This window comes from Dyadobacter sp. CECT 9275, from assembly GCF_907164905.1.
Classification (GTDB): Bacteria; Bacteroidota; Bacteroidia; order Cytophagales; family Spirosomataceae; genus Dyadobacter; species Dyadobacter helix.
In genome coordinates, this window is the sequence record NZ_CAJRAF010000002.1 from 1 (window position 1) to 57,671 (window position 57,671).

The 57,671-nt window shown below is 43.5% G+C and carries 40 protein-coding genes (1 of these 40 running past the window's edge); 24 read left to right on the forward strand and 16 right to left on the reverse strand.

Features of this window, described 5'->3' with window-relative positions:
• From KOE27_RS08180 to KOE27_RS08210, 7 genes are all read right to left on the reverse strand, one after another.
• The coding region (locus KOE27_RS08180; RefSeq protein WP_215238424.1) for a helicase HerA domain-containing protein at positions 1-628 on the reverse strand (628 nt) is incomplete at its 3' end.
• A 12-nt stretch (positions 629-640) separates the two neighbouring features.
• Positions 641-2,644 carry an AAA family ATPase gene (locus KOE27_RS08185; protein ID WP_215238425.1) on the reverse strand — a complete coding sequence of 668 codons (2,004 nt, stop codon included), beginning with the start codon at positions 2,642-2,644 and terminating at the stop codon, positions 641-643.
• A gap of 5 nt (positions 2,645-2,649) precedes the next feature.
• A complete protein-coding gene (locus tag KOE27_RS08190; protein WP_215238426.1) occupies positions 2,650-2,865 on the reverse strand; it encodes a DNA modification system-associated small protein in 216 nt (71 codons plus the stop codon).
• Between the two features lie 11 nt (positions 2,866-2,876).
• Positions 2,877-5,171, reverse strand: coding sequence for a DEAD/DEAH box helicase (locus tag KOE27_RS08195; RefSeq protein WP_215238427.1), 2,295 nt, complete (start codon positions 5,169-5,171; stop codon positions 2,877-2,879).
• A gap of 7 nt (positions 5,172-5,178) precedes the next feature.
• Positions 5,179-6,840 (reverse strand): site-specific DNA-methyltransferase, encoded by a 1,662-nt coding sequence (locus KOE27_RS08200; protein ID WP_215238428.1) that lies wholly within the window; start codon positions 6,838-6,840, stop codon positions 5,179-5,181.
• A gap of 225 nt (positions 6,841-7,065) precedes the next feature.
• On the reverse strand, positions 7,066-8,979 hold the full coding sequence (locus KOE27_RS08205; protein WP_215238429.1) for an ATP-dependent nuclease: 1,914 nt from the start codon (positions 8,977-8,979) through the stop codon (positions 7,066-7,068).
• A 598-nt stretch (positions 8,980-9,577) separates the two neighbouring features.
• Positions 9,578-10,105 (reverse strand): RBBP9/YdeN family alpha/beta hydrolase, encoded by a 528-nt coding sequence (locus KOE27_RS08210; protein ID WP_072938603.1) that lies wholly within the window; start codon positions 10,103-10,105, stop codon positions 9,578-9,580.
• A 390-nt stretch (positions 10,106-10,495) separates the two neighbouring features.
• On the opposite strand from KOE27_RS08210, the gene KOE27_RS08215 reads away from it, so the two are divergent.
• From KOE27_RS08215 to KOE27_RS08325, 23 genes are all read left to right on the forward strand, one after another.
• Positions 10,496-10,981 (forward strand): peptide-methionine (S)-S-oxide reductase, encoded by a 486-nt coding sequence (locus tag KOE27_RS08215; protein ID WP_070562102.1) that lies wholly within the window; start codon positions 10,496-10,498, stop codon positions 10,979-10,981.
• A gap of 100 nt (positions 10,982-11,081) precedes the next feature.
• Positions 11,082-11,408 carry a thioredoxin gene (gene trxA / locus KOE27_RS08220; protein WP_070562100.1) on the forward strand — a complete coding sequence of 109 codons (327 nt, stop codon included), beginning with the start codon at positions 11,082-11,084 and terminating at the stop codon, positions 11,406-11,408.
• A 21-nt stretch (positions 11,409-11,429) separates the two neighbouring features.
• Positions 11,430-11,876: a peptide-methionine (R)-S-oxide reductase MsrB gene (gene msrB / locus KOE27_RS08225; RefSeq protein ID WP_070562098.1), complete on the forward strand. Its 447-nt coding sequence runs from the start codon at positions 11,430-11,432 to the stop codon at positions 11,874-11,876.
• A 63-nt stretch (positions 11,877-11,939) separates the two neighbouring features.
• Positions 11,940-12,431 (forward strand): peptide-methionine (S)-S-oxide reductase MsrA, encoded by a 492-nt coding sequence (gene msrA, locus KOE27_RS08230; protein ID WP_070562096.1) that lies wholly within the window; start codon positions 11,940-11,942, stop codon positions 12,429-12,431.
• Positions 12,432-12,641: 210 nt separating this feature from the next.
• Positions 12,642-13,301 carry a peptide-methionine (S)-S-oxide reductase MsrA gene (gene msrA / locus KOE27_RS08235; protein WP_070562093.1) on the forward strand — a complete coding sequence of 220 codons (660 nt, stop codon included), beginning with the start codon at positions 12,642-12,644 and terminating at the stop codon, positions 13,299-13,301.
• Positions 13,302-13,329: 28 nt separating this feature from the next.
• A complete protein-coding gene (locus tag KOE27_RS08240) occupies positions 13,330-14,325 on the forward strand; it encodes a type I glyceraldehyde-3-phosphate dehydrogenase (protein WP_070562090.1) in 996 nt (331 codons plus the stop codon).
• 81 nt (positions 14,326-14,406) lie between these two features.
• Positions 14,407-14,862 (forward strand): TlpA disulfide reductase family protein, encoded by a 456-nt coding sequence (locus tag KOE27_RS08245; protein ID WP_070562088.1) that lies wholly within the window; start codon positions 14,407-14,409, stop codon positions 14,860-14,862.
• A 44-nt stretch (positions 14,863-14,906) separates the two neighbouring features.
• Entirely contained in the window at positions 14,907-16,388 is a 1,482-nt protein-coding gene (cysS, locus tag KOE27_RS08250) for a cysteine--tRNA ligase (RefSeq protein WP_070562085.1), read from the forward strand.
• An 81-nt stretch (positions 16,389-16,469) separates the two neighbouring features.
• Complete coding sequence (locus tag KOE27_RS08255) at positions 16,470-17,303, forward strand: helix-turn-helix domain-containing protein (protein WP_229252705.1); 834 nt, start codon at positions 16,470-16,472, stop codon at positions 17,301-17,303.
• Positions 17,304-17,981: 678 nt separating this feature from the next.
• Entirely contained in the window at positions 17,982-19,070 is a 1,089-nt protein-coding gene (locus KOE27_RS08260) for a FecR family protein (RefSeq protein WP_215238430.1), read from the forward strand.
• Between the two features lie 168 nt (positions 19,071-19,238).
• Positions 19,239-22,751: a SusC/RagA family TonB-linked outer membrane protein gene (locus KOE27_RS08265; protein ID WP_215238431.1), complete on the forward strand. Its 3,513-nt coding sequence runs from the start codon at positions 19,239-19,241 to the stop codon at positions 22,749-22,751.
• 20 nt (positions 22,752-22,771) lie between these two features.
• A complete protein-coding gene (locus tag KOE27_RS08270) occupies positions 22,772-24,346 on the forward strand; it encodes a RagB/SusD family nutrient uptake outer membrane protein (RefSeq protein ID WP_215238432.1) in 1,575 nt (524 codons plus the stop codon).
• Between the two features lie 21 nt (positions 24,347-24,367).
• On the forward strand, positions 24,368-26,149 hold the full coding sequence (locus tag KOE27_RS08275) for a metallophosphoesterase (protein WP_215238433.1): 1,782 nt from the start codon (positions 24,368-24,370) through the stop codon (positions 26,147-26,149).
• Between the two features lie 199 nt (positions 26,150-26,348).
• Positions 26,349-28,376: a right-handed parallel beta-helix repeat-containing protein gene (locus KOE27_RS08280; RefSeq protein ID WP_215238434.1), complete on the forward strand. Its 2,028-nt coding sequence runs from the start codon at positions 26,349-26,351 to the stop codon at positions 28,374-28,376.
• Between the two features lie 116 nt (positions 28,377-28,492).
• Positions 28,493-30,547 carry a glycoside hydrolase family 36 protein gene (locus KOE27_RS08285; RefSeq protein ID WP_215238435.1) on the forward strand — a complete coding sequence of 685 codons (2,055 nt, stop codon included), beginning with the start codon at positions 28,493-28,495 and terminating at the stop codon, positions 30,545-30,547.
• Positions 30,548-30,790: 243 nt separating this feature from the next.
• The gene (locus tag KOE27_RS08290; protein ID WP_215238436.1) at positions 30,791-31,894 is read left to right on the forward strand and encodes a WD40/YVTN/BNR-like repeat-containing protein; all 1,104 of its coding nucleotides are present in this window, start codon (positions 30,791-30,793) and stop codon (positions 31,892-31,894) included.
• Positions 31,895-32,053: 159 nt separating this feature from the next.
• The gene (locus KOE27_RS08295) at positions 32,054-32,878 is read left to right on the forward strand and encodes an SDR family NAD(P)-dependent oxidoreductase (protein WP_215238437.1); all 825 of its coding nucleotides are present in this window, start codon (positions 32,054-32,056) and stop codon (positions 32,876-32,878) included.
• A 63-nt stretch (positions 32,879-32,941) separates the two neighbouring features.
• Positions 32,942-33,862 carry a helix-turn-helix domain-containing protein gene (locus KOE27_RS08300; protein WP_215238438.1) on the forward strand — a complete coding sequence of 307 codons (921 nt, stop codon included), beginning with the start codon at positions 32,942-32,944 and terminating at the stop codon, positions 33,860-33,862.
• A gap of 395 nt (positions 33,863-34,257) precedes the next feature.
• Entirely contained in the window at positions 34,258-36,879 is a 2,622-nt protein-coding gene (locus tag KOE27_RS08305; RefSeq protein WP_215238439.1) for a DUF5686 and carboxypeptidase-like regulatory domain-containing protein, read from the forward strand.
• Positions 36,880-36,936: 57 nt separating this feature from the next.
• Positions 36,937-38,148 (forward strand): serine palmitoyltransferase, encoded by a 1,212-nt coding sequence (gene spt, locus KOE27_RS08310; RefSeq protein WP_215238440.1) that lies wholly within the window; start codon positions 36,937-36,939, stop codon positions 38,146-38,148.
• Between the two features lie 53 nt (positions 38,149-38,201).
• Positions 38,202-39,236: a sensor histidine kinase gene (locus tag KOE27_RS08315; RefSeq protein WP_215238441.1), complete on the forward strand. Its 1,035-nt coding sequence runs from the start codon at positions 38,202-38,204 to the stop codon at positions 39,234-39,236.
• Positions 39,233-40,003 carry a LytR/AlgR family response regulator transcription factor gene (locus tag KOE27_RS08320; RefSeq protein WP_215238442.1) on the forward strand — a complete coding sequence of 257 codons (771 nt, stop codon included), beginning with the start codon at positions 39,233-39,235 and terminating at the stop codon, positions 40,001-40,003. Before KOE27_RS08315 ends, KOE27_RS08320 begins: the two co-directional genes overlap by 4 nt.
• Before the next feature lie 273 nt (positions 40,004-40,276).
• Positions 40,277-41,944, forward strand: coding sequence for a glycosyltransferase (locus KOE27_RS08325; RefSeq protein ID WP_215238443.1), 1,668 nt, complete (start codon positions 40,277-40,279; stop codon positions 41,942-41,944).
• 97 nt (positions 41,945-42,041) lie between these two features.
• Here the strand turns inward: KOE27_RS08325 and KOE27_RS08330 are convergent, their stop codons facing one another.
• Positions 42,042-42,746 carry a flavin reductase family protein gene (locus KOE27_RS08330; protein WP_229252706.1) on the reverse strand — a complete coding sequence of 235 codons (705 nt, stop codon included), beginning with the start codon at positions 42,744-42,746 and terminating at the stop codon, positions 42,042-42,044.
• Between the two features lie 151 nt (positions 42,747-42,897).
• Entirely contained in the window at positions 42,898-43,857 is a 960-nt protein-coding gene (locus KOE27_RS08335; protein WP_215238444.1) for a helix-turn-helix transcriptional regulator, read from the reverse strand.
• 90 nt (positions 43,858-43,947) lie between these two features.
• Between KOE27_RS08335 and KOE27_RS08340 the strand changes: the two genes are divergently transcribed.
• Positions 43,948-45,120, forward strand: a complete 1,173-nt coding sequence (locus tag KOE27_RS08340; RefSeq protein ID WP_215238445.1) for an FAD-dependent oxidoreductase — start codon at positions 43,948-43,950, stop codon at positions 45,118-45,120.
• A 466-nt stretch (positions 45,121-45,586) separates the two neighbouring features.
• Here KOE27_RS08340 and KOE27_RS08345 read toward each other — a convergent pair whose 3' ends face one another.
• The 7 genes from KOE27_RS08345 to KOE27_RS08375 all read right to left on the reverse strand — a co-directional run.
• Positions 45,587-47,089: a glycoside hydrolase family 32 protein gene (locus tag KOE27_RS08345; RefSeq protein WP_215238446.1), complete on the reverse strand. Its 1,503-nt coding sequence runs from the start codon at positions 47,087-47,089 to the stop codon at positions 45,587-45,589.
• Positions 47,090-47,171: 82 nt separating this feature from the next.
• Complete coding sequence (locus KOE27_RS08350; RefSeq protein ID WP_215238447.1) at positions 47,172-48,884, reverse strand: RagB/SusD family nutrient uptake outer membrane protein; 1,713 nt, start codon at positions 48,882-48,884, stop codon at positions 47,172-47,174.
• Positions 48,885-48,902: 18 nt separating this feature from the next.
• Positions 48,903-52,061, reverse strand: coding sequence for a SusC/RagA family TonB-linked outer membrane protein (locus tag KOE27_RS08355; RefSeq protein ID WP_215238448.1), 3,159 nt, complete (start codon positions 52,059-52,061; stop codon positions 48,903-48,905).
• Between the two features lie 4 nt (positions 52,062-52,065).
• A complete protein-coding gene (locus KOE27_RS08360; RefSeq protein WP_215238449.1) occupies positions 52,066-52,953 on the reverse strand; it encodes a carbohydrate kinase family protein in 888 nt (295 codons plus the stop codon).
• Between the two features lie 124 nt (positions 52,954-53,077).
• A complete protein-coding gene (locus KOE27_RS08365) occupies positions 53,078-54,400 on the reverse strand; it encodes a sugar porter family MFS transporter (protein ID WP_215238450.1) in 1,323 nt (440 codons plus the stop codon).
• A gap of 268 nt (positions 54,401-54,668) precedes the next feature.
• Positions 54,669-57,407: a substrate-binding domain-containing protein gene (locus tag KOE27_RS08370; protein WP_215238451.1), complete on the reverse strand. Its 2,739-nt coding sequence runs from the start codon at positions 57,405-57,407 to the stop codon at positions 54,669-54,671.
• A gap of 234 nt (positions 57,408-57,641) precedes the next feature.
• On the reverse strand, positions 57,642-57,671 hold the 3' portion of the coding sequence (locus tag KOE27_RS08375; protein WP_215238452.1) for a nuclear transport factor 2 family protein. It continues 315 nt past the right edge of the window; the window shows 30 of its 345 coding nt (coding positions 316-345); the start codon falls outside the window, past its right edge; the stop codon is at positions 57,642-57,644.

The window sequence follows — 57,671 nt, forward strand, 5'->3', positions numbered from 1 at the left end:
TACTTTCAACTGATAAGGAACGCATTTCGTTCATTAAAACGGCTAAAAGGTTTGATTTTCCAGAACCTGTTGAACCTGCAATAAGAATTTGAGTGTTGGTTACATTTTTGCTATTCATATCTAAATAAGCACTAATATCCCCATCGTAATTACCTATATTTAAGTTTAATAATGGTATCTGTCCTGCTTTTATTGAAGCTGTTGTACTTACTTTTAGCCATTCGTGTAATGTGTCGCCTTTCATCAGCATATCAAAGCCTCTGAAAATCTCCGCATTAACGACTTTACTTTTTGTAATGTTATCTTCCCAATTTATTTCTAAATCGTGGTATCGTAACTTTATCATTGAAGACAGCATTCCATTTAGATTGTGAACCGTAAAAAGTGTTGGATGAATACTGTTGGACGACATTTGAATATTGAGTACTTCTTTGTTTCTTTTCTCATTATCGGACAATCCCGCAATTAAACAAATACGCATCAGTTTTGCATTTCCTTTCGGACTTACATTTTTATGATTATCGGTATAGTGTTTTAAATTGATGTGTTTCTCTAAACGCTCTCGCAAATCATTCATTTTTGAATTCAATGCTTCTGCTTGTCGTAATCCTGTTTCTATTGCTGCCATAACTACTTAAAATTAATTAGGAAAATAGCCTTCAACTACTTCTGTTAATTGATTTTCCTTGTCTCTTACTAGAGTGAATTTTTTTGAAATGAAATTTTCGATTTTACTCAAATCAATAGACTTTCTTATTTCACTATCTGTACTCAATAAAATGGTTTGATGTGATAATTTAGGAAAGTAATTTTCGAGTAATGAAGCTCGACTACTTTCGTCTAAATATCCAAAAACGGTGTCAATCATTACTGGAGGATTGTAATCTCCGAAATAATGCAATGATTTTAAAAGTACCTGGATTATTATTTGTTTTGAAGCTGCATTTAATTCATCAAGATATATTTCATTTCCAGCTTTGTGATAAATTTTGAATGAAAGATTACTTAAATCTTCTGACAATACTACACGATCTATCTGATTTTCATATACTACTAAAGTTGTATTTAAATCGTTTTTCATTGCCTCCTCAATACGTGCTTTTTTATTTTTTAACAACGCATTGGAAATATTTGAAAATAATGGACCTAATTTTTTCAGTACTTCCAGTTTAGGATTTGGTACTTCTTCATCTGACAAATCAAATCTTTTAATTTTGGTGTCTAAACGCTCAATTTCAGATTGGTAATTTTTGATACTGTCTTTGTATTCTTTTATCTTTAATTCGTTGGCATCATAACTTTGAATGATTTCTTCGCCGCCACCCATATCATTTTTTCTTAAATCCAATAATTGAATTTTCAAATTAGGTAGCGAAGCTATTTCTTTTTCTAAACTACTTTTTTGCTGCTCCAATATGTTGTATTGATTGATGCTTGACCAACCTAACAATTGTTCGAAATGAGTTATATCGTTTTTATCAATAAAATCATATTCTGTATCATTTTTGTTTTGACCTGATTTTTTAATGATATAATCTGCTAGTTTTATTTTCTGTTCGGCTGTTAGTTCTCCCTTTATTAAATTGTATTCTTTGAGGAAATCCAATACTTTTTCCGATACTTTATTGATGTGTTCCGGCTCTATAAAATCGCTATTATTTTGTTGGCTTTTCTCCGAAAGTATTAATTCAATTTCGTTTTGAACAATTGTAATGAGCTTTGGAATGAACACCTGAATTTCAATATCATTTAAGAATTTTTCTGATTGATCAATAAATAAGATTTCCTTGTTTAGAATATCTTCAATCTTTCTTTCTACAATTTGAATTTGCTCTTTGATATTTGCTTGAAAGTTTTTCCCATCTTTAGCACCTTCATAGAATTCTTTTTGAGCCAATGAATAACTCAAACTTCTGTCATACTTTACTTTAGTGGCATCTATTAAATCCTGGTATTTTTTATGTTCTTCTAAAAGGTTTTTGTATTGAATTCTTTCTTCTTCCACTTCGATACTTTGCGCAATGTATTCCTGCGTTAGTGTATTGGTTGCATTGCCTAATTGAATGTATTTATTGAAACCCATTACGTTTTCAATATTTTCTTTGATAACACGATTAAGGTATTCGTCTTTTAACAAATTACCTGCTTCCATTGCATCAAAAAGGAAATACTTACTTAATTCTTGTGGTAGATTGGCTTTGATTATTTTATTTACTTCGGCTTCTTTTTTTACTCTTTCGGCGTGTGGTGTAGCCGTACCGTAATTAAAAACGTCACCGTTAAGATTAAGCATTACTGCTTCTACAGGATTGTTTTGTGCATTGAGTGTGTATAATCGCTTGATTATGTATTTGTAATCGCTGTGTAATACTTTACCTGTGAAGTGAATTTCTAATTCAATTTTGTTGCTGCTATTACCTGCGTTTTTTGCCCTTTCGCCAGCGTTTTGCAGTTTGTTGAAGTGCTGCTCATCTTTTACTTTTAGACCATACAATGCACTATAAATGGCTTGAAATAGAGTAGTTTTACCACCACCATTTTCTCCACCAATTAATATTATTGGCTGCTCTTCGTTTACGGTTAAATCCAAATCGAGTTCCCGATAGGTTTTGAAGTTTTTGGCAATTATTTTGGTAATGAGCATAGTACTTATATTTTGTTTAAAGCCTTTTCGATAATTTTTTCAATCTTTTTGCTGTCAATATCTTCGTTATTGATTTTAAGATTGTGGAACTCTTTTAGTATATTCTCCTCTAGCCATTCAAAGCCTAATCCTTGTTCATCACAAAGATTTTTGATTATTTCCATATCGTCTTTACGAATACCAAAATGAATGAATGTTGTATCTAGTCCTTTGTTTATCATAATCTATTTATTTATAATGAAATTGGATTAAACATATCCCAACCTGCTGTATCTTTTGTGTTGGTTATTTTATTGTTGCAATACCACCAAGTTGATACATTATTAGGCGATTTTTCAATCAATATTCCACCAATAGTTTTTAATCCTTTACCGTTTCTTTCTGCAATAAAATTTACTAAAGCATTGTGTTTTAAATGTGCATTTGCAGGATCACTTCCTGCCGTTTTTGTATCAAATAAACAAGAAACATTAGATTTACTCAATATTACAAAATCGACATAAAAAAGACTTTGTTTGCCCAAATAATCAATATAAGGTACTGCAAAATGTTCTTTGGCTTTTTCTCCATTTTTGTACCACCAATGAAGATTTCCTTTGTTTTCTTCTAAAAACTCTGCAAACTTAACTTCGGGTTTTGATGCCCTGTTGTATTCATAAAACGGTTCTAAAGCGTGTCTTTGTACTGCTTCTTTTTCCTCATATAACTCATTGTAAATTCTTTCAATTGGCACTTCCCATTGATAATTTTGAACATCTTTTGTAGCGTTGTTTGCTTTATGCTCTTGCATTTCCTGATAACGCTCTTTTGCCTTTTCTATTAACTCAATGAAGATGGGTTGGTTTTGGTCATACAACATTATTTTAATAGCATCATATTCTATAATTCCGAAGTAGTCTTCAAAAAAGTATTTCATACCACCTTCCAAAACTGGCGTACTATCTACCGCTGCATAAGGTGCTGTTAATGCTCTACAAAAATCTTTGAATAATCGAGCCAATTCACTTGGCGTTTTTGCAAAACGTGCCGTTTCAGTAACTAATTTTGTTTGCTCTTCCCCAGTTAATAGTACATTTTCCGGAATAACAATTTCAATTGTATTTATATCCGTGTTTATGAAACGTTTTTTTAATAATTGTTTATTGGTTTCAAAAAAATGGTCTGAACCCATTTCTCTTTTTAATTCCCAATTTAATTCTGCAATTTCGTATAATGCTTTTCTGAAAGTAGCTCCTAAACGATTACGAACTATTCTAGTATTGATATAAGTAGAATTCAATTGAACTGGCACATAATCTTCTATTCTACGTGCTTTGTTCATTGTGATATAACTCATATCATCTTTTACGATTTCGATTTGATTTTTACTTAAATTGGTAAAAACATATCCTTGATTTAATAACGGATTTGGATAATGTTTTTGTTCTGGCATACGCAGAATTCTACCTACGGTTTGAATGGTGAATGTGGTACTTTTTAATTCCCTGAAAATTAATAACACTCCTGCTCGTGGACAATCCCAACCTAATGCTATGGCTTGTTTGAATAGCAAAACTTCAACCATATTATCGGGTTTTTCAATATCCTCTATATTGTCTTTTCTGCCTGATAACCAAACTGCCAGTTTATTGTTATTAACCGTAATATTATATTTAACCTCTAAATTCTGCAATACTACATCAATGTATTTTTCATCATCGGCTGTATTGTTATCGCTAGTATCGTTTGGTAATTGTATTAGTAAAAGTGGATTAATTTTAACCCCTAAACTTTCATACGCTTGGCGTAATTCTTCTCTTTTTGCTAACGCTTGTTCTAATAAAATTTCTTCTAATGAGCGACCTTGTTGTACGATGGTATCTAATGCAGGATTTAGAATAATGCCTTCTTTTATCATTTCTTCGGCAATTACATCTTGTCGTTCTACCAAAGTTCTATAATCGCTATTTGTGGTTGGTGTAGCAGAAACCCGAATTTCTATTTTTGGATATATTTTTTGCAATACTTCATTTGCTCTTTTTGCTGTTTTGGTATTGGCGAACATATGTTCTTCATCAATAATTACAATAATTTCTGTATCGTTTAATTTGGCTTTGTTAATGAAACTATATAGGTTTTTATTGCTTTCATTTTCCCTAATCATTGTGTTTTTCTCTTTGTTGATGCTTTCCCAATTGACAAACAAAACTTCATTAGGTTGCAATTCATTATCTGTAACATCCTCAAAGAAAATAGGTTTTATGGAACGCATTTCAGCAAAATATCCTTTCAAAGAATTATAGCTTTGTATGTATAATTTGTTTGGAGCAATCCAGATAAAAGCTGCTTTGCGTTTTTCTAATTCGTAGCGTTCTGGTAATTCTTCGCAAAACTTATTTAATAAAGATGCCATCATTACTGTTTTACCTGAACCCGTTGGTGCTTTGAAAACTAGGTTCTGCCTAGCATTTGGTCGTTTTAATAACTTAAGCAATTTTTGTGAAAGATCAATGACTGCTTCGTCTTGGTAATTTTTTAAGTGTATCATTTATGAATTAGTCATTTTCATTATTAAATAAATCTTTTTCTTCCTCAATATCATCTTCTAAAATTGGAATAATTTCTCTTTTTATTTTAGGAAGGACATTTTGATAAGCTTTATATATAGCATCGGGTAATGAACATAATGTGATACAATCTAAAACTTCTTCAAAATCTTCTGTATATGGATATTGGCCGTTGCTAAATACATATACTTTTATAGGATTATTATTTTTCTTTTCAGTTTTAAGTTGTTTGATAATATCAATACTATCTTCAATATATATGTCATCATAAATAATCATCATCTGTGACTTCGCATCAGCAAAAATGGATATTTGAGATTGCTTTATACCTTTAAATGTACTTATTGGAATATAACAGTTTTCTTTAATACATAGTAATTCTGTCGATAAGATTGTAAGTTCTTTTTTATTTTTTAATGTTTTTTCACGACTTACAGATTCACTTTTGTAATAACGCAAATTATTATTTTTTAAACTTTCTTCAAACCCACCTTTTGAATTTTCATATCCTTGGATAGCATTTTTTATTCGTACATAAGTTACTTCTTCACAAATATTATTTTCATTATTAGTAACAATAATGCATTTGTTATTAAAATTGAATTTTTTGTTTAGTTGCATCACTGAGTGTAAAGTAGAACCTGAACCTCCAAAGAAGTCTAAAACTATTGATTCATTTGATAAATTTGCTAATTCAAAAACTTTACTCAAAAAATCTAAAGGTTTTTTACCGTTTTTAAAATCAACACCGCCCTCATATCCAACGGTATTAAATTCATTTACAAAGTCAAAAAAATTAGGATAAGGCAGTCCAGTGTCAGATTTTGATTTAATTGGTTTTCCTTGAAAATAAGTGCCATTTTTAACATTTTTATTAGGCGGTTGCATAATAAATCTATATCCTAATCCATCGCCTCTTGTACCCATATTAATGACCTTATACAATGTTTTGTATCCATCTAAGTCTTTTTTGATTCTTAGGTTATTCTCATAAAACTCTGAAGCAGAGCCGCTTTGTGTAATTAATGAGCCTCGAATAGAATATGATTTTAAATCACCTTCTCCAGGATTTGTTTGAACTAAAGTATAAGATTCTGTATCGTATATCTCAACTTCATAACCGCCAATAAATTCAATTTTTTGTGGTGGTTTAGTAATATTTATATTGTATTTATAATCGTTATCAACTTCTCTTTCATTAGTTCTTCTTGGTGGAATAAATTCATTCGTTTTTCTGTAAGCTAATAAGTATTCAGTAGTTTGATGATACCTAATGTCTTGCCTTAATATTCTATTTTCGTGTCTTACTTTAATAGTAAAAATATTTTCGCAGTTATATTCTCCAAAAACTTCGTCACATAACATCTTTAACTGACAGAATTCATTGTCATCAATAGAGATAAACATTATTCCTTTATTATTCAATAGGTTTTTAGCTATTTTTAGTCTTTTAGACATAAAACTCAACCAAGTAGAATGTCTAAATGGATGTTCCTTTTCAACAAATTGAGCTTCGTCTTTAAAAGTGTCGTGGTATTTAAAATCCTTATTACCAGTATTATATGGTGGATCAATATAGATTACATCAATTTTACCTTCGTGGGTAAAAGTTAGAGCAGTAAGAGCGTGTAAGTTGTCGCCTTCAATCAAAATATGGTTTGGGTTATCATCGCCATTGATAATTGCTTTGTCTTTTACTTCTTTTAAAACTGGTAAATTATCTCGTAATTGTTCTTCTACATCTTCGGGTTTGTCTTCCCAAACTAGGCCATATTTTTTCTAGGTGTTTACCAAATTAATTAAATAGGCGCGTTCGTCTTGAGAGATACCCTCGAGTTGTTTTATTTTTGAGATTAGGTCTTGTTTGTTCATAGTTTATTTTACTGTACCGAATTCGATAATGGTTTCAATTAATTTTATAAGGTTTGGCGATGTTTCTCCTTTTACCCAAGCTAATTCTAATGTCCGTGCTACAACTAAAGGGTTTTTATGAAGTCCTCCAGCATTTCCAAATTCTAAACTTGCTTGATCAAAATAAGTTTTCCAATTTGAGATTTCACTTTGTACTTCAATTCCTAAATTTGATTTCCAAGCCCAAAGATTTGGTTTTACAACATTGACAGATTGAAATTCATCTTCGGTTGCGTGTCCTTGAATGGTTAATAATTTTTTGTTATCTGGTTTATGTTGATGATGGTATTTTTCTTCCACGTCAGTATCACTATCGTACACAATAAAGGCATTAATATTTAGTAGTTTGACTACTGCTGCTGGTTCTATTATGTTACTTTTTTTATCGGCATTGATTAAGTGCATACCCGAAGCTCTGAATTGCCCTGATAATCCCATTAATTCTAAATAGGTTTTGATGTAAGCAATATCCTCAATACCCTCTACAAAAACTGGAACTCTACAAAAAAACATTTCATTTATAGACGGACTTAAATATGGAAATAGTTTTGCTACAATTCCTTTATTATTGACTGGTTTTGAACCAATACTTGTTAGATATTCAGATAACTCTTGATAAGTCACTCTTGAACTTAATGTTTCAATTGGATTACCGTTTTCACGAATAATTCTTATTTTTTCAAAACTATTTTTAGGAATGAATAGTGGCGAATGTGAGCATAACATTACTTGCGTATTTAGTCCTGCCAAATCCATTAATGTTTCCGCTAAATGCCTTGCTTGTGGTGGATGCTGATATAGTTCTGGCTCTTCTATACTTAATATTAATGTTGGCGCATTTTCGTCATCGGTTGTACTTAATTCTTGCAATAAAGCCAACATAAACGACCTTTGTAAACCGTGACCAAATCTTGACAACTCTCCTTCAAAACCTCTTTCTCCTAATGCTATGGCTGCCGAAGGTTCTTCAATTTTAATGGCTTTTTCAGCATCTTTTTTCCATTGAACGGAAGCACTAATGCTTGGATTTGCCCATTGGCTTAATTTATTTTTCAATGAAGAAGAAATATCATCTAAAACATTTTGCTCATCAGCCAATAATTGAGAATATTGTACATCAACTACTTTTCTGATTTCTGATATTCTCTCCGTAAAATTAACCTTGGCTCTTACGGTTCGTGATAATAATATCCCTAAAGCTGAATTTTTATTTTCTTCTCCTTCTTCTGTTACGTCTTTTGAAGCTGAAACAAATACCCATTGAATGTGAGGTAACAAAAGATTTGCACCTCTTGAAACACCATAGAACTGGTCTTCACTAGGTATTAAAACACATTCGTCTGGTCTTGCTGCTTCATATTCTCTTAATGCCGTAATTTTAGCATCTTTAAATCCTGCATTTGGTAAATCGGTAAATTTAACTTGTAACTGACTGTAACAAGCATTTAATTCAGGTGCTTTGGCTGAAGCTTTTTCCAGTTCAAAAAATATTCTAAAATCATCAATCCCTAATCTGTTACCAAATTGTTTGATTTCAGCTCTTTGTGTTGCAGCATCAAATTCAGCTTTGGCGGTTACAATTAACTTTCCTTGTCGAGCATAATTACTTAAATCTTGTTCCGCCTGTTTACTTAATTCAGTAAATGTTACTGTAATTTCAATAGGCTCGGCAGTATTGCAGTGATGGAAATCTTTTTCAGTTAGCTTACTCAAATCTGTTTTACTGTCTTTGTAGTGTCTGAAAAACACTTGCAATGCTGTAAATACTGTTGATTTCCCCGCGCCATTTGCCCCAACTAAACAAGTATAATTATCAAAATAAATAGTATCATCCTTGAATGAGCGGAAGTTTTTTATGCGTACAGTTTCTATTTTCATAATTAAGCTAGTTGTTGTAATCGATTAGTTTCTTATTAAGAAATTAAGAAATACATTTTCTAAACAAACTATCTCATTATTAATTAATGCTTTAGTTTAATCTACATATTGTCTTTCCTTGAAGCTTTTAGATGTTGAATTGTCAATTTTTAACAATAGGATGTAAATATATAAAAAAGCAAACGAAAGAAAAATGAGGAAAACCGTAAACGGAAGAAAAAAGAAGCATAATAGTGCGAATAAATTTAGGGTAAGGAGGGTAAGGTAATTTGGGATAAAAAAGAAATTATTTTTTTTGAACATAAAAAACGGTTTTAAGTGGCTGTTTGAATGCAAAATGGAACGACTACTTTATTATTTTGCTTTGATATGGTCTGATATTACCCGATTGTTTGAGAATAAAAAAAACTAAAAATGTTTCTTGAAAAACATCCTACTCGAAACCGCAACCGAATAGAATTACTAATGATGAAGATAACAACTAAAGCTCAATAGTAAAAGTCAAGCCCGAACAGTTGCTGATAGCGAACAAAAAACTGAGAATATATTCGTCGCCCCTCCATATTGCCAAACCGAATATTGGTAGCAGTGCATTTTGTCAACCGAGTGTTTTTAAAATCTCCATTCCTTCGTCCCAATTTGTGTGTCCTGAAACTGCATTGATGTGTCCTGCGTTACCAATATTTATAAATTCACTTCCCCAACTGTCTGCAAAAAATTTGGCTCTGTCCAACGAAACCCAAATGTCGTCCGCACTTGCTACAACGATTGTCTTAAAATTTATTTTGTCAAGTGGAATTGGTGCAAAACCTGTCGCTGGAAAAGTGTATTGTGGTGCTTCAAGGTCGCTTGGTGCAACAAGCAATGCTCCTTTAATTTGTCTTTTGTATTTTGTCGCCCAATGAGCAATAGTTGAACAACCTAAACTGTGTCCGACAAGTACAACAGTTGAAGGATCAAACTCTAAAACTTTCTTGTCAATGACAGTTATCCATTCTTCACAAGTTGGTGCGTCCCACTCTTGTTGGTGAATTCTAAAAAAATTATCTCCTGATTTTTCAAAATATGTCTGCCAATGTTCTGGTCCTGAATTTCCAAGTCCTGGTATAATTAAATAATTTGTCATTTAGTCTAAATGTTTTTTGTCGTTTTGAATTTTAGATGACTATGCAATACATTCAATACTGATTGGGAAACTTTTATTATGCCTAATTTTGAACTATTGAGTAAAAAACAAATCACATAAAATTTCTTAATGATTAAAGAGAAGGCACTAATCCTAAAAACAGATGAAAAATAAGCTAGATATTCTAAATGTTTCTCTGTTTTTTTGTAAATTTGCTATTGATTTACAAGGAATTTGGTTGAAAATGAATGCAATGAGCACCATTACTAAATCGTTACCGATAGTGTTTATGAATCTTGTAAACTACTCTTAATTAGCTGTTTTTGGATTTGCTAATTTTTTTTAAATATAAAAGACGCTAGCTCAGATAATAATTTGTTAATAAGAAATATGAAAAAAATAGGTTTTGGTGGAGGCTGTCATTGGTGTACAGAAGCCATATTTCAGGCTTTAAATGGCGTTGAGTCTGTGGAGCAGGGCTGGATCTCCTCATTGAACCCCTATGATACATTTTCAGAAGCCGTTATTGTCCATTTTAATGAAGGCATCACACTGGATGTGTTAATTGAAGTGCATCTGCTGACGCATAGTAGCGCAAGCGCACACAGTATGCGTTACAAGTATCGTTCGGCAGTGTATTATATTGATCCCAATGATAAAGACACTATCGAAATAATAATCAATAAACTGTCAAAGGAAAATGACACCAAATATATTACACAGACACTGCCCTTGGCAGACTTCAGATTGAATTCGGAGCGTTTCCTCAATTATTATAAAAAAGACAAACAGAAACCTTTCTGCCAAACCAATATAAATCCTAAACTAGCTGCAATACGCAAAACATTCGGTCATCATATTCGAAATGATTTTTAAGATGGGAAGAATTGCCAAAATATCGGGTGATAACGGTAAGAGAAAGGGTATTGCCGTATATTAACTTTGTGGAGTTAGATAACAATTAAAGTTTTTAGTTATGAGAAAAATAGAAAGTAAACAGGAATTTGAAGAAACAATTCAAAAAGAAGCAAGCGTAGTTGTAGATTTTTACGCCGACTGGTGTGGTCCTTGCCAGACGCTATTACCCACATTGGATGACCTGTCCAAAGACTTTGAGGGGAAGGTCAAAATAGTTAAAGTTAATGTTGATAATCAACAGGAACTTGCCCAGCGTTTTGGTGTGCGTAGCATCCCCACATTGATCTTTTTCAAGAACCAAAAAGCTGTGGAGACCATAGTAGGTCTTCGAACCAAGGATGAACTTCAAAAGAAGATATCCGCGTTGGAAATAGGAAATAAATAGTAACATTCAAAATAAATAGTTATGTTAAACTGGAATGATATCATCAAGTTCGTAAACAAAGGTAATCCTGTTCCGACTCGCAGGGTGGAAAAAACAGACGAGGAATGGAAAGAACTGTTAAGCCCCGATTCGTATTTTGTTACCAGGGGGAAGGGTACTGAGCGAGCACATAGTTCGGATATGTGCGGCTTATTTGAACCGGGTAAATATGAATGTATCAGTTGTGGAACACCTTTGTTTGATGCAACTGAAAAATTTAACAGCACTTCTGGCTGGCCTTCTTTCACTCAGCCCATAGCTGTTGAAAATATTGCCTACCATAAGGATGGTGGTTATGGTATGATAAGAGTGGAAACGACCTGCAATGTCTGTGATGCGCATTTGGGCCATGTTTTTCCGGATGGTCCTGCACCAAGTGGTCTTAGATACTGTATCAATGCCGTGGCGCTTAAGAAAGTAGAGGGCTGAGATCTCTCAAGCATTTCAGATCAAAAATTTTAAAGAACTTAAATAAAATAAAAGCTATAAGTAATGGAAAATTTGAAAAAAGCATATTTGGCGGGTGGATGTTTCTGGGGCATGGAAGATCTTTTCAGAGCACGTCCTGGCGTAATTAATACCGAAGTCGGGTACTTAGGGGGACAGAACGATAATCCCACCTACGAGTATCATCCCGGCCATGCAGAGGGTGTTGAAATTACCTATGATCCAAGCAAGACAACTTATAGGGAGTTATTGGATTATTTTTTCAGGGTACATGATCCCAGCACGGTAGATAGGCAGGGCAATGACAGGGGCAAAAGTTACCGCTCGGCACTATTCATTCAGAACGATGAAGAAGGAAATGATGCCGTGGAAATGATCAAATTAGTTGATGATTCGCAACGCTGGCCTGGAAAGGTAGTAACGACATTGGAGCCGTTCACAAAATTTTGGCCTGCCGAAGACTACCATCAAGATTATCTGGTCAAAAATCCGAATGGCTACACCTGCCACTTTGAGCGCTTTGGAACTTTTTTGTAAAGCAATGAACAAAGTAACGGCAGAAATTTACCAGCTGCATCCCGATCGGTATATATTGGTCTCTGGACAGGAGGAAGGCGCACCTACATGCCCTTATGAAAATGTCCAACAATGGGTTGGCTATGATACCTTAACCAAAGAATATATTCGGTTTACAAAGTCGGTATACAAAAAGCTTGTTGAAGAAATGGAAAATAAAAAAATAAAGATATGAATATAGTAGTTTTCTTATCGACCGCACTCGGCTTCTTCGCCATGACAGGTTGTAGCAACAGTATGAGTAACAAAGCCGAGCATAATAAGGGCTTGGAAGAAAAAGTAAGCATTACTGAAATGACAGGCAATAGCGATAGCACGGACGTTATCTATTTTGCCGGAGGATGTTTCTGGGGAACAGAGCATTTTTTTAAACAGGTAGATGGTGTTATCGCTACCGAAGTAGGCTTTGCCAATGGCCGTACCGACAATCCGACATATGAGGATGTAGTACAGAAAAATACGGGCTACGCTGAAACCGTAAAGGTTACATACGATGCTGAAAAATTGGATTTGAATCTGTTACTTGATTTGTATTTCCTTGCTATTGATCCTACGAGCGTAAATAAACAGGGTAATGATATCGGTGATCAGTACCGTACGGGCATTTATTACACCTCAGGCCAGCAGTTACCACTTATAAACCAACGGATAAATAAAGAGGCGGCAAAACATATCAGAGCTATAGCAGTTGAAGTAACCCCCATAAAGAAATATTATAAAGCCGAGGATTACCATCAAGACTACCTGGATAAGAATCCGGGAGGATACTGCCATATTAATCCGGCACTTTTTAAAGTGGCGAAGGAAGCTAATAAGGCAACCAATAAATGATAATATCATCAAAAAACTATAAAAAATCATGAAAAAAGTAGCAATCAACGGATTTGGTCGCATAGGAAGGGCAGCATTAAAACTGATTTTTGAAACCGATGACCTTGAAGTCGTCGCCATAAACGATTTGATGTCGGTAGAAAATGCAGCATATCTGCTTAAATACGACAGTAACTATGGTAAGTATGCTAAAGATGTTAAATTTGAAGGAGACAGCTTATTTGTGGGGGATAAAGAAATCAAGTATTCCAGTCTACGCAACATTTTAGAGTTACCATGGAAAGCACTCAATGTAGACGTTGTTATTGAAAGTACCGGCATATTTACCAACAGTGCCGATGCTGAAGGGCATATTCTGGCTGGTGCTAAAGCAGCTGTAATTTCAGGTCCTACAAAAGACACTCCAACAGTTGTTTATGGCGTAAATACTACAGATGATAAGACATTGGTCTTTTCTTGTGCAAGTTGTACGACCAATAACATCAGCCCTGTAATAGAAATTTTGGGAAGAAGGTTAGGTATAAAAAAAGCAATTCTTAATACCATACATGGATATACTGCTTCACAAAGCCTTGTCGATGCGCCTTCGAAAAAAGAGCCACGCATGGGTAGAGCGGCCGGCTTGAATCTGGCACCGGCTGCTACGGGAGCAGCCATAGCGACTACTAAAGTATTACCTCAGTACGCCGGAAAGTTCGACGGCGTTGCCATTAGAGTTCCCGTCCCTGTTGGCTCCATTTCGGATATTACTTTTATTGCTGAGAGACCTACCACGGTTGAGGAAATCAATCAGATTCTGTCAGAAGAAGCGACCACAGAACGGTATAAAAAAGTGATCGCTGTAACAAATGAACCCCTTGTATCAACTGATATCATAGGAAGTGCTTTCGCTTCTACCGTAGATTTAGAAATGACAAGGGTTGTTGATGGAGACCTAGTGAAAATAATGGCTTGGTATGACAATGAATGGGGATTTACCAATCAGATGATCAGACAGATTCAATCAATATGGCAACCTGAATAAACTGATTTAAGCGCACATGCTTACGTCGATTAACTGCATTCCCCTTCTGAAAAGGATAGGGGAATTTTGATATTTATTGTTATGGAAATTTTGAACAACCAAATCCAACCCTGGCATTTGGAAAGTATCGGACAGAAAGATCTTCCACATTACGATAGCTTCAAAGGAAAACCCTTATTGATCTTGTTTTTCTATTTAGGCTGTCCGGGATGTGTAGGAAGAGCTATCCCATTTGCCAATAAAATGGCGTATGAACACGGGGACAAGATGAACGTATTAGGGATTCATAGCAATTTTGAAGGTCCCGAATATACCAATGATGAAATTATTGAAAATTTAAAGTCATTGCATGTTAGGTTTCCGGTTTTTAGGGATGCCGGTATGGCCACCACTTTTCACGATTACCAAGCCGGGGGGACACCTCACTGGGTTTTGGTAGATAAAAACGGTAAGGTAGTCCGTTCCATATTTGGTTCGGATCCCAATCGAGCATTATTATGGTTAGATTACGCAATTATTGAAGAGTTGGAAAAGTGAATTAGAATTTACCTTCAAAACATTGCAACTTTTGAATATTCAATATGACTATATATAAAGATCATCCACTGAAAATATATAACTCACTTTCGAACGAAAAAGAAATATTCACACCGATTCAAGATGGTCACGTTGGGATGTATGTCTGCGGTCCGACGGTGTACAGTAATGTACATCTTGGTAATGTAAGGACATTCCTCTCGTTCGATATCATCTATCGCTATCTTCTGCATTTAGGCTATAAAGTCCGTTATGTGCGTAATATCACTGATGTAGGACACCTGGTTGATGATGCAGATAGCGGTGAAGATAAAATTGCAAAAAGAGCGCGTTTGGAACAACTTGAACCAATGGAAATTGTTCAACGCTATACCGTTGATTTCCATGATATCCTCCAAAAATTCAACCTTTTGCCGCCAAGCATTGAACCAACGGCGACCGGTCACATGATTGAGCAAATCAATGTCATACAGAACATCATAGATAAGGGCTATGCCTACGAATCGAATGGATCGGTATATTTCGACGTGGCAAAGTATAGTGAGGATTACGATTATGGTGTGCTCAGCCATCGGGACCTGATACACACGCTTGATAACTCCAGACCACTTGACGGCCAGTCTGACAAACGGAATGAACAGGATTTTGCGCTATGGAAGCGTGCTGATCCACACCATATAATGCGCTGGCCTTCGCCGTGGAGCGATGGTTTTCCGGGATGGCATACGGAGTGCACCACAATGAGCACAAAATACCTTGGGCAAAGATTTGACATCCACGGTGGAGGTATGGATCTGAAATTTCCACATCATGAATGTGAAATAGCTCAGGGAGAAGCCTCCACGGGCCATGCACCGGTTAACTACTGGCTGCATGCCAATATGTTAACGCTGAATGGAAAGAAAATGTCCAAATCTAGTGGAAATAATATTCTGCCAGATGAGATTTTGGCTGGCGACAATCCTGTTCTTAGCAAAGCGTTTTCAGCTTCGGTGACGCGTTTTTTTATGTTACAAACGCATTATCGAAGTATTATGGATTTTTCGAATGAGGCGATCCTGGCTGCTGAAAAAGGATACGACCGCCTGATGAAAGCGATAAATAGCTTATCGAAGCTTGAGCCTGGAAATAGATCGACACTCGACATCGCTGGTTGGGAAGCCAAATGTTATGAGGCGTTGGATGACGATTTTAATACGCCGATACTTATCTCACACCTTTTTGAAGGCGTTACGTATATTAATCAACTGAAAGACAAGACTGCCATACTTTCAGCAACCGATCTGGAACATTTCAATAAAGGTATTTCAACCTTTGTTTTTGACGTACTAGGATTGGAAATGAGATCGGGTGTGTATGACAGCTACGCTGAAAAACTCGACGGGACAATCAAATTACTAATTGAAATTAGGAATAAGGTGCGAGCAGATAGAAACTTTACTTTGTCAGATCAGATACGCAACCGACTCGCTGAGTTAGCTATCAAATTGAATGATTCAAAGGAAGAAACAACTTTTAACTATTGATCTGATTTAAAGATTCGCTTTAAATTAAATTGTGTTTTGAGATTATATGTATTTTTGATAATAATATAGAAGTACTTTAAATTGAATATTAATATGATCTATCAAGGAAAGCAGAACGAATACTTTGAGTTGGAGTATGTAGATTGTGACAATTTCAGAAGCTTTAGGCCGATTGTATCTGGGGCTCTGCAGCTACTGTGGTTTCAATCTGACGGAAACAAATTGATCATCGATGGCATTCACCAAACTTTTAATAACAACCAGATTGTTAGTCTCTCTCAATACCATCATGTGCAATATGAGCAGATTAACGCTATGAAAATGCTTCGGTTCAATTCAGAATTCTATTGCATAATTAACCATGATAGCGAAGTCGGCTGTAAAGGTGTATTGTATTATACACCTGCAAAAATACCGGTTGTTTCGGTTCAGGAGCCGCAATTTGCGATAATGAATGATGCCTGGAACCTAACCGATATGGAATTAGAAATGAAAGACGAATTGCAGCTTGAAATGCTGCAAATTGTCCTCAAGCGCATCCTGATACTGTGCACAAGAATATACAAAATGCAAGGTACCTTGTCTTTCATCGACGATAGTCAGCATAATTTAATAAGGGAATTCAATTTTCTGGTTGAACAAAACTTTAAGGAGCAGCATAGCGTCTCTTACTATGCAGGTTTATTACACAAATCACCAAAGACCATTACCAATACCTTTAAGAAGATTGATGAAAAATCACCACTTCAGCTTATCCATGACCGTATTCTGTTAGAGGCTAAAAACTTGCTGCATTATACAAAACGGGATATTTCTGAAATAGCGTACGAACTCGGATTTGAAAACGTGCAGGTATTCAGCCGATTTTTCAAGAGACTCTCAGGTATTTCTCCTACCGAATTTCGACTCAAATAAAAGAAGAGAATTTAGGCGGATTAGGCTTAAAAACATAGCAATTAAAAACGTAGACCTCTTTAAGGGCAGATCTTGAACAGTAGGGTAAATCGATCTTAATAGGTTTCGATTTAATTATTGTGCGACCTGATTGACTGAGTTTTTAATGTCTTGAAAAAAACTCTAACTCAGTAAGGCTGTCATTATGGATATAAAACAGCACCATAGCTTTATGCTCAGTGTTCCTGGTACATGGATAGGTCAAACTACCAGCCTTTGCTTAAGCCATATATCTAAAGCATTCTGTATCTCTCTGTTTGGGTACATATTCTATATACACCTTGCCATGTCTTATACTAAAGCAGGGCTCATACTATTGGGATTACGGTAATGCGCAATTGTAGGAGCACACAAATGAGCAACCTCCGCAATAACTTTGTAAGTCGAAATAAAGGGTAAAGAGCCAATGTACTCTACCCTTTATTTTTTATATTTGCAATATTGATTTACAAGGTAATCAAATGAAAAAGAATGTAATAAGCACCATTACTAAATCGTTACCGATAGAGTTTTCCTCTCTTGTAAACTACTCTTTATTAGTCACTTTGTGCTATATTAATCTTTTTTGCAAAAAAAGTAAAAAAAATGGACTAAAAATAGTCGGTTTCCGCACTTGGTAGCAAACCAAAGGTTGAGCCAATGTCCAGGGACTATTCAAAATATGAAATAGAAGATTTTGCTTTTGACGAATCTTTTCAAAAGTGGGTGTTCGGTGAGAATTCCGGACAGCCTGGTTTTTGGGAAGATTATATCAGCGAAAACCCGCATCAGACAGACAAAATCCTCGCTGCCCGATTGCTGGTCCAGGAGCTCAGCTCGGATGAAAACGCATCAGAACTTTACGCTGACTTAAAGGAATCCGTTTGGGAAGAAATACAAGATCGGGTTGCGACCAAAAAGGTAACGTTCTGGAACAGGCTTTCCGCATGGAAAATTGCGGCCTCCATTTTACTGGCAAGTGCTGTTATGATTGGTTCGTACAGGTTGGCCACCACCTTGGGAACACGGGATACATTGCCAAAGGCTTTGGCTGCTCAGAGTAAGGACCGCCTGTTTGAGGAAGTTAACAGGACAGATAATGTTCTAAAAATCAACCTGGACGATGGTAGCACGGTAAGCCTTTCCAAAAATAGCCGGCTGATATACCCTAAAAAATTTGGCCCCGGGGAGCGTATTGTCCAACTGAAAGGCGAGGCATTTTTTGAAGTTGCCAGAGATGCCAACCATCCCTTCCTTATTTATGCCAATGAGACGGTTACAAAGGTTCTCGGGACCAGTTTTCGGATACGGGCTTTTCAGACTGACCCTTCGGTAGTTGTTTCCGTAACCACGGGTAAGGTATCTGTTTTCGCTCAGAAAGATATGGAGCAAAATGCAGCCACAGGAGGTGTAGTTCTCACGGCCAATCAGCAAGCGGAATTCACAAGAAGTCAGCAGCATTTCACCAAATCATTGGTGGAGAACCCCATCGTTTTGGCCGGAGAAAGGGATATACAGTTTGATTTCAACGATACACCCTTAAATCAGGTTTTCGACTTACTGCAGGCGGCTTATGGTGTAGAGATTATATACAATCCGGAGCTGGTGGAGAACCGAACCCTCCGTGTCAATCTGGGTAACGAAAGCCTTTACGAAAAGCTGAACGTGGTGTGCAATACCATGGGAATGAGCTATCAGGTGGTAGATACAAAGATTATTATAGAAACAAAAAACAAACCCGATTCCTAACCCTTAACCCCCTTATAAAGTACTATGATATAATAGCTGTTAAAAAAAAGTCAGCAATGGTGCAACATTGCTGACTTCAAAGATCGCCTCCCTGAACCTCTGTGGCAAGAGGGGGAGACATGTCTTGCCTATTCACATTTCCAGGAACATTCAAAACGTATCAAAGGTATGCAAAAAGAACATTTACCTCTTAAAATCTTATTCGTCATGCTGAAATTCTCCGGCATACACATTATTCTGGTCATGCTCACCTTCGGAATGAGCATGGCAAAGGATGGGCTGGCTCAGGATTTGTTAACCCGTCCTATATCTTTGGAGATCAGGAACCAGCACATCCGCACGGCCTTGTCCTTAATTGAAAAATCGGCGAATGTAAAGTTTAGCTACGAACCTGCTATCATTCTTAAAAATGAAAAGACTACCCTGGTAGCCAATGCAGACCCGCTCGCCCTGGTGCTGGACAAGCTACTCACGCCTTTAGGGCTGACCTTTTCGGTCTCCGGAAAGTATATCATCCTGATGAAGAAAAACAAAACCATGGAGGACGCTTCGCTGCACTCCACGGAGAAAAACAGTAGTTCATTTTCAGAAACGAAGGTGTCGGGAAAGGTGACGGATGAAAAAGGGGATGCCTTGCCGGGCGTCAGTATTCTGATCAAGGGAACAGGATCCGGAACCATTACGGATGCTAATGGAAAATACACGATTGATTTCCCCAATACGAGTGCCATACTGGTGTTTTCGTTTGTAGGCTATGATAGCCAGGAAATCGAAACCGGATCCAACAGTGATCTGAACATCTCCCTGAAACCCTCATCCAGGTCATTTGAAGAAGTTGTGGTAGTGGGTTATGGTACCATGAAAAAAAGAGACATCCTGGGGTCGGTAGCCACACTGAAATCCGACGACCTTCAAAAGCTCAAACCCGCATCCATGGATGCCGCGCTTCAGGGGATGGCCTCAGGCGTAATGGTGACGTCAACTGGCGTTCCGGGCGCCCCGGTACAGGTGAAGGTACGTGGTATTAACTCCGTATCGTCCAATACAGATCCCTTATGGATTGTTGACGGTATACCCATTGTAACGGGAGCCATAGGGTCCGATTTCAACGGATCTACCAACCAGAATATTCTTTCGATGATTAATCCGGCAGATATTGAATCCATGCAGGTATTGAAAGATGCAGCGGCCACTTCTATTTACGGTTCGCGTGGTTCCAATGGCGTCATTGTCGTGACCACCAAGAGTGGCAAAAAGGGAAAAAGCACCTTTGACGTAGACATTCGCGCAGGTGTCAGCAACTGGACGAAAACAGATGTAGGTATCGCTTCGGGAAAGGAGTTTGTGGAGATCATGGATCTGGTGAGATCCAACAGCCGTTTAGCCGGCCCGTATGAGCCTGTGCAAAGCCTTGGACAGCTGGATACCTACCAAACTTCCATGACAAGAGCCGAAGCCATGAGCACCAATACCAGATGGGCCGATCAAATCAGTCGCATGGGTAGCTTTTCCGATGTTCGGATATCAACAAGCAGTGGTTCGGAAAAAACCAATTCTTATCTGTCACTGAATTACAGGAAAGACAACAGCAATCTCAAATTCGGTGATTTGCAAACGCTTTCCAGTAATTTCAATATTAAACATAACCTGCTCAATACCTTATCCCTGGGATACAGGATGCTGGCATCCTATACAAATAATAACCGCATCAGCTCAGGTGACGGCAAACAAGGCGCAGGAGGCTGGGGACAAGTAAATTCCAATGCGCTGCCCTGGTACAAAGTATATGACCCGGATGGTGTCAACGGGTATTGGAACCCGCAGTCGATGGTCAATCCGCTTGCCAGTATGGATCCGGTACATTCAGAAAATAACCTGAAAGCTTTGAACCTGCTGACCGGGCTTAATGCCGATCTGAAGCTTCCTGTCAAAGGCCTGATGTTACATGGTGAAGTGGGGTTGAATTATGTCAACAGCCAGGCAGCATCATGGATTAGCGAAAAAGTCCGCATACTGGGAAGCCGTGCTCAGGAAAGTAAAATAAACTCGTCCACGCTGAATTATAACTCCTATTTCAATTATGACGCTACTTTCCAAAATCACCATGTGAATGTGGTAGCCGGGGTGGAAGGCACACGCGCACGATCCCATGCTACCAATCTGACCGGGATTGGATTGGTTGGCACTTTTCATGAGATAGGCACGCCCACCACGCTCTCGGGCAGCAGTAGCCTGGGTAACGAAGCGTATCTGATGGGGATCTTCGGTAGGGCCAATTACAATTTCAAGGAGAAATATTATGCGGGATTGAGTATCCGCCGCGACGGAATTTCGAAATTCGTTAATGAAAACCGCTGGGCTACTTTCCTGTCCGGGTCCCTGGGCTGGATTATCTCCGAAGAGAAGTTCTTCAACTTTGAGGCAATTAATCTGTTGAAATTCAGGGGTAGTTATGGACAAACGGGTAATACCAATATCCCTACGGGTATCACAGGAGATATCTGGAGCAACCGTTCCGGCGACGGCACACTGCAATTATCCAACTCCAAAATGCTTACCAACATCGGCAACCGGAATGTCAAATGGGAAACCACCAGCACGATAGACTTTGGTGCAGACTTCGGATTGTTCCAGAACAGGATTAATGGATCCGTAGCGTGGTATACCAAAAAGGTTCAGGATATGTTGCTTAAAGCCACCGTTCCTTTGTCGGCGGGGATACAGCAAAGTAATTCGATCTGGCAGAATATTGGCGATATGAAAAGTTATGGATTGGAATTCGATATTGACGCCCTGCTCATTTCCAAAAAGGATTTTAAATGGAGAGTGGGAGGGAATTTTGCAACCAACCGCAATAAAGTACTGGCGCTTACACCGGAACTGGACAAAGCAGGAAACGGTATCTTCCCGTCAGAAACGGTGCGCGAAATTATCAAAACCGGATTACCGTTGGCCAACTGGTATATGGCTGACTATGCAGGCGTAGATGCTGACAAGGGTATTCCTATGATTTATGAAATCGAAAGGCAGGAAGGTGGTACCCTGCGTCGTACAGGCAAAATAATACCTGCTACTACCACCAACCAGACTGCCAACAGGATGATTCTAGAAGGAAAAACATCAATTCCGAAGGTTACCGGGGGTGTTAACACCAACGTAACCTATAAAGGGTTTAATGTAAGTATGTTCTGGAATTTCGCCGCGGGTCATTACATCTATAACAGACTAAGACAAAGCCTGATGACGCCCAATACAGGACTGATGACGCTTTCGCAGGAAATACTTACCGATACCTGGAGGAAACCCGGCGATCATACAAAGTATCCGATGACCACATACGGCAATAGCTATTATTACAACAGCGACGGCAGCCCTTCAAACGTACAGGTGCAGTATGGCAGCGAAAATATCACGCCTAATTCGCTATATCTGGAAAAAGGGGATTATCTGCGCCTTAAAAGCCTTCAGTTGGGTTATAATATCCCCGTAAAACTAGCCGAGGCTAGTCGTATAAAGGGGATCTACGTGTATCTGAGTGGGACCAATTTGCTGACATTCACTAAATTCTCGGGTTATGACCCCGAAGTGAATATCATTGACGGCTCCTTGAGCAGCGTCGTATTTGCTCTTGAAATGCCTCAGTCAAGAGTTTTTTCCGTTGGTGTCAGTGCTAAATTCTAAACGATTCAATGTAGTAAATCATGAAAATATATCATAAGATTCTCAAAGCCTGCTGTATTTTTCTTCTCACATTTGGGATGTCGTCCTGTGAAAAGTATTTCGAACTGGAAAGACCTTTTCAGTTCCCCTGGCAGAACGCGAAGGAGCTGGAACTTGCCGTTCGGGAAGGGTACCTGCATTTGTCCAATGATCCCTGGTTTAACCCCATGGGTTCCCTGTCAATGGTTCAGTTCGGCCAATCGGATATTGTAAGGTTACTGCCGGAAGCCATCCAGGGGAATAATTATGCCACTCAGTACTATAACCGCACCTATGCAAGCGCGCCATCGGATAAGGAAGTGGCCGAAACTTTCAAATTTTTATATTACATCATTACCAATAATAACGCAGCGCTACAATTGCTGAACGATGCGGAAAGAGACGGTAAGGATCCTTTTGAAGGGATGGTAAATGCTGACCGCGAGTTGGTGAAACGTTATAAAGGTGAATTGTATTTTATGCGCGGGGTAGCCTATTGGTATCTTGCAAGACTATATGCTCCTCCTTTCGATCCAAAGGGAGCTAATGACAGCCGCCATTTCGTTTTACGCACAGACTATGTCAAAACAGCGGAAGGATTGAAAGAACCCTATTTGGGTACAGTTGCGGAAGTTTGGGGGTTGATACAGAGCGATTTGGAAAAGGCAAAAGAATTGCTGCCCGAAAGTTACGTCACAACCGAAACCCAGCCGAAAGGAAGGGCGAACAAATTTGCAGCATCGGGTATGTTAGCAAGGGTATATTTCATAACCGGGCAGCATGCCAAATCAAAGGCTGAATGTGACTTTATACTGGGTAGTTCTATGTACGACCTTTCGGAAGATCCGATTGTGGCATTCAATCGCACGGGTGCGCAAAGTGCGAAAGAGGTTATCTGGGAAACAGCCTACGTGAGCCCAAGCACTCGTTTTGACAGGACGCCTGGTATTTATGGAAAGAACCTGTACAACAACAATAACCGGGGAGGGGATTATTCCACCTACACGATGGGATACGCCGCTTTGAAAGAAATCGGATGGATGACCGACGGACTCAAGGGCAACTACGCAGAAATACCGGATGCAAAAAAGGATAAGCGCTACACGCAACTTTACAGGCGTTATGAGGAATATGGCGCCGTTGGTGGTGATCCCAATGCAACTTGTAAAGTGGCAAGGCCGGAAGTATGGGTCGACAAGTACTTCCGCTCATCCAGCGGCCGCCATTCCAACAGGCCTATGATCAGACTTGCGGAAATTTACCTCACCCGTGCCATTCTGCGTTTTAATACCGGTGATACCCAAGGGGCCGCGCAAGACCTGAATGTGGTCAGAAAACGTGCCGGATTGGGAGATATCACAGCCTCGGATATCACAGCCAGCGATATCCACAACGAACGTACCAAGGAACTGGCTAGTGAGCATGGAGACCGCACCCATTACCTTATAGGATTACGCATGCCTTTAGGAATAGGTGACAGAGATCCGGCCCGTTTCTCGCCGGTAGCGCCGCCTTACTCCGCATACTACTGGTCCGTACCGATCATTGAGCAGCAGCAAAACCAGTCGTACAAATAGGGACCTTTATCATTCGTGTCAATGCAAAAGTTATGTATTACCATCTGTCTCATCGTCTTTTCTTATTTCATTGCCAAAGGACAGGGTAAGCCCATATTAAAGTTCAATGCTCACGCCAGGTTCAAAATTGTGCAGTTTACCGACACGCACATTCAATATGATTCCTATCGTTCGGACAGCGTACTGGCCGTAATGAAAACGGTCATTAAAAGGGAAAAGCCGAATCTGGTGATCCTCACCGGCGATGTTGTCGGCTCTGATAACAGAAAGAAGGCGTGGCTGAAAGTGGCCCGGGTAATGAGTGATGCAAAAGTTCCGTGGGCCGCGAGTTTGGGAAATCATGACGCAGAGTACGAAATTACCAAAGAGGAAACCATGGCTGCGATCGTAGGATTGCCCTATAACCTCACCATAAGCGGACCGGAAGAACTGGCCGGAAAAGGGAATTACGTCTTGCCGATTCAGTCGTCAAAATCGCAGAAGACAGCGGCCCTCTGTTATGTGTTAGATTCCGGTGAAAAACCAGACCCGAATGCTTACGAGTGGATGGATGATAGCCAGGTGCAATGGTACAGGAAGCAGAGTGCGGCATTTACCAGACAAAATAGTGGTACTCCGCTTCCTTCCCTGGCGTTTTTTCATATTCCTTTTGTTGAGTTCCATCATGTTATCGGGAAAAGTACCACCGTTGGCGTTAATCTGGACGCAATACCGGCTTCGGGTAGTTCCCGTTCCAACCTTTTTACCACCATGCAGGAGTGCAAAGATGTAATCGGTGTATTTGTGGGGCACGAGCACAACAATAATTACATTGGCTGCCTGGATGATATCTGCCTTGGATTCGGTCAGGCGACCGGACGACAGATTTATGGAGAACTCGGATCAGGAGCAAGGGTTATTGAATTGTATGAGGGACAACGGAAATTCGATTCCTGGATTCTGAAGTTATACGACAATAGCCGAGAAAAGGATACATGGAAACCTGCCAACAGCAATGAAAGGAAGTTTTTTGTTTCCTACCCGCGCTCGTTCGCAGAGAAAAAACCAAATGCCAGTAAGATCACCATGACAGCAGACGCGGATACCCGGTTGGGTATCCGCTTGTCTGGCAGCGGAACAGCTACGATCGATTGGGGAGACGGCTCCGCGAAGCAGGTCCTTACCCTTGCAGATGGTGCCGGTGTAAAAATCGATCATACCTACCCGGATGCCTCTGCACATACCATCGCTATCAATGGCGAGCATATCACAGCCCTGGACTGCAGGGATAGTAAATTATCCTACCTGGATGTAAGCAACAACACGGCGCTGACTTTTCTGGATTGCAGTGAAAACAGACTGACCTATCTGGACCTGAGCAACAATACTGCGCTGAAAATACTGTGGTGTAATGGCAATCAATTAAATTATTTAGATGTCAGTAAAAATGCATTGCTATCCGAGTTGTATTGCTACCGAAACCTGTTGACAAATCTGGATGTCACTAAAAATACCAGGCTGACCTGGTTGAATTGTTATCAAAACCTTTTAACAAGCCTGGATCTTGGAATGAACACATTACTGAGACGGCTGGATTGCTACGAAAACCGGTTGAAGACGTTGGATGTCAGTAAAAACACGGCACTGCAATGGTCGGTTTGCTGTGATAATCAGCTTTCAGCCGAGTCTCTGAATGCCTTGTTTGCGACCTTACCTCAAAGCGCCGCTGCCGCAAAATTATACGTAGCTGGTAACCCCGGTGAAAAGGATTGCGACCGGAGCATTGCCAAGAGTAAAAACTGGACCGTCGGCCTCAGGTATTAAAACTTAACTGTACAGTCTCATCATCCGGTACCGCTGGTTAAACAGGAGATACCTTGAAATAACCGCCGGTCAAAAAACATTCCCCAGCAGCATATTGGGCACCTGAGGCGTGCCCGAAACAGCGGTAAAACAGGCTGACAGGAATGCGATGATGCTTGTTGGATGTCTCATGATCAGCCGAATAAAGAACACAACCTTCATGAAAAATCAATATTCCCTCTTTGCCATCAGTCTGTTTTTTTTGACTATATTTTTCTGTTTCTCTTTGGAAAGTTATGCAAAGGAAATTGACATATACATCTCACCAACGGGCAGCGACAACAATTCCGGAACCAAAGGTTTTCCCTTAAAGACACTTGAAAAAGCAAGGGACATTGCCCGCTCGGTTCACAGAAAATCGCCCGGCCAGCCGGTAACTGTATATGTAGCAGGTGGAATTTACCAGCTTGAAAAGTCCGTCGTGTTTAGCGCTGAAGACTCCGGAAATGAGAGAAGTCCGTTGGTGATCAAAGCTTCGGGTATTGGCAAGCCGGTTTTTACCGGAAGCCGTACCTTGAAAAAATGGCAGAAACTGGCAGATCCTGCGAAGCTGGCATTGCTGAGCCCTGATGCAAAAGGGAAAGTATATGTTACCGATGTAAAAGAAGCGGGAATTGTCAATTTTGGCGACCCGATAGCAGCTGGCAAACGCCCCGAATTATTTTGCAACGGCGTATTACAAACCCTCGCACGCTGGCCGGATCAAGGGTTTGCAACTGCCGGGCTTGTGAAAGGATCCACCGCATTACCTCCCGTATTTAAGAACAAGAGGGGATGCAAAGAAGGCATTTTTGAGTATACGGAACATCGTCAGAATCGTTGGGCGAATGAAAGTGCCCCGTACCTCGGTGGCTACTGGTTTTGGGATTGGGCCGACGAATTCCAGAAGGTACGTAACGTCGACACGCTTTCTAAAACCTTGCATCTGGACGAACCCTATCATCATTACGGCTATAAAGACAGTTTGAGATATTTTGGAGTGAACCTGTTTTGCGAAATCGACCAGCCCGGCGAATGGTATCTTGACCGCACCGACGGTAGGCTTTATTGGTATCCGCCGGTTGACGTGCATCCCAACGCCGCCGACGTAGGTCTTTCTGTATTCAGCGAGCCCTTTATGATTGAATTGAAAAACTGTTCTTATGTGACCTTGCAGGGATTGGCTTTCGAAGAAAGCCGTGGAAGCGCGATTTTGGTTTCAGGAGGGAGAAACTGCCTGATCAAAGATTGCAGGATCGAACGCTTTGGGCGTGATGGTGTACACGTAGCAGGTGGCTCCAATCATGGAATTTCGGGCTGTCTGATCCGGACGCTGGGTTTCCGAGGAATTGATATGAAAGGCGGGGACCGGAAAAATCTGACTCCTGCAAACAGTTATATTGAGAACACTGTGGTGGAATATTTCTCGCTTTTTAAAAGAACTTATGAACCGGCAGTTCACCTCGAAGGCTGCGGCATGCGGGTCAGCCACAACCGGTTTCGTTATTCGTCTTCGTCCGCCATGCGACTGGAGGGCAACGATTTTACCATCGAATACAACGAGGTAAGCCATGTAGTAGACGAGTCTGACGATCAGGGTGCGGTTGATATTTTTTACAATCCATCTTACCGGGGCATCAAGATACTTTTCAACCGGTGGTCTGATATTTCAGGCGGTACCCACAGCGGCGCTGCTGGAGTCCGGCTGGATGATATGATTTCGGGAGTCCACATTTTCGGAAACATTTTCGAAAGGTGCGGCTCGGCGCAATTCGGTGGTGTACAGATCCATGGCGGGAAGGATAATCTGGTGGAGAATAATCTGTTTTATGATTGTTTAGCCGCGGTTTCCTTTCACCAATGGGGTGAAAAACGCTGGCTGAAAGAACTGGACACCCTGGCCATTCGAAAAAAGATATATGAGGAGGTAGACATCCGGTCTGCGCTGTATCTCGCTAAATATCCTGAACTGAAAACAATACGGGAAAATGCCGATGTCAATGCGATCAGAAATAACCTGATTGTAGATTGCCGGAACCAGTTTCTGCGGAATAAAAGAGACGTTCTGGTTTTGGAAAATAACCCTCAAATTCAGGGAAACGGGAGCAGGGTGGAAGCATTTTGCACACCGGAAATACTTACCGCATATGGGTTAAAACCCATCCCCCTGGGGGAGATCGGCCCGCAGAATAATCAGTGGATCAAATAGCCAGCTTACCGCCCTTTTATCCCCTTAACAACTCCCATGAATCCCTTCGGATACGCTCTGATTCATGAGTAACCGGTGCGGGCATTACACCATTTAATCACCTGCTCATTCACACAATGAAAAAAAATCTGTTGATTTACTTTCTAGCCATTACGCTTGGCCATCAAACAGTGTACGGACAAATACCAGACTTCCCAGATGGAGCCGATGTTCATCACTGGATAGAAAAGCATTTCGCTCAGGGAAAAATTCCTCCGTTTTCGTTCATTTATGGCGGTAAAAGCTCTGTTTCGTTCATTAAAAACTGGAAGTTCAGCAAAGAAAAACTGAGCCCGGTCCATCCCCACGCAGATGTAACGGTTTTCACCTATTCGGAACCTTCCGGAGGGCTTTCGGTCAAATGTACCCTCACCCGGTTTACCGATTTCCCCGCCGTGGAATGGGTACTGCATTTCAGTAACCAGTCTGCTAAAAACTCCCCGGTTATTGAAAAAACCTGCGCCATTGACTATTCATTTGCAGGCCGGGAAGCTGGGAATTTCGTTCTGCACCATTCCAAAGGGAGTAATGCGGAAGTGAATGATTTTCAGCCCTTCGATGAGCCTATGCAGGTTGGGAAAAACAGATACCTGACTCCCTGGGGCGGGCGTTCATCGGACGATACCGCCTTTCCGTTTTTTAATATCGAAATGCCTGGTCGACAGGGAATTGTAGTTGCGGTTGGCTGGACGGGAAAATGGTTTGCCGATGTTGTCCAGAAAGATGAAAAATCCGTTTCGCTTAAGTCCGGTATGGAAAACATGCATCTCTCATTGTATACAAAGGAAGAAATTCGCACCCCCAAAATTTGTTTGCTTTTTTGGGAAGGTGAAGATCAGATGACGGGTCACAACCAGTTCCGACGGTTTATTTTGGCACATCATACCCGAAAAATAAACGGTCGAAATCCGGAGCTGCCATTATCGGTTTCATTTGAGCTGGATGGTGCACCTTTCCCTTGCACTGTTCATACGTGCCTGACGGAAGCAGCGGCGGTGGCGCATATCAAACGTTATCAGCAGTTCAAATTTACGCCTGAGCTTTTCTGGATAGATGCGGGATGGTATACGGGTTGTGGATGGGATAAAGCAAATGGGGAATGGCCGCAGAATGTGGGCAACTGGACGGTGGACAAAGAGCGTTTTCCCAACGGACTGAAACCCGTTTCGGACGCCGCCCATGCAGCGGGTGCCAAATTCATGTTGTGGTTTGAGCCCGAACGGGTGTATAAAGGGACACAGATTTACAACGATCACCCGAAATGGTTACAGAGCCTGCCAGGTTCAGACTCCTATTTATATGACCTGGGTAACCCTGATGCCCGATTGTGGTTAACGGACTATCTCACAGATTTCCTTCGGAAAGAAGGTGTTGACTACTACCGGCAGGACTTCAATTTTGATCCGATGCCTTACTGGAAAAATCAGGATACTCCCGACAGAGTCGGCATGGCAGAAGCAAAATATATTGAAGGCTTATATGCTTTCTGGGACAGCTTGCTTGTACGTTTTCCCGATATGATAATTGACAACTGTGCTTCGGGCGGCAGAAGGATTGATCTGGAAACAACATCACGGAGTACACCTTTATGGCGGTCTGACCTGGAACAAAATTCAACAGGCAACCAGAATCATACCTATGGACTGAATCTCTATTTGCCCCTGCATGGGACGGCCCTGAATAAAACAGGCCAGTATTATGTAAGATCGAGCCTGGGAAGTAACGCGGTCATCACCTGGAGTGTCGATGGCAATAACAATGAAACCATTCAAACCTACCAGCAGTACATCGCTGAGTTTAAACGATTGAGGCCCTATTTTTATGGCGACTATTATCCTTTAACTGTCGCTCATAAACGGTATATGAACAATAACTCCTGGCTGGCTTATCAGTTAAATCGTCCCGAGAACAAAGACGGATTGGTAATGGCATTTCGTCGTGACCGGTTTACCGACGACTCCATGATCATTAAATTGAACGGTTTGGTTTCCGAGGCGCAGTATGAACTGTTTTATGAAGACAGTGGAGTCGGTGTAGTAAAATCGGGTCAGGAGTTGAATGATGGAATAGAAATCAAGATTCTCGATAAACCCGGATCCCTGCTGATCAGCTATCGGCTGATTGAGAAGTGATACTTTCATTTTTTTGTAAAATCAATCCATAACAGTCGGTAAAAGTAACTTTTACGTTTCCTTAACCTTCTTTTACAGGAATCCGACAAATTTTGGTTCAAAGACCTGTAGGTTTGCGGCCACCGCAGTGGTTGAAATCCCCGAAAACAAATGGAAAATGAGGAAGCTCCTATCCGTTTGATTATATGGATCCCACTTCCGGTAGTTACTCATTTACATGGTTTTACTTAAATTAAAGGGAAAATGAAAAAATCTTTTGTGTTTATTCCGGCCGTCCTCCTGGTATTGATCCTGCTCAATTCTTTTGTGTTAAAAGAAAAGGAGGCAAAAAAGAAACCAGTAAAAGTCGGCAAATCTGCAGGTACTGCTCACATCATTTTCAGATCTACTGATGGAGGGCAGACATGGCAGGATATTAGCGAAGGGCTGCCCGAAAAGTTGCAGAAAGAGGGGGTGTGGAGAGATGGTGTTTTTGCAAATGACCATGGTATTTATCTGCGTGCCGGAAACGGGTTTTATCACAGTGAACCGAATGCCGCTACTTCTTTCTGGACACAGGAGAATTTTCCTGGCAGGCAAAGGAACATTACCCCCGGCAGGGATGGGATATTTGCCTATGATTTCAGGGGACAATTTTTACAGAAAGCAAATGGAACCGGTAATTGGTCGCCGGTGTACGGCGATTTTCAGCACCAGGCCATGCGTATAGATACAACCACAGACTGGATGACCAGGAATTATCATGAGAAAATAGTACACAACGTTTTTGAAACACGCGAAGGTACCGTTCTTGTGAGCTCGAACAACGTTCTTTTCAGATCCGCTAATAAGGGGAAAACCTGGGAGCCCGTGCATGCTGGTGGCGGGGCAATGAAACTGACAGCGTCAGACGGGGTACTTGTGGCTACCAGCAAAGAGGGAATATTGAGATCCACGGATGATGGTCAAAACTGGGAGTATGTGATCCGTGAAGAGGGTGCCGGTATCGCCGTGGAACGTATCGATGGCGGATTTGCTGCTATACTAAACAACCCGGAAACCCAAACAAACAGCGTACACATTTCATTGAATGGGGGAGAAACCTGGACTGCCATCGGTGACGACCTTCTGCCTTCCTGGGGTAGTGTATTCATGAAAAGGATAGGCTTGCTTCAATCTTTGCCGAGTATTTCATCCATCAAACAAGTGGGTAAATATCTGGTATGTAGTCGGGCCGATGGTATATTCCGGTCAGCTGACAGGGGTAAAACCTGGCAACCCATAACCCTTCCTTCAACTGAAAAATACGGCTTCAGTTTATCTGTTTCGGGTAACGTGATGTATGTTATGCCCAATAAGGGATGTTGAAACTGAAAGCATATCGGTCACAGGCTGGCTCGTGACATGCGATTTGCGACAGGTATCACAAATGACCGCTCTGTCCCGATACGGCTACAAATTCCCGCGATCAGGCTACAATTACGGAAGGAGAGGTGCTGAACTTTGCTGTGCATAAAAAACATAGCTATGACACAACAAAAAGTATGGTTCATCACCGGCGCGTCGCGTGGTTTTGGCCGCGTCTGGACAGAGGCCGCATTGGAGCGTGGCGACAAGGTAGCCGCTACCGCGCGCAATCCGGAAAGTATCGCTGATCTTCAGACAAAATATGGCGACAATGTGCTGGTCCTGGAGCTTGACGTGACCAGGGCAGAGCAGGTAAAGCAGGCCGTCAACACGGCACATGCGCACTTCGGGAGGCTGGATATTGTCTTGAACAACGCCGGTTATTCCCTCGTTGGTACCATAGAAGAGGCCCAAGCGGACGAGATTCGTGCGATGTACGAAACCAATGTCCTTGGTCCGGTGGCGGTGATTCAGGCGGCTCTGCCGCTGTTGCGTGCGCAAGGCTACGGCCATATTATGGGCACTTCCAGTAACCTGGGCCACGTGACGTTGCCGGTCATTGGTTACTACTGTTCGTCCAAATGGGCATTTGAAGCCATTCATGAAAGTCTGGCTGCGGAAGTCAGTGCATTCGGTATCAAGGTAACCATTCTTGAACCCGGGGCGTATGCCACGGAGTTCGGTACCCCTGAATCGCTGAAGTTTGCGCAGGGCATGGATGTCTACGCCGATTTTAAGGCCGGGTTTTTCGGAAAGCTGCAAAACACCCAGCGTGGCAACCCGGAAGCGACACCGCAGGCGCTCTTCCAGGTCGTGGATGCCGAAAACCCGCCGCTGCGTTTTAACCTCGGCAGCCACAACCTTTCGCAGACACGCGCTGCGTATGCCGGGCGGCTTGCGACCTGGGAAGCATGGGATGCGATATCCGCCTCCGCACAGGGTTAACGATGAAATTCAAGGCCGGTCATTGCCCGACAATGGCCGGCTTTTCGTACATTTCGGATAGCCATGAAAAAAGAAGATCACAAACTGCACCGGTTCGAGTCGCTTTCAGAGGCGCACCGCGCTTTTGGTTTGCCGCAGCCTGCCCATCCGCTCATCAGTTCTATCAATGGCGCGCATTCGCCTGTAGACCCTGAGAAAATACCCGCGCGCCATGTGCTGGGGTTTTACAAGGTTTCTTTCAAGCCAAAGTTGGGCGGGAGGTTAAAGTACGGGCAGGGTTATTATGATTTTAATGATGGAGGCCTGCTCTTTGCGGCCCCGGGCCAGATTATCGGAGGCGACGACCAGGAGGGTACCGTATGCTCACAATATTCACTGCTCATTCATCCCGATTTCTTCCTTGGCTATCCGCTGGCCAAAAAGATCAGGCAGTATGGCTTTTTCTCTTATGCCATCAACGAAGCCCTGCATCTTTCCCAAACGGAGAGCGAAACGGTCCTCTCCATATTTCGTTTTATTGAAACGGAACTAAACAGCCGTATCGATGATTTTAGCCAGGACGTACTGATTTCGCAGATTGAACTGCTGCTCAGTTATGCCAATCGTTTTTACAAACGGCAGTTCCTGACGCGCAGGGCAGCCAGCAACGACTTGCTCCAAAAACTGGATGAGCTACTGGGTGCTTACTTTAACGATGAACGATCCCTGCGCGACGGCCTGCCGACGGTGAGTTTTCTGGCCACCAGCCTGAATGTTTCGCCCAGTTATCTGAGCGATATGCTGCGTACCCTTACGGGTCAAAGTGCGCAGCAACATATTCACGACAAACTGATTGAGAAAGCAAAGGAAAAACTCTCAACCACCAATCTGTCGGTCAGTGAGGTGGCCTATGCCCTCGGATTCGAGCATTCGCAGTCATTCAGTAAATTGTTCAAGGCCAAAACCCATCTGTCGCCCCTTGAATTCCGCAGGTCGTTCCATTGAGCCGCGGGTGGTCGCGGCTGATTTGTGACCTCTGTGAATGTTTTAGCAAAAACACCCGGCATACCGGCATGATCCGGAATGTCAGGGCACGGTGCATCCCACCATACGGGTCGAATCCGGCCAGGCGCCTGTCGGTACCGCGACGGCACGACCTTGGGTACAGCCAGGGTATCTAGGCGTATCTCCATCATGATGATCCGGTCCGCAGCGTATTCCGGCCCAACGATGCGGCGTCCTATCGCGCTATCGGCGATACAATTTGCCGGATTCCCCGGCTCAGCTTCATCGTATTTTATCTCTGTTTCATCTATCCAAAGAGCTGCTTCGAAATCACATAGGCATAACCACTCAGGGCATTGCTATTTCTTCGGGTTAAAATCGTAGAAACCAAAATCATGCGGCCCTTCCGAAGTCTTTTTCTCCTGGCCTTTTTATCCATCGTCCGTATCGGCCAGGCCCAGCAACATACGGAAACGTTTCCAGATCAACCGGGATTGGAAACCAAATGGCGCGATAAAAACGATACTTTGCAAAAGGGAACGGGCGGAACCACGGTGAGCGGACAAATACTGGATATCGCCACGGGCCAGCCGGTGCCATTTGCGAGTGTTGTTTTGGTAAAGAGTAAGTATGGAACAAGTTCTGACGAACAGGGGAAATTTGTGATAAAGATAACCGGCGAGGATCATCAGATTACGTTTTCCTCGCTTGGCTATAAGCCCGAAAGCCAAATGATTGTGCCGGGGAAACAGCTCGGCATGACGGTTTACCTTGAAAGCAGCCAGACCCAGCTCGACGAAATTGTCATTAAATCCGGCAAAAGGCACCGCTACAAAAATAAAGACAATCCTGCGGTCGAACTGATCCGGCAGGTGATCGATCACAAGGACAGGAACCGCATGCAAAATGCGGATTACCTTCAATATGATCAGTATGAAAGAATTGCTTTCTCAATGGTGGAGCTTTCTGATCGTTTTTTGACTAGCAGGGCGTTCAAAAAGTACCGCTTTTTGCTTGATACCACCCAGGTTATTGACGGCAAAAAGCAATCTGCTCTGCCCTTATACATGAGTGAAAAATCATATAAATTTTACAATCGTGCGAATCCGGGGAAATCGGTCAGCGTTTTGCAGGCGCAAAAGCAGGTGAATTTCAGCAGTTTCCTGGATTCGGCCGGCCTCGACATTTATTTGAACCGGCTGTATAGCCATGTGGATATTTATGCGAATAATATATTCATTATGACCAGCCAGTTTTTAAGTCCGATTGCCGACCATGCGCCGGTCCTCTACAAGTTTTTTATCACAGATACCCTTCAAACAGGAAGCGGAAATGTAGTTGAAATCAGCTTTTTGCCCAGGAATAAGGGCGATATGCTTTTTGAGGGAAAGCTGCTCGTTACCCTGGACGGGAATTATTCCATCGTATCGGCAGACCTGAACGTCAACAAGGATGTTAATCTGAATTTTATCCGGTCATTGCAGGTACACCAGGACTTCCGGCGAGATCCCGATAGCCGGTATTATCTGGTCAAAAGCGATGTGAAAGCAAATTTCGGTTTGACGAAAGATAAAAAGGGCGGCGTATATGGACAGCGTACGATATTTTTTCAGCATTATAAGTCGGGAGTTCCCATGCCCGCATCATTTTATGAAGGCAAGAGCCAGCGGCTGGCAATCGAGCCGGTCAGGGCAGGGGCAGATTATTTCAAGTACCGGGCCGATACACTCACAGTCCAGCAGCAAAAAGTATATTCCAATATCGACAGCCTGAAAAAGATGCCCTCTTTTAAAAGGTTCATTTGGTTTAGCACGCTGGTAGCAGGCGGTTACGGTGATTTTGGCAAATTTCAGGCTGGCCCCGTCGATGCGCTTTACTCCTACAATCTCGTAGAAGGCTCCCGCCTCAGAGTAGGCGGCAGAACAACCCCTTTGCTCAATAAATCCATTTATCTGGAAGGGTATACCGCATACGGCTTTAAGGACAGGCAATTAAAGTATTACCTGAGTGGCGTTTATTCTTTTAATCAAAAGGCCCCCTCACAATATCCCAATAATTATTTCAAAGTAAGTTACCAGTACGACACCGATATTCCCGGACAAAATTTCCTGATTGATAAATCGCAGAGCCCGCTGGCCTCGATCAGAAGGGGAACGAATAATTTGTGGCTGTATAATAAAATTTTCAGGCTGGATTATCTCAAAGAACTGGAAAATCACCTTTCGTACAGTTTGATGTTTAAGAACTGGAATCAGCAGCCAGCCGGAGGGCTGGTTTACCAGGCGGCGTTTCGGCCGGACAGGCCCATCCGTCAGGTAACCGCCACCGAAATAGGAATAGGACTGCGTTATGCACCGCACGAACGTATTTTCCAGGGAATGATGCACCGCCGGACTATTGCCGGCAAATATCCGATCCTGTCTGCTCAGGCCAATTTTGGTATGATTGCGGATGCCCAGCGGCCGCGCAGCTATGTGAACCTGAGCGGAAGTGTATTTAAGCGCTTTTACCTCTCACAATTCGGATTTAGTGATATAACCCTTCATGGCGGCGCAGTTATGGGGCAGGTTCCATTTCCGTTTCTGAATATTCTTCCTGCCAATCAGACTTACCTGTACGAAAAGAATGCCTATAACATGATGAACTTTCTGGAATTTGTCGCAGATCATTATGCAGGCCTCAATGTAACGCATAGTTTCGAGGGTTTCTTTTTGAATAAGATTCCGGCTGTGCAAAGACTGAACCTGCGCGAATACCTTTCTTTCAAAATACTTTTTGGCGGTCTCAGAAGGGAAAATAACCCGCTTTATAATAAAGATCTTTACCAGTTTCCGCTCGACACAAACGCGGTCCCGGCTACTTATGCAATGGGGAAAACACCTTACCTGGAAGCGGGTGTAGGTATTGGAAATATTTTTAAAATACTTAGAGTCAGTGTAGTTAAGAGATTTAATTACCTCAATCATCCGGGCGTTGCCCCCATCGGCGTGAGGTTCAGTTTCACACCCGAGTTTTGATCCGGAAGTAAACGGATCCTTCTTAATCGATCTCATTTACATAAAACCAATTGAACAATGCAAAAGAAAATGAAGGCAAGGACAGCGGCATTTCAGGATGCGAACATTTTGATCGGCCAGGGTATATATCCATATTTCAGATCGATCAGTTCTGCACAGGATACCCGGGTTATGATTGACGGGGAGGAAATGCTGATGTTTGGATCAAACTCTTATCTGGGACTGACGAACCATCCGGCCATTAAAGAGGCTGCCAAAAAGGCGATTGATCAGTACGGTACTGGCTGCGCCGGGTCCCGGTTTTTGAACGGCACGCTGGATTTGCACCTCGAACTGGAACAAAAGCTCGCTGCCTACGTGGGTAAAGAAGCCAGCGTGCTTTTTAGCACGGGTTTTCAGGCAAATCTCGGGGCGATATCCTGCCTGCTCGACAGAAATGATTACCTGATTCTGGATGAGTATGACCATGCGTCAATCATTGACGGTAGCCGCCTTTCTTTCTCGCGCAAGATCAAATATGCGCACAATGACATGGACGATCTGCGGCGAAAGTTAAGCATGCTGCCACGGGATTCGGCCAAGCTGATCATAGCTGATGGCATTTTTAGTATGGAAGGCGACATTGTCCGGCTACCCGAAATGACCGCACTGGCCGAAGAATTTGGCGCCAACATCATGATAGACGATGCGCATAGCTTAGGGGTGATCGGTCTTAACGGCGCTGGTGCTGCCTCCCATTTCAACCTGACCGACAAAGTTGACCTCATTATGGGCACTTTTAGCAAGTCGTTTGCCTCTTTGGGTGGCTTCGTGGCTGGCGACAGGGAAACGATTGAATTTATCAAACACAAGGCCCGTTCGCTGGTTTTCAGCGCCAGTATGCCGCCATCCTGCGTGGCCAGCGTTATTGCAGCACTTGCGATCGTCGAAGCCGAGCCAGAGCGGATTGACCGGCTCTGGGACAATACCAGGTATGCCAGGAAGCTGCTTTTGGAGAAGGGGTTTGATATTGGGCGTACCGAAAGCCCCATTATTCCGGTATACATCCGCGATAGCGAAAAAGCGTTTCTGATAACCGATATTTTACATAAAAGACGGATATTTGTGAATCCGGTTGTGTCACCCGCCGTTCCGTCAGACTGTGCATTGATCCGATTCTCGCTCATGGCTACCCATACGTTTGAGCAGATTGAGGAAGCGGTGGAAAAAATGTCCGAATCGTTCGCTAGGGTAAATATCGTTCTTGAAACAGGTAAAGTGTATCAATGAGATACATGGTAAGTCCACAAAAAACAAAAGCCTCGACCAATTTGCTACCAGGAATGGAAAGAAGTGCATCGAATAACGTATGGCTCAGACTAATGGGTATTCCTGCGGTAGCGGTTATGCTTGTTTTTCTCAGTAATGATTTGTCACCTGAGAATGTATACTCCAAAATAATCAAGTATATCATTTATGTAGCCTTATATTGGGAGATTCACCGTGTGATTTTTATTTACGTGCAGAACCGCTATCCATATCTTCAGGATACAAGAAAGAGGGTGTACATTCAGATTATCGTTTTTGCGCTGGTGATACTCGTTGTAAGTTTCTTTCTGGCATTAATAAATCCCTACTTTCCATCCGGAGGAGCCGGTAGCCAGGACACTTTTCTGATGGAATACCAGAGTTTTGTAGTAAAAAGTCTGTTGTTGCTGGGCCTTATAACGGTTATCTACGAGTGTATCTATTTTTTTGGATTGTATGAGAAGAGTATGCTGGAAGCCGAAAGACTCAAAAAGGAAAATCTGATGTCCCAGTTTGAATTGCTGAAAAACCAGATCAGTCCGCATTTTCTTTTTAATAGCCTGAACGTACTGATGACGCTTGTGCCTGAGAATCCGGATTTGTCGGTCATGCACATTCAAAAACTTTCGAATGTATACCGGTATGTGTTAAGCCAGCATGAAAAAAATGTCATTAACCTTACAACGGAACTGCAATTCCTGAAAGATTATATTTTTTTGTACCAAATGCGCTTTGGTGAAAATTTGCAGATTAAATATAATCTGCCGGATCAATGGGACCACATTCAGGTTATCCCGCTTACTTTGCAGATGCTGGTTGAAAATGCGCTGAAACACAACATTGTTTCAAAACGCAAGCCGCTCACAATTACCATCAGTACCATTGCAGGGTTTATTATGGTCACCAATAACCTTCAGAGGAAGACGTCGGGTGTTGAATCAACCAATATCGGATTGCAGAATATAATGAATCGTTATATGTTATTAACCAGCAAATTGGTAGAGGTGCATGTGACCAAAACCCATTTTAGCGTGATGCTCCCCCTTATTTTTGATCATGATAATTTATGAAGGTATTAATTATTGAAGATGAGGCGGTTGCGGCAAGAAGGTTGCAAAATTTGCTGCATGAAGTGGATCCGTCTATCGAAGTTGTCTCGGTGGTTGACAGCATCGAAGATGCCGTTCTCTGGTTCGGCGAGTTTGCACATCCGGAGCTGATCTTTATGGACATCATGCTTGCTGACGGACAGTCATTTGAAATATTTGAGCATGTTGAAATCAAAGTGCCCATTATCTTCACGACTGCCTACGACGAGTTTGCCATCAAGGCGTTTAAAGTCAACAGTATCGACTATTTGTTAAAGCCGATTGAATTGCCGCTGCTTGCCGATGCGCTGAAAAAATTTCATTCCCTGATACGCCCCCACCAAAATATGAAGGAAGTCATAGCATCGTTGCTGGTGACCAGGCAGGGAAACGAGGAACCAAGGCCGGACTTTAAAAACAGGTTCCTGGTGAAGCTTGGGGATAAATTTATTCCTATCCCCATTTCGGAAGTGTCCTATTTTAGTTTTGAGGATAAGATTTCCTTTTTATATACGAACAGCAACAGGAGATACATGCTTGATCATACGCTAGACGAATTGGAAAAATTGGTTGACCCGACGCTTTTTTTCAGGTTAAACAGGCAGTATATAGTCTCTTTTTCTGCGATAAAAAGTGTTCACAATTATTTTAACGGAAAGCTGAAAGTTTTTACCGAGCCGCTGGTTTCTGCCGGTATTATCGTAAGTAAAGAAAGGGCGCAATCGTTTAAGTCCTGGCTCAATAAGTAAGCTGTAATTGTCAGAACCCCAAATTGCAGAGGTTAGCCACGAGTTGACGTGCCATGACAGGCCGTCAATTCGTGGCTGATTTGCATTCTGACTCATGCCGGTTCACTGACTCAAATTAGGTCCGGGCTTTGCCTGTTTTCCCGCGGTTATTTCATTCCGGAAAATCTACGTTTTATAGCATCTTTGTTCTGCTTCGTTACAATCTGCTCTCTCGTCTCGTACGTGTTGAATAATATTGTCGTATAAATATTTCAATGCTTATCCGATAAATTTATGGAGCCACAACTGGGCCAGTTCATCATTGCTTATGGTTACCTGGGAATTTTTATTTTGGTTTATTTGCAGGAAACGGGCGTACCTACATTTGTCCCCAATGAACTACTGATGTTATTCTCGGGCTATCTGGCTTACGCCGGAATGCTCGATTTACAGCTGTTGATCGGGGTGACCGTGTTCGCCGATTTTCTGGGAACGCTTTCGTTGTATTGTATTTTCTATTTTTTTGGTTCTTACCTGTTGGCAAAAAAGCCCGGATGGCTACCCGTATCCACGTCTGTGCTGGACAGGCTTCGGATCAAGGTTGTTGAGGGCGGAACAGTAAAATTGTTTATCCTCAGGATCACGCCCTTTGTCCGCGGCTATACGTCCTGTATGGCGGGGCTCATACGTTTGAATCCCCGCAGCTACATTCCGATCGCGCTGTTGTCTTCTTTGGCTGTGTGCGCTCCTTACATCATTTTCGGAAAAATGATGGGGGCACAAACCAGTCTGATGTTAGACAAATTTTCAGCCATCCTGGAAGGCTTCCTGGCCGTGGTGTTGGTGCTTACGGTCCTATACATCGGTTTTCAGATCATTCGGTTCTTCAAAAACAAAGCAAGGGAATCGGAAAGGGCTGCTTACCAGCTGGATAAAACACTCAGGATACACATGGTTTCGGAAACCGAGTACTTCACACGCGGACAAGGGGTTCATACGGCTTTTGTGGAACTGACGCGGTTAATGAAGGAAGACACGACCATGGCGATCTGCGTTAATGAAAGAGGTAGCGGTCATGTTTTTCATTCACATACGTACGGGCCCTACTATTTTTGGAAGGGACGCAACTATAAAGGCAGGCGAATTCTGACCGCCCATGTAATCCCTGATTCGAGCCGGGGGGCGATCCCCTTCTGGAAGCTGCTGCTGCCCCTCACTCGGCGATATCTCAAAATGGCGTATGCTTATGCCGACGTGGTGATCGCTATTTCTCCCACCGTCGAAAAGGAAATCAGGGCGCTGGGCGTCACCTCAAAAATCGTACGTATACCCAACCCCGTTATCAGGGAAATCTGGTCGGGCTCGGATGAAAAAAGGAATAGGGGACGGTTACAATTGGGTGTGGCTGATGGCCAGCATTTAATCATAGGTGTGGGGCAGCTGCAACAACGCAAGGGTGTCGAAGATTTTATCGATATGGCAATTTCAATGCCGGATTCCAGGTTTGTGTGGGTCGGCGGGCGTCCCATGGGGCTGTTTACAGAAGGCATCGCGCGTATCAACCAAAGAATCGAGAATGCCCCCTCCAATGTATTTTTTACGGGGCTGCTTGAGCTGGACGACATGCCGTCCATGTATGCCGCTGCCGACATTTTCTTATTTCCGTCATACCAGGAAAATTGTCCGCTGGCACCTTTGGAAGCCGCCGCCGCTGGTTTGCCGGTGGTGTTCAGGGACATTGCCGAATATACCAGCCTGTTTCAAGCTCCGTATCTGAAAGCCTCATCCACACCGGAGTTTGTGGATATTACCAAAAAGCTTATAGGTAGTTCTGACTTTTATCAAGAGGCGGTTGAGATGTCTGCAAAGCTGATTGCCGGGTTCGACAAGGAGACAATCAAAGCTGAAATCAATGGGGGGATCAGTACCGAAAACGGCCCGACCAGGTTCCCCAGCTTTTGAATGCATCCTAGTCGCTGTGGAGCCGGGGTTTGTAGCCCAAAGTAGCATACACCAAAAACACGGGGAGGCTGGTGTATGCTACCTGGTTAGCAGAAGGTTACGCTGTGATCTCCTTCCATTTGGTCATCCTGGCCTTCATATCGATGGTACGGCCATCCAGGCTGAAAGTGCCGTCGCCTTTATGATGAAAGATGCGCTGTTCTTTCCTGCTCCTGTTGACCCAGGCCCTTACTGCCTCGACCACAAAAAGGTTGTATTTTTCTGACAACTGTGTATCGACAACCCGGCATTCGATGTTGGCCAGACATTGTTTAATGAGCGGCGCGCCGACAATTTCGGCGTCGAGAGGGTCCAGATTAAACCGTTTGAACTTGTCTGTTTCCGCTCCGCTGCAATTCCCGATATCCACGGCTTTCTCCATCAAATCAGCTCCGGGGATAGCTATCACACACGTTCCGGTCTCTACCAGCGCCTTATGGCTGAAGTCCCATGGCCCCATGACGAATGCGATTAACGGCGGGTCATGCTGAACCATCATGTGAAAGCCCATTGTCATGATGTTACTGTTGTCCTGGTGGCCAGTGGTGACCAGCACTAACGGCCCGGGTTCCAGCAATCGAGCCAGCTTGTTCAGCGGATACGCTTCCATCTGTTTCTGTCTGTATGCATCATCGTTCATTTTTGCTGAATAACGGCGTCGGCGGTTCGTTTGCGAATGAGCCTGCTGCCTCGCCCGCGATGGCTGCTCCACCTCTGGCACCCCATTCAGTTGGTCTGTGCCACGCCGATTTTTGCTATGCAAAAATCGGGCTTACCAGCCGCGACTCGGTTTGGTAAATGGTAAAAAACAGGTTTTGCAATGCGTTGCGGTCCGGAAATTGCGCTTCCAGGTAAGCGGTATCGCGTCCGGTCCGTCACCGGGTTCAGGCCTCCCGGAGCCGGTCGCGGTGTTTTCAGCTGAACGAACCGGCGCTCCACTTTTTGGGCGTCGTTCCGAAGTGGCGCTCGAATAACCTTCCGAAGTGGCTCAAATTGGTAAACCCCAGCCGGTACCCCGTCTCGGATACCGACAAATGCTCTTGTTGCAGAAGCCTTGCCGCTTCCTGCATGCGCAGAAATTGATGGTACTCATAAAGCCCTTTGCCGAATACCTGGGTGAAAAGTTTCCGGAGCCTGATGGTATTCATACCACTGAGTTTTACCAGGTCATCCTGTGCCCAGGGCTTGTCCAGCGAGGATGCGATCCGATCCCGTACCCGGTATACGGCCTCTATTTCCTCATGCCGCAGATGCTGGTGTGGCACCGCCTGCCGGTGGGCCAAATTGGTGAAGAGCAAATAGAGCAGTTCAAGGGATTTCAGTTTGTAATAGGCTTCGGGAAGTGTGATGGCGGAAGAGCCATGAACAACCTCATTGACCACGGTCGCCATCTGGGGCGACATAAACTCTTCGATCAGCAGCGTTTTTTCCTGATGAAACAGGTATTCAAATGTACGATGATCTTTACCAAGGAAATTTTTTAGGTAATCCAGGCCGATTAAAATACTGATCTGACGAATGGTGATGCCCGCAGGAAACAGCACCTCGCTTTCCAGGTGCAGGGGCGTAATCTGCACGTGAGGCTGCTCCTGAGGATGCCTGTTACCCGCCATCGGCTGATCCGAAGCCCGGCTGATGATGTTCTGAAATGAAATTAACAGGCCTCTGTCAATGATATCAATGGATTTCCTGCGGTAGGAAAGCGTTTTATCCGCCACGACCGAGCGGACCATGATCAGCATTTCGGGGAGCAGATCAATGATCCGGACTTCATGCAGCCGGAGGGATTGTAACCCTTCACCGAATGCCGAAACCGGGATACCCATCCTGGCGGCCCAATAGAGCATCTGATTCTTGTTTTCCTGGTCAGGCATTTTTTTGGACTATTATTACTTCTTGACGGGCTATTTTATCCCTTAAAGTAGGAATAAGTTTGCATTGTCAAACATTTAAAACCAATAACAATGAAAAAGAACATGCTGATATCAGGGGGTGGTATTGCCGGGTTAACGGCGGCAAAATTGCTCTCCGCACAGGGGCATCAGGTAACATTGATCGACAAGGCGCCTGCTTTCAGCAAGGCAGGGTTTCTGCTCTCGCTCAAAAGCTTCGGCGTGAGGATCATGGATGAGCTTGGGTTGACCGGCAACCTTTTACGGGAGTCGTCGCCGTCGGAATACGCCACTTTCCTGGAAGCAAATGACCAGGTCATTCAGCATATCAGTTATGAAAAGATGAGCCGGAATACAGAGCGGTCCGTGCTGATCTCCCGGGGCGGTTTGCATCACGTGTTGTTCGAAGACATCAAAGACACTGTACCGGTGCGGTTTCAGACAACGATCCACCGGCTCGTGCGCCACGAAGAAGCGACGCTGGTTACGCTGTCGGACGGCAGTGAGCTTATGGCGGATCTGGTCATTGTTGCGGAAGGCCTGCGTTCTCCCACCAGGGAACGGTACTTTGAGGGTTGTAAACTGGAAGATTTCAGTACGCTCTATATGGGCGGGAAGCTGAAATATGCTCATGGATATACGGTCGGTTCGTTCAAGATCTACATGGATGTCCACAAGATGCTTTCTATTTATCCGATTGGCCCGGACGAGATTGCCATCCAATGCTACATTCATCACCAGGGCGAGTTACCGGCCGCCGGCCTGAATGCAACGGAGCTGCTGGAAAGGTCCTTTCAGGAATACAGCCAGGATGTGCAGGACCTGCTTCACCGGTTCGCAGCAAACGGGTTGATGTTCGTGGACAAAATGGGCATGGTCAGCGCCCCGAACCTGGTCAGCGGCCCGCTGGTTTTGCTGGGTGATGTCGGTTACTGTCCTACGGCGCTGTCGGGCATGGGGGCGTCCATGTCCATCTATGGAGCCAAAGCGTTGGCCCACTTCGTTGGTCAAACGCCCGGCGACCTGCCGTTGGCCTGCAATAACTACAATACGCTGATGCAGCCCATCATTGAAAAGTTTCAGGGAAATGCAAAGCGAAATGCCGCAGCCTTCATTCCAGCCAGCACCGGACAACTGGACCAGTTCGTTCGTTCATTCAGGGCAGCTTCCGATGCCGAGCTGCAAAAAATCATGACCGATCCGATTTTGTTAACCGAAGAGCAGCTGCGCTTTCAGATCAGCTGAAAAGGAGGTTGGAATCTGGCCTTTCCGGCAACTGTCGCCGCAGATTCGCCCTCACATTTGTCATTACAAACCGCGCGCTTTACTTTTAGCAAAAGGACAGGGAGTATGACGTATGAAACCGCTTTTTGCTTACATCGAATCTAAATCTTTGCATTCACTTATGAAAATACAAATGGGTTAATCAGACAATATTTTCCGAAATCGTGCCTCTTTGGAATAGTAAGAGAATCTGATATATGCTGAAATTTTCAACCAGTAAGAAACTGAGTGAAAATTTCAGCTCACCGTGTACCGATAAGAAGTGGATGAAAAATATATTCTGGGTGGCAGTGGGGTTAATTTTGAAACTTGTGACAAATGGCGTTTTTACATGGCCTGGGTCGATGTCAACTGGACAGGGAAAATGGTTTTCACGCATGTCTCTTGCAGGCGAACTGCGCGGGTAATTAGCAGATGTTCTTTTCAATTACTTTTCCGAGGGTTTCAGAACCCGGTAGTTTAAAGTATCGATGATGATGCCGGACCCAGATTTGATAAGGAGATGTGTCATTGGTTTTTCCGGAAAGAAAATGTCAGTCACCACTGTTAATCCGTTGTCCGCAAAGAGCTCTACGGAAGCCGCATCAGCTATCAAGGTCAGGGAAACATTTTTTTCCGTCGCAAACCTTGGAGCAATATGTTTCGCTCCAAAGCCTTTCTCAAAGTCAGTTTTGCCAGATTTTGAACGGTCAATGTAGTATTGATTTTCGGCCTTGCTATATCCCAGGATAAGCTCATTACCGGCTTCATTTGCCAATACGATTGAAAAATCTGCCGTGCTGCCCGTTTTTAAGTCCAACCTGAACAGTCCTGTTTTATTCTTGGTTTGATTGGTCAGGTCCAGCTGGTTTTTAACGCTCACGTTTTTCAATGAAAAATATGTGGTGTTCAATATGGACAATTCTTTTACGAGAAGCGAAGTAAGGTAAATTTCTTTTCCTACGGTTTTCAGACCCAATTCCCGGGCGACCGTATTGGCGCTTCGCCAGGGATGTGTCGGGACCTGATTGGCATATTGCCAGTTGCTCATCCAGCCCATCAGGATTTTCCGGTCTGCGGTATTTGAGAAAGTCACAGCTGCATAATTGTCGGTGCCAAAATCCAGCCATTTTGTTTCCTTTGAATTGGACGTAAAGGTTTTCCCATCAAAGTCTCCCAGAAAATACTGGCCTGCGGACCCTTTGTTGGGGCCACCGGGATTGATGTTTACAATCAAAACCCAAACCTGCTTTCCTTCATGCATGATTGGAAACAGGTCAGGACATTCCCACACGCCTCCATGCCCGCCGTCCGTTGCACCAAAATCACTTTCGCGCGACCATGCTTTTAGATCGGCGGATGAATAGAAAGTGACTCGATCCTTTGTGGCTAACGTCATGATCCATTTTTTTGCTGGCTCATACCAGCTCACCTTGGGATCTCTAAAATCACTGATGCCTGGATTTTTCAGGACCGGGTTTCCTTTATATTTTGTCCAGGTTTTACCATCATCCAAACTGTAAGCGATGCTTTGCGTCTCATGTTTTCCCGTTTTGAGCTTTTCCTGAACCGGGTCGTGGTGTGTAAAAATGGCCACCAGAGCATCTTTCCCAAACCCCGCCGTATTGTTTTTGTCCACGACCGCACTCCCTGAAAAGATATAGCCCAGGCTATCGGGATACAAAGCGATAGGTTGCTCTTTCCACGAAACCATATCCCTGCTCGTCGCATGTCCCCAATGCATGGGTCCCCATATCTTGTCATCGGGGTAGTACTGATAAAACAGATGGTAAATTCCATTGTGATAAACCATACCGTTCGGATCGTTCATCCAATTGGCCCTTGGGGTAAAATGAAACTGCGGGCGGTACTTTTCCCGGAAGTCCTGAGCCAAAGCTTGTAATCCCGTGAATAAAGCGATAAGAAACAGGCAAGTGATTGTTTTTTTCATGATTGAGTTTATTTTTTTGGCTGCCGGCAATCGGCCTTCTTAACCTGGCCAACTGCCGACGGCCCATAGCTGAAAGCTAAACTTAAAATCCCGGATTTTGTTTATACAATCCCTTGGTGAAACTGATTTCCCGCTGTGGGATTGGGAGGTACTCATCCCGCCCGGCCGTGAATTTTGCGGTGGACAAAAACGGACGTCTGAGCTTTTCCTTCTCAAGATACGCGTTCAGAGTCTTTTCGGCAATGCCCCATCGCACCAGATCAAAAAACCGGGGACTTTCCGTTGCAAATTCCAGGCGACGTTCCCACTGCAACGCTTTACGGGCATAATCCTGCGTCCAGCCCGTAGCTGAATATTCCTTGATATTGTATCTGGAAGCAAACGTTCCGTCTGTCTTTTTTAATCTGCCAGTACTGTTTGCTGCTCTTTTTCTGATTTGATTGATCAGTGGCAGCGCCTGCGCCTGCTGTCCAAGTTCGATATACGCTTCGGCCTGCATTAACAAAACGTCGTCGTATCGCAGAATGTCAATATTTTTGGATGAGCCAATAAAAGGGCCTTCTTTGTGATATGACGCACTGGTCGCCAGTTGCTGTTCCTTCATGGTGTGAAAAAAACCATAAACACCCGGATCACGTATCCAGCTATTGCTGAATGGCTTGGTGGCGTCGTATTTGTAGGGGTGCCCGTCTAAGCCAATGGTATGATCCACGCGCGGATCTACGGTTTCGGTTGCGAAATCTACGTTCTTATCGTTAAACGTATCGAAAAGAGGTAATCCATCCGCGCTTGTCCTGTAAGCATTGGCAAGGTTCTGGCTGGGTTGGTGGAAGCCGCAGCAGCCATATTGAGGTGCGCCGTGCGGATAATTCAGGCCAGTCACATAGCTCAGTCGGCCGACAGCCGTTCCGTCATTGATGGAGTACTGGATAGCAAAAATGGATTCGGGGCCGTTTTCCGTTTCAGCGATAAAGTTCTCTGCAAAATCGGGTTGCAAGCTGTATTGTCCGGATGAAATCACCTGTTGGGTAAGTGTCACCACTTCCTGCAAACGGGTTTTATTGATGTTAACCACCTTGTGCGTGTCATCCTGTTCGTAGGCCTGATACAGCCTCAGTTTTGCAAGGTAGGCAGAAGCCGAAATTTTGTTTGCACGTCCCAGCTGGGTTTGTTTGGCAGGCAGATTGTCTATCGCAAACTGAAAATCTTCTGCAATCCTATTCCATAGCTGATCATTGGTCAGCGCCGTGTTAGAGGTTTTCAGTATTTCCTCACTGGTCAGGTTTTCGGTGATGTAAGGAACGTTTTTGAAAAGCATTTTAAGCATAAAGTGCGAATGCGCGCGTAAAAAACGCATTTCGGCGGTACGGATTTTCTTTAAGGGAAACTCAGTTTCGTTGAGCGCGTTGATACTGGTGAGCGCCGCATTGGCACGGCTGATCGCTTTATAAAAATTTTCCCAGGTGTACGGATGCATCGAACCCAGATCCGGCCTTGTGAGATTGTAATGTTCGTAAAAGTCAATTTCGGCCACATCCGAAACGCCGCCGCCTCCTTTGTAGGCGTCATCGGAGCGTACGCTGCCGTATATCCACATGCTCGTCATGGGGCCAATCATTTCATCGTTACCAATCCCGGCATAGGCGGCTGTCGCCAGGGCTTCGGCACTGGAAGCCGACCTGGTATTATCAGAAGACAAAAGTCCTTTCGGCTGATAATCCAGATAATCGTTGCAGGATGTAGCGGAAAGCAGCCCGCCAGCCAGTAAAATGTTATATATGAATTTTGTTTTCATTGGAGTTCTGTCAAAAAGTTAAAATGAAACATTTAAACCAACCGTAAATGTCCTGGGAATCGGAATTGCATTAACATCCACACGTTCAGGATCCGGACCGGCAAACTGTCTGGATTTGATCAGGAACAGATTTTCCGCCATCACGTACACACGCAATCTTTGCAGCCTAATCTTCTCAATAGCTTTTGAATCAATTGCGTAACCCAGCTGCACGTTTCTTAATTTGAAATAAGATGTGTTCACGTTAAAATAATCGGAAGCACGGGTTTCATTGTTTGCATCAGAAAGAGACAAAGCCGGAATTCTGGAACCTGTGTTTTGTGGCGTCCAGGCATTAAATACACCAGGCCCTGCGTTTTCACGGCCTCTTACAAAATTGTTGTAAAAGGTGTAAGCATCGAAACCGGATCTGCCGGCAACGCCTGAGCCAAATATGGAAAGGTCAAAGTTTTTGTAAAATGCCTCGATTTTTACATTGTATTCGAAAGCTGGCAATGTCGTTCCAAAAAATACGCGGTCAAGGTCGTCGATTTTACCATCTCCGTTGCTGTCTACATAACGGATGCGGCCGGGTCCTGCACCCACCTGCGTCGGAGCGGCGTCAACTTCCTGTTTACTCTGGAAAAGTCCGGCGGTTTTGTAACCAAACAGGTCAAACTGCGAGTGACCCAGAATACTCTGTGTTACATTTCCGGGATATGCAGCCCGTACCTCCTCGGGTAAAACCGTGATTTTGTCACGGAATCTGCTCACACCGGCCATCACATTGTAAGTAAAGTCACCTTTGGGTTTTGCATAATATCCGACCGAAAATTCGAAACCATTATTGGATTTTTGCGCGCCGTTTACCACTTTCAACTGTCCCTCGCCCACAGCGGATGCGATGGGCGGCGTAATCAATATATCACTGGTTTTCCGGGTGAAATAATCCAGCGATCCTTGAATGCTTCCGTTAAAAAGGCCGAAATCAACACCAAAATTCGCTTCATCAGTCGTTTCCCATTTCAGGTTCGGATTAGCTCCCTGTATCGACACAATGCCCGAGGGGAGATTACCCGTATTTGCACCATTCAGATCGTAGGCCGTGCCGATGTTGTAAAACTGATCGAAGAAACTGTTGTGCCCGTCGGGAAACTGAGAGCGGCGGGTACCATAGCGCGTATCATACAGGCCAAATCGTGCAAGGTCCCCGATTTCCTGGTTACCCACACGGCCCACACCCGCACGCAGTTTGAGGCTGCTCACCGATTTGAAGTTTTGCATAAAGGCTTCCTTGTCTATGCGCCAGCCAACCGATGCCGCCGGGAATATTCCATAGGCATTTTCTTTTCCGAAGCGCGAGGAACCATCCCGCCGGATCGTCAGGGCGGCCAGGTACCTGTCTGAGAAACCGTAGTCGACCCTCGCAAATTGTGAAAGCAATCTGCTTCCCGAGCCCGTTCCGGTAATATTGGAATTTCCGGTTCCTGCATTCAATACAAAGTAATCTTTTGTCTGCTGCGCAAATCCTTCTTTTCGTGCTGTTTCAAAATTCAGGTCATTTTTGATTGCTTCAACCCCACCCAACAGCTTGAAATGGTGTTGGCCGACTTCGAAATTGTACCGGACCGTGTTAGACCACGTTGCGCTTAAATAGCGATTCTGGTCTATGGTCAGGCTGTTGTTAGAGCGACCGAATGAGCCTTCTTCAAAAGACTGCTCTATATTTTTGAAATAATAACTTGCATTGTCCATCCCCAGACTTGTGCGCAGAAACAGATTTTTAACTGGTTCAATTTCAGCAAAGACGTTACCAAACAGTGTAACACGGTGCGTATTGTCCCATTTATTTATTTCCTGCATGTGCAACGGGTTGTTTCTATCCGAATAGCCCGAGCCGATCCCGCCGCCCCAGGTGCCGTCTTTTGCATAAACCGGAATGGTGGGAGCCATAGTAACCGCAAGGCCTGTGGTAGCGGCGCCGCCAATGTCTGTGGACGCCAGCCTTTCATTGGATGAGGCCATCTGCATATTGGCGCCAATTTTAAGCTTTCCGTCGAAAGCGCTCGTGAGTGCATTGATACGCCCGCTCAGCTTGTCGTAATTGGTGTATCTGAGCATGCCCGTATTTTTGTAATAACCCAGGTTAATCTGCAGCGAAGAGGTTTTATTACCTCCCGAAATCGTGAGTTCGTTGTTGGTGACGATCCCGGTTTTATACAGTTCCTTTTGCCAGTTGGTATTGCCGGCGGGCATGTTGGCATTTCCACCAACAAGAGGCTGTACCGAAACACTGTTCAGCACAGGATTAGTAAAGTTTTTATTCCAGTCAAACTTGTATAGCGCACCGTAGCCATCCTCCGGATTTACGCCATCGTTTACGGAAGCCTGCCAAAGCGCACGACCGCGGTCAACAGCATTGAGCATCTTGAATCGTGCATACTTTTCAGATTGCGCCGACAGGCTCGTGTTGAAGTCAATGGTGATCTTTCCATTGGCATTGGAACCGTTTTTGGTAGTTACGATAATGACACCATTGGAAGCTCTTGAACCATAAATCGATGAGGCCGAAGCGTCTTTCAGCACCTGCACGGATTCAATGGAATTGGGGTTCAATCCCTGGAAAACCTCTGGGCGTTTGGTCGGAACACCGTCAATGATATACAACGGATCTGTGTTGCCCAGTGTATTTGCTCCCCGGATCAGGATGCGCGAATTGGCACCATTCGGAGAGCCTGTTTTTTCAATGTACAGCCCCGGAACACGGCCCTGAAGTGCCTGCATAGGGTTACCGGAACTGATATTTTTAAGCGGTGCCATATCCACAATCGCGATCGCCCCGGTTAAATCTTCCTTTTTCGAGCTGGTATAACCTACAACAACTACTTCATTCAAACTTTTCTGGTCGTATTCCAGCGTGACATCCACAATGGATTGATTCCCGACAGGCATTTCTTTGGCGACCATACCCACATAGGAAAACACCAGTGTAGCAGATGAACTTACCGAAATCGCATATTTGCCCGTGGCATCACTCACTGCTCCGTTGGTTGTTCCCTTTTCCAGGATACTCACGCCCGGGAGGATTTCTCCGTCCGTCGCTTTTACAGTTCCGGAAACCGAAACTTTGCTTTGCGCCCATACCAGCTGTATACTGGTCAGGATGGCAAACGCCATCAATAGTAATCTTTTGTTCATGAAATTATTGGTTAACGGTAAGAAAATGATCGAGTTCTGATTCGGAAATGTTGGGCGTTGCGCCCCGGTGAGAGGCGACCAGTGCACCAACTGCACATGCTTTTTTGAGTGCGGAAGCGATGGTGGAGCCCAAAATATATTCTTTCAGAAACATCGCCAGGAATGAGTCTCCGCTCCCGATGGTGTCCTGCACCTCAACCTCATATCCTGCTTGTTTATGGAAACCGTCATGGGAAAGAACCATAGCTCCCTCGGCGCCGAGGGTTACACAAACCAGTTGAAGATTGAAGCGCTCATATAAAAACTTCATTTGGGTTTCCAGTTCGGGTTGTATGCCAAACCAGCTGCAAACCGTATGGAGCTCATGCTCATTCACTTTGACAACATCAGCCTGAAGCATCAAATGCTCGGTGGCTGCCCTTTCTAAATGCGGAGGACGTATGTTCACGTCGAACACTTTTAGTTTGGCGTCTTTCAGTAATTCAAAAAGGGTCTCCCGGGATTGCTGACTGCGAACTGACAGTGTGCCATATACGAACACATCGGAATCCATGACAAGCCGCTTGTTTTCAGGGGTTGCCTGGATGTAGTCCCAGGCAACGGGCTGCACGATTTTATAAGTAACTTCGGTTTTGTCGGTCAGGTTAACTTTCACAATTCCGGTCAGATGCGTGATTCCCGTTTGAATGAAATTCGTATCAAGACCCTTTGTGTGAAGATATTCCATCAACTCAACGCCCAGGTCGTCGTCACCGACACGACTGATGAAGGCGGGATTCATGCCAAAGTTTTTGAGGTGAATGGCTACATTCATCGGTGCTCCCCCGGGTTGTTTGCCCGAAGGCAGCATATCCCAAAGCATCTCTCCGAAAACAGTTATTTTAGGTTTCATATATATTGAGATAAATAGCGAAAGTGACTTTATCGTGGTTTTTTTAGAATGCACTATTACTGAATTCATTTACAATACATTCCCGCTTCGGCATAACGGTAGACAACTCGCCAACAGCCCATCATTAATGGAGCACCATTATTTTCTCGGGCCGTTCCAGTGACGTTCCCTTGGTTTCGGGCATGACGCGCCACACGAAAATGAGTTGCAAAATCATCATCACGGTAAAAAACGAGAAGGTGATTCCGCCACCGAGGTATTCTGAAATGATAGGGAATGAGAAGGCGATGATCGCAGCCATGAACCAATGTGTGAAACTCCCCAGCGCCTGGCCGTTGGCACGCACTTCGTTTGGGAAAATCTCGGAGATAAAAACCCATATTACTGCGCCCTGGGAGAATGCAAAAAATGCGATGTAAACGAAAAGAAAAACGGGTACGCCTGTGAAATCCTGTACAAAAAATGCCCTGGCAACCAATCCGAGTGTGACGATGACACCTACGGAGCCAATGGCCATCAGCGTACGTCGGCCAAAACGGTCGATGAAATTGATGGCCAGTAGTGTGAAGGCGAAATTGACAAAACCGATGCCGGCAGAAGACAAAAACGCAGCTTTTGCCCCCAGACCAGTCATTTCAAAAATGCGTGGACTATAATAAATGATGGCGTTGATACCCGAAACCTGGTTGAAGACCGCAAACAGAACCGCCAGCGTGACGGGTGTTTTATAGTTGGCGGAAAACAAACGGGCAGATGGCTTTCCTTTGGCTTCATCGTTGGCGTTCTGGATGGCGAGCAACGTTTCTTCACTGGTATCAGCGTCGATGACGTTGAGAATTTCCTTGGCCTGCGTTACATCGGCCTTTTTCATAACCAGCCAGCGCGGGCTTTCGGGCACATAAAGGATGGCCAGCAGGAAAATCAGAGACGGGACCGCCTGGACTCCCAGCATCCAGCGCCAGGCATTATCGCCCATATCCTGCATGAAGTAATTGGAAAAATAGGCGATCAGGATCCCGAAGACTACATTGAACTGAAACAACCCGACCATTTTTCCTCTTGACCCGGCTGGCGAAATTTCGGAGATGTACATCGGCGCGGCCACGGAAGAAGCGCCCACACCAAGGCCACCAATGAAACGAAAAAATAGGAATACATACCAGTCCGTTGCGAGCGCAGAGCCAAGTGAAGACAGCAGATATAATACCGCAATCCAGAACAAGGTCGTTTTTCTTCCCAGTTTGTCTGCCGGAATCCCGCCCAGCATTGCACCGATTACCGTACCGATCAGTGCGATAGAGACTGTGAAGCCGTGTTCAACCGCCGACAGATCCCATACGAGTTGAATGGCTTTTTCCGCGCCCGAGATAACGGCCGTATCGAATCCAAAGAGAAATCCGCCAAGCGCGACAGCGACAGACCATACCAGTACCTTTCTGTTTTTCATTTGTAGTTCTGATTTTTTTGTCAAAACTACATCCACCAGGCACTCGGAATAACTAAATAATATCTCAAAAAAGTTAAACTTTGATACAGTGGTATTTTAGAAGTATATATTTATGATAATCAGTGAATTAGCCAAACATTTAACTTTTGATACATCCTGTGTCTTTCAATTTTGATACAACGTATTTAAAATCCATACCAAAATAGTTGCCGTTGTTCCCTGTGCAATTGAATAATAATGTGATTGGTTTAAATAAAATCGTGGGTACTTATGATTTTTTATATTCCATCGGCGTTTGGTTATATTTCCCCTTGAAGGCTGTGGAAAAATAGGTAGGAGAGGAAAAACCGACTTTGTAGGCAATATCCGCAACCGTCAGGTCATCCCGTCGTAAGAGGAATTTGGCTTTATTGAGCCGAACCTGCTGGACATATTCATTCACACTCATACCCAGCAGGGCTTTGACTTTCCTGTATAATTGCACCCGCGACATCCCCAGATCTTTGGCGATGTCTTCTACACCCAGTTCGGCGTTGTCGTAATGTTCTTCAATGTATGCCGTAAACAACGTGATAAATTTCTTGTCCAGTTTGTTCGGATTTGCTGCTGACGAGTTTTCAATGGGGAGTTCACTGGTATAATGTTCCCGCAGTATGGCGCGGTTTCTGAGCAGCGTTTTGATCATTTCCTGGACATACTGCAGGTTGAATGGCTTGGTGATATAGGCGTCTACACCTGCCCGGATGCCCTCAATTTGCTGCTCTGTGGTGGTTCTGGCAGTAAGCAAAACGACAGGAATATGCGAAGTTCTGAAATCCGTTTTGAGTATGGAGGTAACACTCAATCCATCCTTTTTGGGTAACATCACGTCGCATACGATCAGGTCCGGAATATGTTCAAATGCCATCCGCAATCCATCTTCACCGTCGTTGGCTACAAAGGTCTGGTAATGGGTCCGGAGCTTTTGTTTCAGTAGCTGTACAAGGTCTGAATTATCTTCAATGATCAGCACAGACAGTTCGCCATTTGAAACGCTCTGTGCTTCTGTGATGTCCGGAAGTGTATTTTCTATGTTAAGCTCGAGCTTTTGATCCATCGAAAAATCTTCGACTTGGTCATGACGGAGCTGTTCTTCCAGAAAATGACTCTTGCCCAGCGGTAACGCGATGGTGAATGCAGTTTCCTTGTTGGGCTGGCTCCGAACCGAAATGGTTCCGTTGTGTAGCGCAATCAACTCTTTGGAAAGTGCCAGGCCTAACCCCGTTCCGAGTGTTTTATAGCTGTTATCTCCCTGATAGAATACCTCGAAAACATGTGCAAGTTCGGATTCCGTCATGCCGATGCCGTTGTCTTCCACCACGATCTGTACCTGATCCTGCGAATTTCTTTTTATATAAAGGTAAACCCGTCCCTTGTCCGGAGTGAATTTAAATGCATTTGAAAGCAAATTGAAAATGACTTTATCCAGCATGTTGACATCAAACCAGACGGTCATTTCCGTCTCGGAAGTGATGAGCTGAAAATCAATTTTGTGTTTTGATGCAATCCTTTCAAAAGCCACCATAATCTCTTTCACAAACGCGACCAGGTCGTGTTCCCCCGCTCTTACCTGCATACGGTGACTGCCAAGTTTTCTGAAGTCCATCAGCTGGCTGACGAGCCTCAAAAGCCTTAGTGTATTTTTTCTGATCAGGGACAATTCCTGTTTGACCAAAGGGTCCCTGATTTTGTCACTGGCCAGAACGTCCTCAACCGGCGCCAGGATCAGTGTGAGCGGGGTACGGAACTCATGAGAAATATTGGTGAAAAATTTAAGCTTTGCTTCATTTTCAATATCGGCACGCTGGGCCAGCTCTTCAATCTGGTTTTTTTGGTCCGATATTTCGTGGTTCTGTACCTCAAGACGCTTGTTGATCTTTCTGTTTTCACGCAGGGAATAAAATGAGATGGCCCCAAAAATCAGGGCCAGGGCAAGGGTCACGGAAACAGTCCAGATCACGATGCTTTGATTTTCAGTGATCGCGCGTTGTTCCTCGATTTTCTCCTGACGGCGTTCGATATCCTGCTGTTGCGCTACCAGTTTGTCGCTCTGTAACTTCATGATCCGCACATTGGTAGCGTCAATCATGGTGATCTGAAGTTTGTTTTCTCTTCTAAAAGGTTGTTTCTGAAGAATGGCAATGGCGGTACGAATCGCTTCTTCTCCGCCGGTTGGGTAAAGAATGGTGGCGTTCAGCACATCTTTGTCTACCAGATCTATACCGCCATCGGGTCCGGTAAGCCCGTCGACCCCAATCAACCTGATCTTTTTTTCGAGTCCCAGATTTTTGCAAACGCCAAAGGCTTTTAAAGCGCGGCGGTCATTCTGGCAAAATATGACGTCAATATCTGTATGTGCTTTCAATAGTTTGGTGAGAGGGGCCTCGAATGAGTACTTGTCCCAATCGCCGTCGAGTTTTGCGATGAGCTCGATGCCGGGAAAGTGGCCGATGGTTTCTGAAAATCCACGGTGGCGATCCATATCAGCAGAGGAGCCAGGCTTTTCACTGATTTCAATCACCTTTCCGCTGCCCTTCAGGAGCGTGTTGGTATAGGCCCCCGCTATCTGTCCCACTTCCACGTTATCCGCTCCGACGTAGGCAGTGTACTGATCGGAACTGGTCCTGCGATCCAAGATAATCACAGGGATACCATTCTGATATGCTTTTTCAACCACTGGCGTGATCGGTTTTGCCTCGTTTGGCGATACGATCAGAAGATCGATATTTTGGTTGATGAGTTCTTCGATTTGTTTAATCTGCGTGCCGCTTTGCCCGCGGGCGTCCTTCATAATGAAATTGATCTCGGGATTGAAAGACAATTCCCGGTACATACTTTCCTGCATCGTTTTTCGCCAGTTATCCGCTCCGGTACACTGCGAGAAACCGATGGTGTACTGTTTAGGCTGCTTTTTAGAGCAGGCTGTCAGAATGAGACAGAATAGACCAATTAGTTTTAAGTATTTCAATTTTTATTTGTATTTGAGCAAGTGTTTAGCTTATTCAAATGTATTATAAATGAAAGCTCAAACAAATCGTTGCAGGAAAAATGATCAGTGGATACACGGAACGACCTACCACCCATATGTTGCACGACAGCATGCCGTTGACCGTTTGAGTATGTGCTGACGCCGCCGGGTATGTGAAAGTCCGTTTTTTCAGAAACGACCATACAGTCTCAATCACCTCACCGGAACCCTTTGCTAGGCAACTTTGATAACAAACGCCGTCAA

Excerpts from the sequence above, each read along its gene's own strand:
- KOE27_RS08215 (WP_070562102.1), top strand. The coding sequence starts at position 10,496 with ATGAAAAAAATAGGTTTTGGTGGAGGCTGTCATTGGTGTACAGAAGCC.
- KOE27_RS08245 (WP_070562088.1), top strand. The coding sequence starts at position 14,407 with ATGGAAATTTTGAACAACCAAATCCAACCCTGGCATTTGGAAAGTATC.
- msrA (WP_070562096.1), top strand. The coding sequence starts at position 11,940 with ATGGAAAATTTGAAAAAAGCATATTTGGCGGGTGGATGTTTCTGGGGC.
- KOE27_RS08285 (WP_215238435.1), top strand. The coding sequence starts at position 28,493 with ATGAAAAAAAATCTGTTGATTTACTTTCTAGCCATTACGCTTGGCCAT.
- KOE27_RS08265 (WP_215238431.1), top strand. The coding sequence starts at position 19,239 with ATGCAAAAAGAACATTTACCTCTTAAAATCTTATTCGTCATGCTGAAA.
- KOE27_RS08305 (WP_215238439.1), top strand. The coding sequence starts at position 34,258 with ATGCGGCCCTTCCGAAGTCTTTTTCTCCTGGCCTTTTTATCCATCGTC.
- KOE27_RS08295 (WP_215238437.1), top strand. The coding sequence starts at position 32,054 with ATGACACAACAAAAAGTATGGTTCATCACCGGCGCGTCGCGTGGTTTT.
- KOE27_RS08350 (WP_215238447.1), bottom strand. The coding sequence starts at position 48,884 with ATGAAAACAAAATTCATATATAACATTTTACTGGCTGGCGGGCTGCTT.
- msrA (WP_070562093.1), top strand. The coding sequence starts at position 12,642 with ATGAATATAGTAGTTTTCTTATCGACCGCACTCGGCTTCTTCGCCATG.
- spt (WP_215238440.1), top strand. The coding sequence starts at position 36,937 with ATGCAAAAGAAAATGAAGGCAAGGACAGCGGCATTTCAGGATGCGAAC.
- KOE27_RS08300 (WP_215238438.1), top strand. The coding sequence starts at position 32,942 with ATGAAAAAAGAAGATCACAAACTGCACCGGTTCGAGTCGCTTTCAGAG.
- KOE27_RS08185 (WP_215238425.1), bottom strand. The coding sequence starts at position 2,644 with ATGCTCATTACCAAAATAATTGCCAAAAACTTCAAAACCTATCGGGAA.
- KOE27_RS08355 (WP_215238448.1), bottom strand. The coding sequence starts at position 52,061 with ATGAACAAAAGATTACTATTGATGGCGTTTGCCATCCTGACCAGTATA.
- KOE27_RS08280 (WP_215238434.1), top strand. The coding sequence starts at position 26,349 with ATGAAAAATCAATATTCCCTCTTTGCCATCAGTCTGTTTTTTTTGACT.
- KOE27_RS08365 (WP_215238450.1), bottom strand. The coding sequence starts at position 54,400 with ATGAAAAACAGAAAGGTACTGGTATGGTCTGTCGCTGTCGCGCTTGGC.
- KOE27_RS08315 (WP_215238441.1), top strand. The coding sequence starts at position 38,202 with ATGGAAAGAAGTGCATCGAATAACGTATGGCTCAGACTAATGGGTATT.
- trxA (WP_070562100.1), top strand. The coding sequence starts at position 11,082 with ATGAGAAAAATAGAAAGTAAACAGGAATTTGAAGAAACAATTCAAAAA.
- KOE27_RS08335 (WP_215238444.1), bottom strand. The coding sequence starts at position 43,857 with ATGCCTGACCAGGAAAACAAGAATCAGATGCTCTATTGGGCCGCCAGG.
- KOE27_RS08340 (WP_215238445.1), top strand. The coding sequence starts at position 43,948 with ATGAAAAAGAACATGCTGATATCAGGGGGTGGTATTGCCGGGTTAACG.
- KOE27_RS08320 (WP_215238442.1), top strand. The coding sequence starts at position 39,233 with ATGAAGGTATTAATTATTGAAGATGAGGCGGTTGCGGCAAGAAGGTTG.
- KOE27_RS08195 (WP_215238427.1), bottom strand. The coding sequence starts at position 5,171 with ATGATACACTTAAAAAATTACCAAGACGAAGCAGTCATTGATCTTTCA.
- KOE27_RS08270 (WP_215238432.1), top strand. The coding sequence starts at position 22,772 with ATGAAAATATATCATAAGATTCTCAAAGCCTGCTGTATTTTTCTTCTC.
- KOE27_RS08275 (WP_215238433.1), top strand. The coding sequence starts at position 24,368 with ATGCAAAAGTTATGTATTACCATCTGTCTCATCGTCTTTTCTTATTTC.
- KOE27_RS08290 (WP_215238436.1), top strand. The coding sequence starts at position 30,791 with ATGAAAAAATCTTTTGTGTTTATTCCGGCCGTCCTCCTGGTATTGATC.
- KOE27_RS08360 (WP_215238449.1), bottom strand. The coding sequence starts at position 52,953 with ATGAAACCTAAAATAACTGTTTTCGGAGAGATGCTTTGGGATATGCTG.
- KOE27_RS08240 (WP_070562090.1), top strand. The coding sequence starts at position 13,330 with ATGAAAAAAGTAGCAATCAACGGATTTGGTCGCATAGGAAGGGCAGCA.
- cysS (WP_070562085.1), top strand. The coding sequence starts at position 14,907 with ATGACTATATATAAAGATCATCCACTGAAAATATATAACTCACTTTCG.
- KOE27_RS08325 (WP_215238443.1), top strand. The coding sequence starts at position 40,277 with ATGGAGCCACAACTGGGCCAGTTCATCATTGCTTATGGTTACCTGGGA.
- KOE27_RS08210 (WP_072938603.1), bottom strand. The coding sequence starts at position 10,105 with ATGACAAATTATTTAATTATACCAGGACTTGGAAATTCAGGACCAGAA.
- KOE27_RS08205 (WP_215238429.1), bottom strand. The coding sequence starts at position 8,979 with ATGAAAATAGAAACTGTACGCATAAAAAACTTCCGCTCATTCAAGGAT.
- KOE27_RS08345 (WP_215238446.1), bottom strand. The coding sequence starts at position 47,089 with ATGAAAAAAACAATCACTTGCCTGTTTCTTATCGCTTTATTCACGGGA.
- msrB (WP_070562098.1), top strand. The coding sequence starts at position 11,430 with ATGTTAAACTGGAATGATATCATCAAGTTCGTAAACAAAGGTAATCCT.
- KOE27_RS08260 (WP_215238430.1), top strand. The coding sequence starts at position 17,982 with ATGTCCAGGGACTATTCAAAATATGAAATAGAAGATTTTGCTTTTGAC.
- KOE27_RS08190 (WP_215238426.1), bottom strand. The coding sequence starts at position 2,865 with ATGATAAACAAAGGACTAGATACAACATTCATTCATTTTGGTATTCGT.